Source organism: Clostridium yunnanense (assembly GCF_016595795.1).
GTDB lineage: Bacteria > Bacillota > Clostridia > Clostridiales > Clostridiaceae > Clostridium_AR > Clostridium_AR yunnanense.
Genome location: NZ_JAENHN010000023.1, coordinates 1 through 57671 on the forward strand (window position 1 = coordinate 1; position 57671 = coordinate 57671).

Sequence of the window (57671 nt, forward strand, 5' to 3'; positions counted from 1 at the left end):
GTACTGCATGGGCGACTGTGTGGGAGAGTAAGTGGTCGCTAGGTAAATGTGGCTAGATAGCTCAGTCGGTAGAGCAGAGGACTGAAAATCCTCGTGTCCCTGGTTCGATTCCTGGTCTGGCCACCAAAAGCATAGTACTTAGTACTATGCTTTCTTTATATTTTAAAGAAATATTATAGATGATTTTCATGATTATAAATGAAGGCTAAGAATTAAGTCAATTCTTAGCCTTCATTCATATACATAAGCATATAAATACATATTTTACATGGCTTTTAGGATTTCTAGTACTTCGCTTATATGATCTTTGACTTTAACTTTTCTAAATTCTTTTATTAGTATTCCATTTTCGTCAATTAAAAAAGTACTTCTTTCGATTCCAAGAGACTTCTTGCCATACATATTCTTTTCTTTTATGACATCATACATGTTACATACTTCTTGATTTTCATCACTTAATAGTATAAAAGGCAATCCTAATTTAGTTATAAATTTATCATGGGAAGTTAGAGAATCTCTAGAAACTCCTAAGACTATAGCATTATAGTCTGAGATTTGCTGATAATTATCTCTAAAATCACAAGCTTGATTTGTGCAGCCAGGTGTATTATCTTTAGGATAGAAATATAGTATTACTTTCTTGCCTCTATAATCACTTAATTTATGAATATTCCCATCGGAACCTACGATAGAAAAATCTTTAGCTAATGTATTTAATTCCATTGGTATCTAGCACCTCCAAATAGTCTTTTTTAATTATTATATAAGAATAATTATTATATATCAACAAGATAATTATATAATATAAGCTTCAGCTCCAATTATTAATTTATTAAATACTTTTTTTATCTTAGAGAAGAGTATAAAAATTAACGATAGCTAAAACTAGTAATTTAAAATGTTTAGGCTAATCTTTAATGAAAACAATAAAAAATATGAATATTAATCTATTTGTGATATGATTATAAAGATTAAAGTTTTACTGAGAAAAGGAGATTATTTATGGATAAGAATATACTAGCTATAGTTGGCGGAAATGAAATAACTGAAAGAGATCTAACGGAAGTAATAGAAAGATACCCTGAAAATAGAAGAGGCGTTTTTGCCAGTGAAATGGGTAGAAAACAATTATTAGAGCAAGTTATAAGCTTTGAATTATTATATAAGTTTGGTGTAGATAATGAATTTGATAAATCTCAAGAATTTTTAAGCCAAATGGAAAAAGTTAAGAAAGACATATTGACTCAAATAATAATCAATAAGGTTCTTTCGGAAGTAACTGTAACAGATGAAGAAGCACTTAAGTATTATGAAGAAAATAAGGAAGCTTATATGGAACCTGAGACTGTTTCAGCTAAGCATATACTTTTAGATTCTGAAGATAAATTAAAGGAAATAAGAGAAGATATACTTTCTGGTAAGAAATCTTTTGAACAGTCAGCATCAGAGTATTCAACTTGTCCTTCAAGCGAACAAGGTGGGGATTTGGGAGCGTTCTCTAAGGGAATGATGGTTCCAGAGTTTGAAGAAGCAGCATTTAATTTACCTGTAGGTGAAGTAAGTGAACCAGTAAAAACTCAATTTGGGTTCCACTTAATAAAGGTAGCTTCAAAGAACTCAGCGGTTGTTAAAAGCTTTGATGAAGTAAAGAAGGATGTAGTAAATGAATTAATTCAACAAAGACAAGAAAGAAAATATCTTGATTTTGTTCAAGAATTAGCTTCTAAGTATGGTGTTGAAAGAAAATAAATAATTGTTATTTTACGCTCACAAGATCTGTTGGATTTATTTGTGGGCGTATTTTTTTGTTTTATTAAGATTATCGATGAAATATTTCGTTTATAAATATGCATTTATATAATATATTATGTGGGTTTCATAGGATATAGTCACAAATAATGCTATAATTATTGATATTAAAATCCAATACTGGTATATTAATTAAAGAGATATGCATTTGTATATCTTTTTATATTTAATAAGATATCAACGAGAAACAAGGAAAAATATTAATAATTGGATTGCAAGAGAGTTTGTTGTACAATTAAGGGATAAACTAAAAATAATGAGAAGATGATGTATGATATATATATAGGAGGAAAATATGAGTAAGATAAATATTCTTCATGTGGTAGCCACTGGGAGATTAAGTGGAGCTGAGAAAGTAATAGCAGATATTAGTACAAATCTTAACGAAAATTATCAATGCTATGCAGTTTGCTCAGGAGAAGAACTAAAGAAATATTATGAAGAGAAGGGGATTAAAAGTTTTATAATAAATATAAATAAGTTAAATCCATTTGAAATAAATAAACTAAGTAAGTTAATAAAAGAATACAATATAGATTTGGTGCATGGACATGATGTGAAGCCTTCGATAGCATCATATATAGCAGCTAAAAGGCATGGAGTTCCTATGATATCACATATTCATGTCACGTATACATGGATGAAGACTAATAAAATAATGAAATCTATAGATGCTTATTTTAGAAATAGATATGATCTGTCTATTGCTTGCTCTGAATTAGTAAAAGATTATTATGAAGAAAATAATACATCTGCAGATAGAGATAAGATAGTTTACTTGGATAACGCATTTAATTTTAACGAATTTAACAAGGTTGTAGTAAGTGATAAAAGTGAGTTTAAGAAGAAGCTTGGAATAAATGAGGAAAAGTTCATCTTTGGATTCTTAGGAAGGCTTATAGCTGTTAAGGGAGCGGACTTGTTGATAAAAAGCTTTTCAGTTGTTGCTAAGACTAATGAAAATGCGCAGCTACTAATAGTCGGAGATGGAGATGAAAGGGAACAATTAGAAGAACTTACTAAACAACTGAATTTGGAGGATAGAGTGATCTTTGCTGGATATCAGAAGAATGTTTACGATTATATGAATATTTTTGACTGCTTCGTTCTTCCATCTGTAAGAGAGGGGCTACCTATCGCAGTTTTAGAAGCTATGGCAATGAAGAAATTGGTTATATCAACTCCAGTTGCAGGACTTGCAAAGTTAATAAAGAATGGAGAAAATGGTATAATGATAAGCGAAAGATCGGAAGAGGAATTAGTAAATAGTATGTTATATATATATGATAATGCTGATATTCGTAGTAGTATAGAAAGTAATGCCTATAACTATTTAAAGGAGAATTATAATATAGATGACTATGTTAAAAATCTCGAAAAGTATTATCAAAAAGTATTAGGTAGGAGAAGTCTATGAAGAAAAATAAAATAATTCTAGGGATTTTTACATTGGTATTTTTAGTCGCTGTTTTCATTAATGTAGTACCAAGAAAGGGTACTGAAGCAAAGAAAGTAAGTGTATTTTCTGATGCTGGTAGATTGGAAGTTAATTTAGCTTTGCAAGACTCCTTACAAAAGAATGGTGTAAACATGTTTTACACTGAGAATTACAAAGATAGTTCAGATGTAAAGTTAAAATATGCATCAGTAGTAACAACTGAAGAAAAAGCTATGTACGATATATACAATTTAAAAGAGGAAAACTTATATTCCGTAGACAAAAAGGGACTTGGAAAGAAGCTAGATTATTCGGAAATTAAAAAACATCTAAATAGTGGGGAAGATTCTTTTAATAATGATATCTTAATATTTACGCCTAACACAAGTCATTGGTTTGAAAAAGAAAAGACTAATGGTAAAGTATATATATATGATGGCGTAGGAAAGATTATAAATAGCGATGAAACGGTTACAGGGATTTTGTTTGAATCAGAAATAGACAATATGGCTAATTATGATTTAAATACTATTAATAAAGATGATAATGAGATTAAAGATACTTTAAGTATTCTAATAAAAAAGAGTTTATTTAAGAAAGATACAGAGGAAAAAATATATAGTGATTTAAAGAAGAAGATTGATGATCTTAAAGGGGATAATAATGGTAAATAAGATTAATTATAAATACAAGTTAATTCTTTGTATTATAGTGATTTCTATATTGTCCGTATTAGTAGGGACTTTAAAGAAAAATGACGTTGAACAATATAAAGTTTTTAAGTTATACTCAATAGATTCTGATAATAATGTTTCTGATATTGTTGATAAAGCAGTTCTAAAAAAATTAAATGTATTTAATAAAAACTTTGGCCAAAGTTATAAAGGCGATTTTAAGGTTAATGTGTTACCAATAGAAGGAATTAATGCAAGGTATAGAATAAGGTTTACTTCAGAAGGTGGACTAGATAGTCAAGCAATGAGTAAGGTTTATGATGATTATGTTAATATGCTGAAAAAAAGTAGTGTTGCTTTTCATATTTCACCTGCTGAGTATGATAATGTTGAATACACAAATATAATGCTCCACTCTACGCTTATTAATATTGGACAAGCTTTACTTTATTCATTTATATTATTATTTTTATATAGAATAATAAAGCCATTAAGCATAAATGAAAATATATTTGGAGCTTTAAGCATAGTGGTATTTTTGATATCAAAAGTGTTTAATTTATTTGCTGCCGTATTAGCAGTAGCACTTGCCGTAATAATTTGCTACAACATAATAAATAAGGCCAAAGAATATAAAAAAACTCTAATAAAATTATCGGTACTGGCTTTAGTAGTAAGAATTCTAGTGACTGCTGCAATGCTTATGTACAATTATTATAAATATAGTACTTTGCTCTCATATTCTCAAACTGATGAAATATTCTACTATTCTTCTAGCGATTACATATATCAGTCATTGGTTAACTTTGCTTGGCCGAATCTTAAAGCTATAACAGGAATAGACCAATATGGGTACAATTTGTTCATGGGAGTAGTTAAGCTAATAAATCATGGCGACATTTTTATGAGTGTTAAAATTATAAATATCTTAGTTAGTGTTATTTTTGTATTACTGGTATTTAAATTTGTTTATAGTGTTACAGAAAATTATGATGTTGCTAAAATAAGTGCTTTAATGATGGCTGTAATGCCTACATTTGCAGTATTCTCATCTTTTGCATTAAGAGATATATTTATTTCAATAATTATATTTTTAATATTATATGAAGTTATTTTAATGAACAAATCAACAAACAAGATAAGAAATGTTGTTATATGCTTCAGTTTAATGATTGGATTATGGTATTTAAGACATTATGCATTGTTATTGGTACTAATGTTAGTAGCTTTATATGTAGTAATAAGATTTCTAATAAATAAAAGGATAAATATAATAGCTATATTGATGTCTATTTTATTACTAGCTGTAGGTTTAATAGTAGTTGCATCTAAGATATATGCCTTTAATATATTTATCATGCTGAGGTCTTATGTGCAATCACAAGGAATATTAAAATTCCTTTCAGGAATAATTCTAAGCATAGTTAACTTAGATTTCTTGATAAACAGTGGTGAGACTATCTACAAATCAACAAGATCATTGATTTTGAGAATTATATATCCTGAGACGATATTTTTAATTTTATCTTTTCCTATTATGTGCTTAGGATTCATCAAAGGGTTAAAGAAGGATATCAGTTTTGTAATTACTATAATAGTTATGTTTGTAGGGTTCATAGCCATATATAAAATGCAATATGGTGGATGGTTTTTAAGAACTCAATTACAGATATTCCCTTTTCAATACATGTTTATAGCATGGGGGTTAGTGGCAATGATTGACGATTCCGATAGTAGATTGGCAAGAACGCTTAAAAAGCTAATTAACAAACTTTAAAATGTAATATATAAAATTATTGATGCTTATATGCTTAAAAGTAAAGCTTATTATTAGGATATTTTAATCGGGTAATAAGCTTTAAATTTTACTATTAAGCATGTTGTGTAAAGTTCCATTATTGTGATTAAATTGATTTAAATAGGAAATGATTATAAATGATTTGAGTTTATTTGCGTGGACGGTGAAAAACATTTTTTATTGTATAGGAGATTATAAAACTTATTAGCCTACTCAATTTTCTTAATATAAATTCGAAACGGCAGATGCGTTAAAAAAGCTCACTGAAGAAGGTTACTTCAGCGACTTTTTTAATATTAGTGTATGTGTTATTATAAAAAGAGTTGAGATCTGAGTTGATTTCACGAAAAAGATCATTTTAATACTGATTTATAGATAGTTTGAGGTATATAAATCATAGAAGTATGAAAACTGTAGAGTTAGGAGAAAAAAGTATGCACAATGATGTTTGTTGCGTGATTGTTACTTATAATATTGGTGAGGATTTCTTAAAATGCTTTAATTCGATAGTAGATCAGGTGGATAAAGTTATAATTGTAGATAATGGATCAGATGAAGAAACTATTAGTGTGTTAAAATCTCTAGAAGGTGGAGAGAAAACAGAAGTTATATATAATAGCGAAAACCTTGGTATTGCAAGTGCTTTAAACAGTGGTGTTAAAAGAGCAGAGGAATTGAAAGCTAAGTGGGTACTAACTATGGATAATGATAGTATCTCAACTACAAATATGGTAGAAGCAATGATTAATACATATGAAGCACTAGATTATGAAAAGAAGAATAAGGTTGTTAGTTTAACTACTGTTCATATAGAAACTGGTTATACTGAGATTTCTGAAAATGATAAAGAATCTGATTTGAATGATAAGTCATATAAACAAATTGATGTGTGCATTACATCTGGTAATTTGGTAAAAACAGAGGTTTTTAAAGAGGTTAATTATTTTGAAGAAAAGTTGTTTATTGATAGTGTTGATTTTGATTTTTGCTTTAAGTTAAAAAATCTAAACTATGAATTAATTCAAATAAATGGTGCAAAACTATTGCATCGTTGTGGAAATGCTGATGAAAAAGATCTTCTTTTACTTAAAACTGGATATACCAATCATAACTATATCAGAAGATACTATATGACTAGGAATAGATTTTACTTATGGAATAAATATAAAGGAATAGAAAGCCAATTTATAAAGGTTGATAAAAGAGCTTTTTATACAGAAATTCTAAAAGTAATACTTTTCGAACAAGATAAAAAAAGAAAGCTGAAAATGATTATAAAAGGTATTAGAGACTATAAGAAAGATGTTTATGGTAAAATATCTATTTAAACGTGTCGGTTATTTAAAAGGAGTATATAAATGGATGATAACATTCTTCAAGAGCTTGCGCTAATAATATTAAATTATAAAAATTATGATATGACAATTCAATGCGTAAATAATCTTATAAGCTTAAATATAAATGCTAAAATTATTGTGGTTGACAATAATTCTCCAAATGATTCCTATGAACAAATATCTAAAAGTGTATCTTCATTTGATAATGTATATCTATTAAAGACGGAGAGAAATGGTGGATATTCTTACGGTAATAATGAAGGAATAAGATTTGCTAATAAAAACTTCAGCGGTATTAAATATATTGGAATAATGAATCCTGATGTTTTTTTAAATACAAAAGCAATGCTGACTAAAATATGTAATAAGTTAGCACAAAGAAGTGATTTAGCTGGGATAACTGGAGTGACTCTATTAAATGGTAAGTTAGTTTTTAATAATTTGGGATGGAGAGTTAATGATGTTAAGAGTCTAATATTAGCTAATAGCAGCTTATTATCAAAGGTATTAAAGATATCAAAATCATATAGTGAGATAGAGCTTGATAAAGATGATTGTGAAATCGGATATACTGAAGTTATGCCAGGTTCCTTTTTTATCATGAAAAATGATATTTTTAAAGAATTTGGGTATTTAGACGAAAATGTATTTTTGTATTTTGAGGAAGATATACTGGGTAGAAAAATAAAAAAAAGAGATTTAAAATCAGCGATATTGATTTCTGAGTCTTACATACATAAACATGATGTTAAAGATAACGAATTATCAAATGTAAAGAAGAAGAAGCTGGATTATAAGATTTATATGAAATCTCAAACCTATTATGTTAAAAATTATATAGGTAATAATTGGATTAACAATTTTATGCTTAAGATATCTCAATATGTTCATTTGTATTTAGAGATACCATTAATTTGTTCTATGTACAAATTAAAGAAGGCAATAAGAAAGTAAAGTACCTTATCAAATTGGGGGAATTGAAATGATTAAAGATATAACTGTATTTACTCCTACCTATAATAGAGGTGAATTATTAACTAATTTATACGAATCATTAATAAAGCAAACTCATAAGAACTTTGAATGGATAATATATGATGATGGATCTATTGATAATACAGAGCAGATAGTGGAAAAATTGAAAGCCGATAAATTGATTGAGATTATATATGTAAAGTCAAACAATATGGGTAAACATGTTGCTATGAACAAAGGAGCAGATATAGCGAGTGGTGAACTCTTTTTCGTAGTTGACTCAGATGATATATTAACAGAAGATGCATTAAAAACTATAGTAGATGCATGGAATAGTATACCTGTTAATGAAAGAAGTGAGTATTCAGGAATTGGAGCTCTAAAAGGAGGATTCGATAAGCAATCTATCACAAAAACATTAAATGAAGACTTCATTGATGCCGATTATATTGACTTCTCATTTAATATGGGATATACCCAAGATAAGGCCGAGATATATGTTACCGAGATATTTAAGAAATATAAGTTTCCGGTGTTTGAAGGTGAGAACTTTATGACTGAAATTGTAGTTTTCTTAAAAATTGCTGAGCAGGGCTATAAAATGAGATGGGTTAATAAAGTTGTTTATCTATGTGAATATAGAGAAGATGGATTAAGTAAAAATTCATTTAATGTTAGATTAAAAAATATAAATGGAACTGTGCATGCTTATAACTTGATATCCTCTTATAAATTGCCAAATAAGATTTTAATCAGGTATAAGGCTAATTATTTCAGGTTCGGTTTCCATAAGAAATCTAGCTTGATGAAATTAAAAAACGATCTAATAGATAAAAAGTATTGGACAATAGCTAGTACCCTAGGTTGGTTACTATATAAAAAAGATAAATAGATTAAATGCTAGTAAGAAATAAAAGTTCTACTAGCATTTTTTATTTTAAGGCATATTAAAACTCTTTAATACAGTAACAGCTAAAACATAATTTATTCTAATTATTTTATGAATGTATAGGTATATAAGCAAATAAATAGGAAATAATCATTAAAAGAAAACTAAAGAACAATTAAATTGTAAAAACTATTGTTAAGGCAAACTTATTAGGAGAAGAGTATGAAAAGTAACAGGATAGTATTAATTATATTTACAATAGTATTTTTTGTTGCCGTTCTTATAAATGTAAAGCCAAACGGTAAGGTAGTAGGAGAGAGCATAAGTGTATTTTGTAATAATGATAGAATAGAAATGACTATGGCTGTTTATAATGGTATAAAAATTGATAATACATCTGTATACATTACAACTGACGATAAGAGCAATGCAGATATAAAGTTGAAGTACAATTCATGTATAAGTACAGAAGAACGACAGCAGTATAATATCTACAAACTGAGAAAGGAAAAGTTATACTCAATAACTAAGAAGGGAAATGGAATTAGATTAACATATTTAGATATAGAAAGATTATTAAATGATAAAAGTAATCAATTTAATAATAAAATTTTATTATTTACTCCTAACACTTCTATATGGATTGATAACTATAAGAAAGATAACAATAAACCTTATGTATATAAACCATTGGAAAATATAATTGGTGAAGATGAAACGATTATTGCGATTGCGTTTGAGGCAGAGATAAGTGATTTATTGAAATATGATGCGAATGTTATTTATAAAGATAATAAAGAAGTTGAAGATGACTTTTGTATTTTAATAAAAAAAGGTAAATTTGATAATTATGAAGAGGATAAGATACTAAACGGATTAAACAAAGAAATTCCTAAGCTAAAAGGGGAAAGTAATGAATAACAAAACATATAAAATGATTTTTTGCATTTTAGTAATTTGCATTTTATCAGTAATATTTGGTTCTCTAAGAAATACTAATGTGGAGCAATACAAGCGCTTTAAACTATATACAGTTGATAGTAAAAATAATCTTTCAGATAATGTGGATAAATCATTGATAAAAGATATAAATATCTTAAATGATGAGTTTTGCGAGAAATATATATCAAAATTTAAAATAAATATTTTGCCTGAGGAAGGTGTTAAAGCTAGATATAGAATTAGATTTAATTCAATTAATGGATTAAGCAATAAAGAAATTGATAATGTTTACGACTATTATGTTGAAACAATAAATCAGAACAATAAAGTTTTTCATATATCACCGCTAGATAATAATGAAATACAGTATAAAAATGTAAGATTGAGTACAGTTATTATAAGTATTATGCAAGGAATACTCTATTCAATTGCTTTAATATTTTTGTTTAACGTGGTTTACATAAAAGGTGATCATGAAAATATGTTCTTTATTACTAGTGTAATTTTGTTTGCAACAGCTACAGCTTATGGATTATTTGCAATTCTATTATGTTCAGTTATTTCTTTTTCAATAGTGGCGCATATATTAAAAAAGAATAAAGAATATAAAAATTCGTTAATTAAAATAACATGCTTAGCTTTAATCTTAAGAGTTTTAGTTTCCATAGTAATAATGTTCTATAATTTTATAAAATACAGAACATTTTTATCATATACACAGACAGATGAAATATTTTATTATTCTACTGGGGATTACATATACCAATCCCTTGTAAACTTTAAATGGCCCAATTTGAAAACTATAACCGGGATTAATCAATATGGTTATAATTTTTTTATAGGTTCTATAAAATTTATAAACAATAGTGATATATTTATAACTGTTAAGCTTATAAATATATTGTTCAGTGTTATTTTTGTACTATTGATATTTAATTTTGCTTATACTATCACTAATAATGAGAAGATAGCTAAGATGAGTTCTATTCTTATAGCAATAATGCCAACTTTTGCAGTTTTCTCTGCTTTTGCCTTGAGGGATATATTTATATCTATTAATATATTCTTATTATTTTATATTGTAGTATGTAGTAATAAATTTAAAAATAAGATATTTAGTATAGTAGGAGCTATATTATTAGTAATAAGTTTATGGTTTTTAAGAAGATATGCATTATTATTGACCTTAATGCTGATAACTTTGTATTTAATAGTAAGATTCTTGATTAATAAAAAAATTAATATAGTAGCAATATTGATTTCTATGGCAGCTCTAGTTTGTGGATTGATTTTTATGTCCTCAAAATTGTATGGCTTTAGTATATTTAATATGATTAAGGGGTACATATTATCTCAAGGAATAGCAAAAGCTTTTTCCGGAGTTATATTAAGTTTAGTTAACTTAGATTTTCTAATAAATATTGGTGGCACAATATATAATTCATATAAATATATGATATTACGTATTATGTATCCAGAAACAATTTTTTTAGTAGTGACGTTTCCTATAATGGCATTAGGTATGATTAAAGCTTTGAGAAAAGATGTGAGTTTTGTAATTACGACCTTCTTTATGTTTTTTGGATTTATATTAATTTATAAAATACAATATGGTGGGTGGTTTTTAAGAACTCAGTTGCAGATATTTCCTTTTCAATATATTTTTATTGCATGGGGTTTAATAGCTATTATTTATGAGTCTAATAGCAAAGTAGCTGTATACGCAAGAAAATTCATAGATAAGATTTAAATTACTTATAGTAACTTGCTGCTATTGGGTATTAAGTGTAAAAAGGAGTTTACTTTTTTGTAGACTCCTTTTTACTTTATATTAAAGTGTAAAAGTTAATTTAGACATAAACTTAGTGATTTTATCAATAAATAAACTATTTTTTGTATTGCTTAAGCTTATTTATTATTAATTTGACTTTAAACTTTTCTAGTACTTCGAGCAAAAACTCATCTCTAAGGAAAAGTAGAATTAATGAATAAACTAATGTGCACAAAGACATAGTGATAAGGATTATTAATATAATGTTATGTATTAATAATTTTACCATAAAAGATAATGGTATAAATAAAAGTGAAGTAAGTAAGTATCTCACTTTTTCTGGTGAAATTAAATTCAAATTAACTTTAAGAAACTTTTTTATCACTATATACTCTACTATTACCAACGCAAGTTCTACAGTAGTTGTAGAAGCTATGGTAGTAACATGATTTAAGTGGTTGCTATAAATCAGTATTATCTTCAATAATAAATTTACTAAGCCGAAAGATGCAACTATAATCATAGCAAGTTTTTCTTGCTTTTTCACATAGAAAATGCTGTTGACTAATAAGAAATCAAGTCCACTTAATATTATAAACACACTAAATATCCTAAGAACATTTACAGATTCAATATAAGTCGATTTATACAATAATAATATTATTTCTTTGGATAAGACCATCATACCTATTGCAGCAGGAAAGAGAAAAGCTAGATAGGTATTAGTTACCTTGTTTAACAAGGTCTCATAAGCTTCATCTCCATTTGATGCAATAACATTTGATAATCTAGGTATAGTAACAAGTATTATAGAAAGAAGCATAGTATTAACTATGCTTGATAATATCTGACCTATATTATAATAACCAACAGATATTTCACTTACATAAGAACCAAGTAATAATTTATCTAGCTGATTATACAGAATAGAAGCATTTGACATAATTAAAATGATTAGGAGCGGTTTAATATGCTTTCTTAATTGCAGATTATTAAAATTAAATTTTATATTTTTCTTTATATAAACAAAGCTGAAAACATAATTGAAGAAGACTAATAGTGAATTTAAAGCTGCATATATTAAATAATCCGAAGATTTCTTAACAAGTAATAGTAAAAGCACTATGTAAAATATTCTTAGTATGATTGTCTTTATAGTTATAAAATTGAAACTTTCAGTTGCTTCACATAGCCACTCGACATAAAATATGTTACTAAATAGTGTAAAACCATAGATTAAGAGCACTGGGAATTGAGGTTGTGATGAATAATTAACAAATACAAACAAGATATATATAATTAATGATAAAGTGTTAGATATAACGCCTATTAAAAATAAACTAGTGAATAATTTTGAAAGTTTTTCTTTATCATCTCTAATCCTGCTAATTTCTCTAAGTCCATAATTATATATACCGAAGGTTGCGATTATTAAAAAGTAAACATATATTGCCTCACTATAATATATACGACCTAAGTATTTTGGCCCAATTACTGTAGCGGCATATGGTCCTATTATAAGCGGGACTACTATATTAAATATATTCAGTAATAATTTATAAAAAATATTTTTAGTAATAGAATTTTTAGATTTCATTAACATACCTTTCTTTTATATAGTTGTACTACATCAGAGTAAAATTTGTTGCTTTTAAATTCTATCACCATGACCGGCTTCTATGATTTAAAAACACATCAAAAAGCATCTTAACTATTAATGGCATTTTACTTGATGAATAGATTTTATTTGCAATTGGTGCATCATTGTATGCAAAGATAAAAAAACCTTATTTTTAATATTTTGTCCTAATTATAATATTAAAAACATGTAATTAGTAAAAATAAGAAAAATATAAAAACTCCTAAATAGAATCAGGAGTTTTTAATAGTGTAGTATTAGACATGTTTATACAAATCCAGGGGAGTTATATAACAATATCTAAGTAACTTTCAATATAGTTGTTAGCTAAAGAAATTACCTTTTCTTTATCATCTTTTGAAGACTCATCATAAACAGCTACAACTTTCATGCCTGCTGCCTTAGCGCCTTGAACTGCAGGAAGAATATCTTCAAAAACCACGCATTCATGGGGGTTAGCACCTAATTTTTTAGCTGATAACAGATACACATCTGGGAAGTTTTTACCTCTGGAAACTTCATCAGTAGTTGTTATGGTATCGAACAATTCATATATTCCATTAGCCTCTAATGCGGCCTTAAGTAACTCTTGAGAATTTGATGTAGCAAGTCCTATTTTAATGTTTAAAGACTTAAGCTTCATTAAAAAATCCTTTGCACCAGGTTTTAATTTTACGTCTTTAGTATAGTGTGCAACGGCCATAGAGTGCCATTCTTTCATAATATCTTCTACTGTATCTGAGATATTAAATTTGTTTTTAAAATAGATAGCTGTTTGCTCAAAGCTAAGATGACCTATTTCATCCTTAAGATTCTCAGGTTTTACATACCCCTTATTTATTAAATAATCAGTATCAATTTTTTCCCATATCCACATTGAATCTATCAGAGTACCATCTAAATCAAATATTGCTGCCTTTATATCTTTAAACATTATTAAAAATCACCTCATTAATATTCATTAATACCTCAAATAAAACTATTATGAAGAACAAGCTAATATGAAGGTTGTACAAAATTCACTATATAAATTGTAAAATAGAATGTTAAATACATATGGAAGCTTGTATAATAATTTTAGTTCAAATTAATAAATATAGCAATGTAAAATTTACATATTGATATCCAATAGGTAGGTGATTACAGTCCCAATGAGAAATACTTAAGAACCTAACTAGAAAGGATGGATTATAAAGATATAGTTGCAATTTTGGGGGAGGATGGACTATCAATGGTTTGAAGATAAAAAAAAACACTATCATAATATCTTGGATAATCCAATTTGATAGTGGTTTTTAAAGTATAAATTATTTTCTATAGTCTTTAAAAGGTCCTCTCGAATATTTCTATTTTTTGCTTATCTTGAAAGTCCTTTAATGAGTTTATCCCTAGTTCTTTTAATACCTGAGCCATTATATCACTATGTGTAGCTACTTTTATTGGGGAATCATATGCGACCTTATTGGCAAATTCTCTTCCGTTTTCTCTTGGTATTAGAGCTTTTGGTCCACCTACACAGCCTCCTATGCACCCCATACCTTCTATAAAGTTTGCATCAACTTCACCTGCTTGAGCTTTTTCAAGTATTGCTTTACACTCTTTTACCCCGTTTGCTTGAACAGCTTTAAAAATTGAGTGCTTTTCTGGGAAAAGTTCTTCAATTGCTTCAGAAACAGCTATTGATACTCCACCAGTTCTGGCATAAAGTCTACCTCCTCTTGAAGCGTATTCAATTGAAGGAACACCGTGTAATTCACCAGGCTTAATATCCAAAGTGTCGAAAATACCTTTTAATTCTTCAAAGGTTAGTACATAGTCGATTGCAGCATCTATATCTTTATCTTTTGCTTCTGCTTTTTTAGCTATGCAAGGTCCTATGAAGACTACCTTGGCGTCAGGGTTTAATGTCTTAATTAATCTTCCAGCGGCAATCATTGGTGATACGGAAGGTGATACGTCTTTTACTAAATCGCTATAAACTTTCTTTAACATCCCAACCCACATAGGGCAACAACAAGAAGTTATAAGTAATCCTCCATCCTTACTGACGTGTTTATCAAATTCAGCAGCCTCTTTTATGGTCAACATATCAGCAGCAAATGCAACTTCAACCATATCTGAAAAGCCAAGTTTTATAAATGCAGAACGAAGCTGATCTAAGGTTACGTCGTCACCAAATTGACCAGAAATAGCTGGCGCTACTGCAGCTATTACCTTCTTGTTGTTTTTTAATAATTCCATGATTGGAATGAATTCTATTCTATCAATGAAATTACCGCTATCACAAGCATCAATACATAGTCCGCATTCAACACAAAGAGTATCATCTATGTAAGTATTACCAAAGTTCTTATCTTCAACAATAGCGTTGAATGGGCAAGCTAATTGGCACTTTGTAAGTCCTGAGTCTTTATCCTTACAATGATCTGAGCAGCTTCCAACCTTTTCAACTATTCTTTCTTTTACCTTATAGTCAGTTATAGCTTTTTTTAGATTATAAAGGTAATTATCATCTTTATCAACATCCACTCCGCATAATGTAGCTATAATAGATTTTGCTTCTTCCCTATCAAAGTTAGGGTCGCTGATTATCTCGTTCACCACTTTGTCAAAGTCATCTTCATAATATGCCTTAACAATTCTCTTGAACAAAGCTTCATATTCTTTTTTCATGGAACTCCTCCTAATTATTAAATGGTAAATATAATAAATATAATTATATTTATGACAAATATACTAATATTATTTTCTTTATAATGTTAATTAATTCATTAAACCTAAGCATATATTGTAAAAAAATAATAAATTTATGTGAATAAAATAATTTAAATTACAAACACTAATTATAGCTATAAGTGCGAAATTACAATATTTGAATTATTCAAAGAAAAGGTGATATTTATGTTTTATATAATAGCAACAGCTTTCTCAATCTTAGTTGTACTTTTTTGTATATCTTTGTGTAAAGCAGCATCAAAAGAAGAAAGTTTTTATGAAAACTTAGAAAGAAAAAGAAAAAACAATTAATAATATTGAGTTATTTAAATATACATATAATAGTTGAATATTATATGGAGATGAATTTATATATGATAGATTTAGTATTGGATGCTGGTCATGGTGGAAGAGATCCGGGTGCCATTGGCCCAACAGGTTTGCAGGAAAAAGAATGTAACATTTATATTGCTAAAAAATGTGGACAGATTTTAAGAGAAAATGGAGTTACAGTGGAACAAACAAGAGATGATGATACCTACTTAGGGCTTTCAGAAAGAGCAAAACTGGCTAATGATGCTAATTGTAAATATTTTATAAGTATACACATAAATAGTGCAGATGTTCAGTCGGCCAATGGTACAGAGGTATATGCATTAGTAAAAGGTGGAGAAGGAGAATTATTAGCAAAAAGAGTTCTGGATAATCTAGTGAATGAGATTAATTTAAGTAGCAGGGGAGTTAAATTCGCAAATTTTGCTGTATTAAGAGAAACTAATATGCCTGCAATATTGGTAGAGACATGCTTTATAAGCAATTCTAGTGAAGAAGCATTGTTAAGAGAAGATAGCTTTAAGGATAAAGTTGCTCTTTCAATAGCCAAAGGATTTCTTGACTATATAGGAAAACCGTATAAAGAGAATACTGATTCAAGTGATACCAATGATAATAGACTTACATCTCTGATATCCAAAACATCATGTTTGAAGGATCAAGCTAAACAGTGGGCGAAAAATAATCAAGCAACAGATCTATTTATATCTTTAGCTGATTTATATTGGTCCTTATATTCATTTCACGGAAATATAAACCCTACAATAGCATATGCACAAGCTGCTTTAGAAACTGGATTTGGTAAATTTGAAGGTAGTATAGATGAAAACTATAAGAATCCAGCAGGATTAAAAAGTACAAGTGGTAGAGATGATAGTGCAGATTCTTTTGTTAAGTTTGCTAGTTGGAAAGACGGTGTTTCAGCGCAATTAGACCATTTAGCGCTATATGCAGGAGCAGAAGGGTATCCTAGCGATAATACTTCAGATCCTAGGCACTTTTCATATCTAGCTGGAAAGGTTAAATATGTAGAAGAACTTTCAGGCAATTGGGCAGCTTCTCAAGAGTATGGATTAAAGATATTGCAATTGAAGTTTGCTATGGAAGGAACTACAGTTGTTGATAGATTCGAGGATGATAAGATTTATGAAGAGCCAGAAGAGGAAAATGCATCAAAAGACGAAGAAACAATAAAAAATGTTAAAGAGAAATTAAATAGTTTTTCGGAAGAAATAGATAGTTTGAGAAATAGATATCAAGAGTTTTCTTCAATTATTGAAAGCTTCGATAAAATGCTTGAAGATAAAAATAATGAAAATAAAAAATTGTTAAAGGAGAATAGTGATTTAACAGAGAAAGTTAAGCAGTACGGCGAGGTTATTGACGATATATTGAATATTATAAATACAAGGATAAAATAAAAAGGAATTGTATAAATACAATTCCTTTTTGGTCGGGGTGACAGGGATCGAACCTGCGACCTCATGGTCCCAAACCACGCGCGCTCCCATCTGCGCTACACCCCGTGGCACATTGTTAATTATAAGGCACTTTTACATAGATGTCAACATACAAAATGAAAAAATATAAGATATAAATTTAATATTTTATGTTGTATAATAAATGTATAATTATTGGAATTATATTAGATGGAGGGATTATCAATGAAGCTTACAACTATAATAATAGAAATAGCAAGTATAGTATACATAATTTTTGGAGTACTTGTACTTTTTAGTAAGGGATTGAGAAAAAACGTTGAAAGAAGTAATGCAAAAGATATAAATGGGTACATTGCGTTTAATGGTAAATTCAATTTGATACTAGGTATAATTGGAGTTGTAATTGGAGGACTAGACTATTTCTTGCCGTCTTTGACTAAGGTTTGGATTGGTGTATTTTTGGTGATAATGATTTTTTCTTCGGTGATACAAGGAAAGATGAGTAAGAGATTTATAAAATAGTACGGAATGAATTAGAGTTGCCTGAGAAGGTAACTCTAATTTTAGATTTTGAGCATGTTTATAGGGTTAATTTTAAACGTTGTGATAGGAGGAAGTTAACTTGAACTATAAAATAGTATTATTTATTATAGCATTCTTTGGTATATATGCTTTGAGCAATTATTATATTGGAACTAGAATATATAAGGGGCTTGCAGTAAAGATTCCTGTAAATAGTATTATATTTTGGGGTGTATTTTGCGTTGTAGCAGTAGCTTATATTGTAACTATGCTTTTAGGTAATTATGTGTCAGGTAAAATCTTCGATATCTTTAATTTAATAGGAGTATATTGGATAGGTATATTTTTTTATTTAATAATTATATTGCCTGTTGTTGATATAATTGCGTTCGTTAATAGACGATATTCATTTATACCAAGTATGAGGGGAAGTAATGATATACTTTTTGTTACAACTTTAATAATAGTTTTATTTATAGGGGTTGTCATGATATATGGAACCTGGAATGGTAGCCATTCTTATGTGAAAAAATATGAATTAGAAGTCAATAAAACAGTAGAAGGTATGGATAAGTTAAATGTAGTTATGGTATCTGATATACATCTAGGAAATCTTATAGATGGCAAGAGAGCAAGTGCTATGGTAGAGGAGATTAATAGGCTAAATCCTGACATTGTATTGTTTGCAGGAGATATAGTTGATACAGAAGTTAAACCCTTTATGAATGGAAATATGGCCGCTGAATTTAAGAAGATTAATTCAAAGTATGGAACATATGCTGCGCTTGGAAATCACGATATCATGAGAGGCGAGGAAGACACTATAACTAACGAGTTAGGTAAATATGGGGTTCAAGTACTGAGGGATGAAGTTAAGGAAATCAATAATCAGTTTTATGTAGTTGGAAGAGATGATGTTTCTATAAATAGAACAGGGAAAAAGAGGAAGACTATAGATGAAATACTAAAAAATGCGGATAAGAGAAAACCTGTTTTATTAATAGATCATACTCCTTCTGCTTTAAATGAATCGGAGGAGAATAATATAGATATGCAGGTATCAGGTCATACTCATAAGGGGCAATTTTTCCCTAATAATTTAATAACCAGTAAAATATTTGAGATAGATTATGGGTACCTAAAGAAAAAGGATTTAAATGTAATAGTTTCATCAGGTTATGGTACTTGGGGGCCTCCAATTAGACTAGGAAGCAGAAGCGAAATTGTTAATATAACAGTGAATTTTAATAAATAAAGAAACCATCTTTCTTAGAATTTTATGATTACTAAGAAGGATGGTTTTTTAGCTATAAATAAGTTATTACTGATTACTATTCATTATCTTATTTCTTATTTCTTTGAACTTAGGGAATGCTTTTTTATATAGATTATAAACGAAACTGTTTATAACAAGATCAAATTCACCTATAAATTCTACAAAGTCTCCATTGAAGCCTTTCTTAAATTTGTACAAACCGTATAATGGATTTTCGGGATTAAGATCACCAGAAACTCCTCTAAAGTCGTATAGATAACAATCTAAATCAATGCTATCTGTTATCATAGCCCATTGCATAGCAAAGTTTGGCATGGTGTCTCTTAAGATGTTTTCTGAAGCACCATAAAGGTACCAAGCTTTACCGCCATAGTAAAGGTATATAGATCCTGAAAGATATATTTCTTGGCCTTTAAAAGGCTCGATTTCTTTAAGGCGAGTTTTAAAACCATCTATTTGTCTTTCAGATTCCTTTAGTTTTGCATCTTGATCATCTATTTTCTTTTGGATTCTAGCAGACTTATCTTCGTCCTTCTCTTCTGAGAATTTTAATCTTAATTCATCAATCTTAATTAGCGCCTTTTCACGTACTTGCTCTTGTTTTTGTAGTTTTGTATTTACAGTAGAAAAGTCTTTCTCATAACTATACTTAATCATATATAATCTGCAATAAGGTGATAGATTTTCAATCATATCTTTAAAATAGTCCTTTTTACGTACTATAAAGTTGTCCCTTTTTCCTGTTGTAACCATTATTTCATGAAATCTTGATAATACTTCATCTGAGATATTATTCTTATCATAAACTTCTACGGTTAAACCTCTGTCCTCAGATACTTTAATATTGTATCTAGTTTTATTTGAAAAAGTTTTAAAGACATCTTTCTTTTCCTGTTCTTTATCCTCTAATTGAGGCAGGTTTAGTCTAAAAACAAAGTTTGGTTGAATTGCTTCAAAGTTTTTTGAATCAGTGTTATTAAAACCTAAACTCTTTAAAAAGTCCTTCGTTTCTTCGCCCTCAATTAAAAGTTTTTCGTTTTCAGATAAATGTATATCAGGATCAACTGTTATGAAAGATATCTTGTTATCCTTTGCATAACTTCTTATGAAATCAGTGAATTCTATTAAAAGATTTTTATTCTTATAATCACAAGTAAAGCTTCTAGGTATGTATCCCATATAAGCATTTACATATGGTGCTTTTCTTAGGAGCATAGTAGCACACAAAACTAAGTTATCATCTTCATCAAAACCTCCAATAAATTTTGGAGTCCACTCTCTTTTTATACTAGCCCAATATGATGTTTGAAATATATGCCCTTTTTTATTAATGGAATTAAACTCATTTATCTGAGAAGGGTTTACTTCCTTAAATCTATACAAAATAAATTCCTCCTTAATGCATTTGCACTAATGTTATTTGATTTTACGCATAACACTATTTTAATACTATTGGACTAACTATTTCAAGAAATTAATATTTATGAGTATATAAAGTACACTAGCTATTTTTAGTATGAAGCAAATATTATTAACTTATATAAAGTGGGTTATAATGAAAAAATTCTCTAATGTTTTTAAAGTTCCAATTATATTGTTAAATTATACGTAAATGTTGGTTGGTATATGATCCAATAAAAGGTATGTATAAAAAATACCCTTATAAACAACTATATTATAAGTGTTAACTAAAAATTATAATTTTAGTCTGAATATACAGTTTGCCCAGTTATATAGCAGTTTTAGGATTTAAAAGGATTAACAAATTGTTAACAAAACACAAAAGGTAACAAATTGGTAAATATTTATATTGTTATCGAAAAGCGTTTAATGTTATAATTTTATTATAAAACAATGATAGGGGGGGAGCAGTTTTCATATGTTATAGTTTTTATATAATATGTGTAAGCTGAGAATACGCATGAATAAAAGAGCAATATCAACTTTAATCGTATTCAGTTTGGTATTTGGGATTGGTGTACAGGCACATGCGGAGCCACTTACTGATAATCAAAAGCAACAAATACAAGATAGTAGAGACAAATACTCTGACGTAAAAAATAAGATAAGTGATTTGACTGATAAGATAGATGCATTAGATGACCAAATACAACCATTAGTAATACAAATCGATAAAAATAAAAATGAAATTAAGAATGCAGAAAAGCAGATTAAGAACACTGAAGATGAGATTGATAAGGCAAGAGCAGAGCTTGATGCTAAAGAAGAAGTCTTTGGAGAAAGAATGAGAGCTATATACAAAACTGGAGGACAGGAAAGTTATTTAGCAGTAATTTTAAGCTCAAGAGATTTTAGTGATTTCGTCAGCAAAATGGAAGCTGTTGGTAAGCTTATGAGTTTAGATAAGCAAATTATAACTGAATTAAAGGATCAGAAGCAAAAACTTGATAATAAGGTTAATGATTTAAAAAAGAAAAAAGATCAATTAGCTAAATTAAATGAAAGTACACAAAAGCAATTAGATGAATTGAATAATAAGAAAAATGATCAGCTTAAAATAGTTGCAGATCTTAAAGAAGAACAAAAGAAGGTTGCTCAGGATTTGAAACAATCTGAAAGCGCACTTATACAGTATCCAGTATCTATAATCAAAAATACTTCAAGTTCAACTGTAGACTTGAATTCTGCTATAGATATGCTAAGACAAGTGAGAAAAACTGTAGTAAGTTCTGATTTAGATAGCGAAATAGTAAATTATATTGAACAGGCTAAAGATACAGTAAAGAGTAGAGAAGTTCCTGTAATTAGTAGAGGTGGAGGAACTTCACCATCCGGTGTTTTATCAGAAGCTTACAAATACTTAGGTACTCCTTATGCATGGGGAGCTACTGGGCCTAGTTCTTTTGACTGTTCAGGGTTCACTAGTTATGTATTTAGAAAGTTTGGAGTGCCTCTTCCAAGAACAACATATGACCAAATAAATGTCGGTTCTGCAGTGTCTTACGCAGATTTACAACCTGGCGATTTGGTATTTACAAGAGGAAGTTCATCAAGACCAGAACATGTTGGTATATATGTAGGTGGTGGTCAAATGATTCATGCACCTAGAACTGGTGAAGATGTAAAAGTAGGGCCAATCTACGGTTATGTTGCATCAAGAAGAGTGCAATAATTATTTAAAAATGAGAGAATAGTTAGTAAATGGTTTATCCAATGAGGTCAATATGACTTCATTGGATTTTTTACTGTAAAGGAAAGCATAAGATTTTTAAGTTAGATAAACGTAGATATTTCAATGAGTTTATAAGTTTTTATGTCTATACAGTAAAAAGAAGTAAAAGCTATTGGACTGCAATTAGCCTTATGTACATTTGGAAGGGGATATACGCTAAAAAACTCACTTAAGAGATCACTTTGATGTTTTTTCGTATTTACCAATATATACATATGCAAGATATACATACTATGTGAATCTTAATTATAAATACTGAATTTAATTTCTATTATAAATTTTAATAATCTAATTTTTTAGAAAGAGTACTTTTTAAGGATAAGTTATTTAATCGTTAAAGCTTAAACTGTGTACGAAAACTTTATAGTAAAATGATATGTTTAAATATCCGTTATTGTTAGGTATAATATATAAATGTATTATATGGCAATGATATAGCGTAGGTACATATTTAGACTAGTTACTTCATATTTATGTCTATCAAATTAAAAAGAGAGAGGAACATAATGCTAAATATAAATAGTGATGAAATAAAGAAAATTGTAAGTGAAGATGAGAGTATTGATGATTTGCAATTAGGTGGAATACACTTGATACAAAAAAAAGACGGGTTTAGGTTTGGTGTAGATGCGGTTCTACTAGCTAATTTTGCAAATATAAAAAATAATAACAGAGTTATTGATATGTGTACAGGTACAGGGATAGTACCATTTGTATTGGCTGGAAAAACTAAGGCATCAAGTATAACTGGACTCGAGGTTCAAAAAGAAATGGTAGAAATGGCAAACAGAAGTATTAAGATAAATGGACTTGAGGAAAAGATGGATTTTATATTAGGAGATTTAACAAACTTGCAACTTTTGAAAAGTATAAAAAAAGCTGATGTTGTTACTGTAAATCCACCTTATAAGTTAGCCAATTCAGGGATAATCAATCCAAGTGACAAAACGGCTATAGCACGGCATGAAATATTATGTACCTTAGAAGATGTAATAATCGCAGCAAGAGTCCTTCTCAAGGATAATGGTAGGTTTTACATGGTTCATAGACCAGAGCGCCTTGCTGATATTTTTTGCTTAATGAGAAAGCATAAAATTGAACCTAAAAGAGTGAGGATGGTTCACCCTAATACAACAAGAGAGCCTAATATAGTTCTAGTGGAAGGACAGAGGGATGGTGGAAGGTTTATGAAATGGGAAGCACCTCTATATGTATATAACGACAATGGACAGTATAGCGATGAGATAGAAAAAATCTATGGAAGAAGGTAATAAGTATGACAAAGCTTTATTTAGTTCCTACACCAATAGGGAATTTAAAGGATATAACCTTAAGAGCTTTAGAGGTTCTTAAGACAGTTGATGTAATAGCTGCAGAAGATACTAGGCAAACTTTAAAACTTCTTAATCATTATGAAATCAAAAAAACTTTAATTAGTTACCATAAACATAATGAATATGGAAAGAGTGAAGATATAATAGGTATAATTAATTCAGGAAGATCTGTTGCTGTTGTATCAGATGCTGGTACTCCGGGGATATCAGACCCAGGTGAAATACTTGTGAAAAGGTGTATTGAACAGAATATACAATTTGAAGTGTTGCCTGGGGCTACTGCAACTACTACTGCATTGGTTTATTCGGGGTTTGACACTACTAAGTTTATGTTTAGAGGGTTTTTACCTAGAGAGAATAAAGATAGAGTGGAAGTAGCTGATGAGCTTAAGGATAGAAGTGAAACTATAATATTCTACGAAGCTCCTCATAGACTATTAAGTACATTAGATTTCTTGAAAGAATCATTTGGGGATAGAAGAATAGCTATATGTAGGGAGCTCACTAAACTTCATGAGGAAATTGTTAGAGTTACTATTAGTGAAGCGATTTTATACTTTTCAAATAAACAGCCTAAGGGCGAATTTGTATTAGTTTTAGAAGGTAAAACTAAAGAAGAAATTGAAAATGAGAAAAAAGCAACATGGGAAGATTTAAGTATTGAAGAACATATATTGAGAAATATAAATAATGGCATGGAAAAGAAAGAAGCGATAAAACTTGTAGCCAAGGAACGTAAACTTCCAAAGTCAGAGGTCTATAAGCACTCTACAAATATGTAGTGGCTAAAGTCTTTTAGATATAAAAATCTAATTAATTAAATAAAATAGCAAGTTACATTGGTTTTTAATTATATATTTTCATATAAAACAAAGAAATAAGCGCTTCAAGGGGAGTCGAAGCGCTTATTTAAAGTAAAAATTAAAACTATATATAATTATTTGTTATCGTTTTTAAGTTCTACTAAGCAGTTCTTACAGATATTCTTTCCTCTGTAGTTTATAACATCTCTTGCATCTCCACAGAATATACAAGCTGGTTCGTATTTCTTTAAAATTATTTGTTCACCATCTACATATATTTCTAGAGCATCTTTTTCTGCTATGTCTAAAGTTCTTCTTAATTCTATAGGAATAACTATTCTTCCTAACTCATCTACTCTTCTAACTACACCTGTTGATTTCATTTTTTGTTTCCTCCTCATATCCTACATCTTTCGACAAATTATATTATAATACTAGCAAAAATGTAATATAAAGTCAATGTTAATTCGTAATATTTTTAAGTTTTTTACAAAAATTTTATTTAGTAAACTTATATCCATAATATACTACCATTTTTTTGAAAAGTCAATACTGCTAATTAGCTTTAAAAATACATAATTCCTCAATAAATTTACTATATCTTCAATAATAAATAATTAAATTAATATTTTTAAAGAAATTAATAGTAAATTATTGAAAAAAATGAGTATTTATTAAAAAATAAAATTGGTAAATAAAAAAGTAATTTGTTGGAATAGTAGATTAGTATTGTCGAAATTAATCTATTTGTGATAGAAATTTTTATTTCTATATTGATAGTATATGTAAAAAAAATAAAAATTGTTTATGTTTATATGGAAAATAAGCCAATTATATTATAAAATTAACAAACTACTAGTAAGGCAAATAAGTAATGGATGTAATAAATAATTAGTCTGTAAAAATAATGTAATATTTTAAATGTATTAAAATAAGATAATTTGTTGAATAACAAGCTATTTTAGCAGTATTTCCACATGTAATAAACAGGTTATCCACATGCTAATTGTGGATAATGTGCAAAAAAGATTACATTTTGGATACAACCACAATATGTTGTGTTAAGTTATCAACATATACTGTTCATAACCTGTGAATAACTGTGGATTAGTGTGGAAAAATACGATAATTAAAATTATTACTAACAATAAAGCTCAAATAGTAAATAATAAGTTCTATTACTAAGTGGCACATCCATATACATATAGATAATTTTGAAAATAAATAGGTGAAATTAACTTGTAATAGGTTTATATGTACTATATAATGTTATTAAAAGATAAAGTAAATTGATTATATTTAGAGGTGTTATTATGGACGACAAAAGTTTCGATTTAAGCTATGTAATAAAATTAGCAGAAGAAATGTCAAAGAACAGTATGGTTTCTTATGATGAGTTACCGAAATATGATTTATTTTTATCGCAAGTTATTGATTATTTAAATGATAAGTTTATAGATGATAAATATACAAACAATATTGTTCAAAACTATATAAAAAGTGAAGTAATAACTAAACCAGAGGATGGAAAGAAGAGAGGCTATACAAAGTTGCACCTTGCACAGTTGATGCTTTTAAGTTACATGAGGCCATTACTAACAACTGAGGAAATAAAAAAAGTGTTTAGTTTAGCATTTAATGAGATAAATGATAGGACTGATGACATAATATCTTGGCAAGATGCGTATAAAGTATTTTCTGAGGTTCAAACAGATACTTTTAAAGATTTCTTAAAAGCGCCTTTGTTAAATGAGGAGAAGATAGAGGATTTTGTAAAAGATCTAAAATTAGCGTCATCTGATGAAGAAAGAATAAGAATATTCTTAATGGTGATGTCCCTTATAGCACAAGCAAGTGTAATTAAAAAGTTGGTTCAAAAATTAGTAAATGAGTATCACGCTGAATAAATTTCTGGTTCTGGTTAAAAAATATGCATGCACAAATTCTAAAATATTGTGCATGCATATTTTTTTACAGTTTAGCAAATATGCAATTTTTATTATTGTATATCACTTAAAGATAAGTTTACAACTGGATAATTATCTGCATCTTTATCATCGTAGTGCCACCATTCGGTTTGGATAGGATTAAAACCATGTTTCTCCATTATTGAAGTAAGTAAATTCATATTATTTCTGGCGTTTATGCTCATAGAAGTACTATTTCTATATGCATTAGTACTAAACTCATCAAAGCCAGTAGGCATCTCTATTTCTTTTCCGTTTTCATCTACTAAGGTGATATCAACTGCAGCACCCCTATTGTGCCTGGACCAATTTGCATAAGGGCTTGCAATAAAGCGAGTATCATGAACTATGCTCCAAAAATACTGTTGTACTTCTGGTGGACGGTATGCGTCCCATATTTTTATTCTGTACCCATGAGTTTTAAATTCATTATTTGCAGCAATGAGCTTATTAAGAGTACCTTTTTGTAGAAGACATATATCTTTTGGATAAACCTTTTTCTTGGTAAAGTTATTATCAGTAGCATATCTAAGGTCAATTACAATGGAAGTATCATAATCAACCACGTGGACTAATCCATTATATGATGATTTAGAGTTAAGTGGAGAATGTTGTTTTAGCGAAAAAGACCTAACTTTAATTGTTGTAGCACCTGCGTTTTGATTGTCATATATGAAAGATAGATATACCCCAACAAAAAGACCGCATATAACTACAAATAAAACAGGGATATACCTTTTTAAAAGATTTAAATTCATGTTGAAAAATCTCCCTTTGACATACACATTTGTTATTCTATAATTAACTTATCGTGTTTTAATTATACCACTAAAGTTGCGTGGTTGAGAAAAAGGATGAATATATGGAAAAAAAGGATATTAGAATATCAGTTAGGAATATTGTAGAATTTGTACTTAGAACAGGAAGTATAGATAATAGATTTATGAGCAAAACTAGAGCGCAAGAAGGGATTAAAGCTCATCAGAAGCTTCAAAAGCAGAATGAAAAGGAAATGTCAGATTATCAAAAAGAGGTCTATATGAAACATAAGTTTCAATTTGATAAGTTTGACATCATCATTGAAGGAAGAGCTGATGGGATAATTAAGGATGGTAGCATTAGTGTCATTGAAGAAATAAAAAGTACTAATAGCAATTTAACTATTATAGATGAAGATTATAATCCACTTCATTGGGCCCAAGCTAAATTTTATGCTTATTTTTATTTGATTGATAATAAGCTTAATAACATTGATATTCAACTCAGCTATTATCAGCTTAGTACAAACGAAGTAAAGTCCATAAGAAAAAGTTTTAGTGAATACGATCTTCAGAACTTTGTTATGAGTGTAGTAGAAAATTATTGTTTATGGGCGGAAATAGAAGCAGAGTGGAAGGAAAAAAGAAATAATTCTATTTATGAAGTTACGTTCCCCTTCAATACATATAGAAAAGGTCAAAGAGAACTTGCAGTAGCTGCATATAATACAATAAAACAAGAAGATACATTATTTGTTCAGGCTCCTACAGGTATAGGTAAAACAATATCAACAATATTTCCTGCAGTGAAGGCGCTGGCCGAAGGGCATGGAGATAGAATTTTTTATCTTACTGCTAAAACTATAACTCGAACTGTTGCAGAAGAAGGGTTTCAGAGGCTAAGAGAAAAGGGATTAAGTTGTAAATCAATTACAATTACAGCAAAAGATAAAATATGCTTTAACAAAGGAGCTGCTTGTAATCCAGAAGAATGCAAATACGCTGAGAATTATTATGATAAAGTAAATGAAGCTACATTAGATATAATAACAAATGAGGACTCACTAACAAGGAGTACAATTGAGAAGTATGCTATGAAACATCAGGTGTGTCCCTTTGAATTTTCATTAGATCTAACATTTTCGTGCGATGCTATAATTTGTGATTATAATTATGCCTTTGATCCTAAGGTTTATTTAAGAAGATTTTTCGAGGATGTAAGTGAAAAGTATATTTTTTTAGTTGATGAGGCGCATAATTTAGTAGAACGTGCAAGAGAAATGTTTTCGGCTGAGATAGATAAAAGCAAGATAATGGAGTGCAAGAAAATAGCTAAGGGTAAGTTACCTGGAATGCATAAAAGTCTTAACGCGTTAAATTCTTTTATGATTGAACTGAGAAGAAGGGCGGAAGAAATACAGGAAGGCCATTTGGTGCTTGATGAAAACCCTAAAGAAATATATCCATTAATAAGAAGTTTTTTAAAAGAATGTGATGAGTATTTGATCAAGAGCAGAGGTACTGAAGGTTACGAGAACATATTAGAACTGTATTTTGAGTTGAATTCTTTTATAAGTATAGGAGAAGGGTATGACGATGGTTATATAAGCTATGTGGATTGCTCAAATAAAAAGGTTATATTAAAGTTGTTTTGTATTTATCCTAGAAATAAAATGATAAATTCAATGGAGAGAGCAAAAAGCAGAATAATTTTTTCAGCCACATTGACACCATTAAATTATTTTATTGATGTACTGGGAGGTAATGAACATAGTTATAAACTTAGATTAGCCTCGCCTTTTGATAGAGAAAATATGAGTTTAAATATAGCGAAGCTATCTACAAGATATAAGGATAGAGAGAAGAACATAAAAGGTATAGTTGAATATATATATAATTTTACAAGTTCAAAATTGGGTAATTATATTGTATTTTTGCCATCATACTCATTTATGATTAATGTCTATGATGAATTTGCAAATACATATCCGTATTTAGACACTTTAATACAGAGTGGAGAAATGAATGAAGAAGAAAGAGAAGAGTTTCTTAATAGATTTAGCAACAACCCACAAAATACTATGATAGCTTTTTGTGTAATTGGGGGAATATTTTCTGAAGGAATAGATTTAACAAATGACAGGCTCATAGGTGCGGTAATTGTTGGCGTTGGACTTCCGCAACTATGCACTGAAAGAGAATTGATAAGAAACTTCTTTGCTGATAATGCAATAGGATATGATTACTCTTATACATACCCTGGTATGAATAAGGTGCTTCAGGCTGCTGGAAGAGTTATTAGAACAGAAGAAGATATAGGGGCAGTATTACTTATTGATGACAGGTTTGCTACTAATAAATATATGACTTTGATGCCAAAGGAATGGATAAGTAAATATAATATTATAAACGATTCGAATTCATTAAAAGCTGAGCTAAGAACATTTTGGAACACGGAAATTAAATGATAAAGTGGTACACCATCTTATATTGGTGTACCACTTTAATATTACCTTTATATACTAGACATTAAATTTTATTGAATAATTACAAGAGAAGATCTTACTTTCGGCAAGTTTTAAAATTCCTTCCTTTTGTGAAAAGTCCCCAGTAAAGTCTTCGAAATCAGAATGTCCAAGCCATGGTTCGATGCAAACAAAAGGTGCACCTGAAGGTTTTGACCAAAGTCCTAGATAAGGAAAATCTGAAAAATTAAAATCTAGTGATTTAGAATGATTTTTAGATTTTAAGGAAATTACTTCTGAATTCAAGTTTTTTAGAACCAATGCATCATTTTTAAATAATTCTTTGGATAAAGGGATTACTTTTTCGTTTTCTAAAAACGGAGTTTGTTCTCTCTTAAAAAAGCCGTTACTATTTAATGGCATTAGGGAACTTGTTTCGTTTTCACTAAATTCAAAATAATAGTCATCCATTGTTTCATTGTCCAATAAAGGACACATAAAAGCAGGATGTGCACCTATTGAGAAAAACATATCTTTAGAATCAACATTGGTTACAACATAATTGATGTTTAAAGTGTTTTCAAATAAAGAATATATGATTTTAAGTGAAAATTTGAAAGGAAATACTTTTAAAGTTTCTTCAGAATATTTCAATTCATATGTAAAAGAACTGTCAGTTGCTTCAATTAGCTCAAATTCTTTTACCCTAGCAAGCCCATGTTGAGGTAGTGAATATTTAATTCCATCTACTGAGTACTCGTTATTATTAACTTTTCCTACAATAGGGAATAAAATTGGAGCATGATATTTCCAAAAGGTTTCATCACCATTCCAAAGAAATTCTGTACCATCTATCTTTGATAATATACTGTGAAGTTCACCGCCATGAGTTGAGCTACTTATCTTTAAAAATTGATTTTCTATAGTATTTATCATATAATTCATCCTCTCTAAATCTAGTAAAATTCATATTTACATAACAAGTAAATTATACTACTTACTACTGTATAAATAAAATAGAAAAAGTTTAAATTACAAGAGCGTGATGTTGGTACAGAGATTTAAGTATAGTATAAGAATATTATTGAAATAAAGTGGTTGTGCAGGCGGTAAATTATTATTATTTACTTTTTAATCAAATAGAATTTTTATTTTCTTAAGTTTAAGATATGAAATGCTTATAAAAAGTATGGATTATTAAAAAGTAAAACTGTACTGTTCGAACGTAGTGAGTTTACAGTTTTAGCCATGGAAGATGAGAAAATCATATTAATTCTTTGCGTAAGCTCATTAAGGTAAAACTAAATTTATTTAAATTAGAGAAACTTAAGTATCTAATATATTCCTTGATGTTTATTCCTATAACCTTAGCAATAAGAATGATAACTAATAAGGTTATTCCTGTATTTTTTATTGCAGTAATAATTAATGTACTTTATTATTTAGTGATTTTATACATAACAAAAGATAAAGTGCTAAAGGCTTTTATGAATAAGTTTTTTAAGAGAGCGCACAGTATTTAGAGAAAAGCAGCACCTTTCTACTATAAAAGAAGGTGTTGCTTAAATTTTCGGAATTATAACATTTAACTTAACTATAAGTAATTGATAGTGTGTTATATAAATTGCCATATATAATTTAAATATTATAGGTAATAATAATATATATTAGTACAATATATTATTATTATGAGCATTAAAAAAGGTGGTCTAATGAATAAAGATTGTTTGGTGAAAAAAGGTTGTTTGACTGATATTTTAAAAACACTTATTAAAAAAATAATGAATGATGATATTATTGCTTTGGCTTCTCAGTTAGCATATAACTTAATACTTTCGTTTTTTCCGTTCTTGATGTTTATAATGACAATTGTAGGAATGAGTAGCTTAAAAAGCGAGCAAATTTTATCAAGCTTGAGTTTGGTTTTACCAGTAAGTGCTTTTAATCTAATAAGATCTACGGTAGTAGAAGTTGTTGAAGTCCAGCAAAAGAACTTGCTATGGATTAGCTTGTTGCTTGCATTATGGACATCTTCTTCTGGTTTTAGTGGAGTTATAAAAGGTTTAAATAAGGCATATGAGGTAAAAGAAAGCAGATCATATTTCAAAGTTACCTCAATAGCTATTTTATGTACAATAGTGTTTGCGCTAATGATAGTTATAACGTTATTTCTTATGGTATTTGGAGATTTAATCGGTCAGTTTTTAATGGCTAGATTTCCTTTTGATGAAACCATAAAATTTGTGTGGGATATGGTTAGGTTTATGTTCCTAATATCTATGATGATATTAGTGTTTGCATCATTGTATCATTTTACTCCAAATAGGAAGTTAGGATGGTCCGAAGTTCTTCCAGGAGCAGTTGTCAGTACTGTTGGGTGGCTGTTAGTATCATATTTATTTTCCTACTATGTTAATAATTTTGGTAATTATTCAAGGTTTTACGGAAGTTTAGGTGCGGTGTTTATACTTATGACCTGGCTTTTTATAACTTCGCTAATATTATTATTAGGTGGGGAAATAAATGCTGTTCTTGCAGAGCAATAGAGTGGAAAACAATTATTTTAAGTGAGTAATAAATATGTATAAAAATCTCCTGAATGGTTAGAATTTACAATATGAATTTTCAGGAGGTTAAAATATGAATAAAATTGTTTTATTAGGAAGATTAATAAGGGACCCTGAACTAAGAATAGTTGAAGACAGCGAGAAAATATATACTAAATTTATCATTGCTGTAGAGCGAAACTTTAAATCTTCAGACGGGGAAAGAAAATCTGATTTAATTCCTGTTACCCTTTGGGGAAGGAAAGCTGAAGTTGTTTGTAAATATATGAAAAAAGGAAGTATAATAAGTCTAAGTGGAAGACTAAGAACAGGAAGCTATGAGGATAAAGATGGAAATAAAAAATACATAGCAGAAGTAGTAGCCGAAGACTTTAGATTTGTTGGGCATCGTAAAAATATAGATAGCGATGATGAAGTAGTAAATGAAGATAACAACTAAAAAATAGAAAGGTAAAGATTTTAAATCTTTACCTTTCTATTTTTATAAATAAAGTAATAATAAAATTCAATTATTTATCTATATCTGAAGAGTTCCTATATAGTAACTCTATAAAAACTTTATTTATAAAAAGATAGTATTAAGAAATCAAGCCTGAAGATAAAGCTTCATTCTTTGAGATTCCTTTACTTATTCCGCTAAGAATTTTAGTTGCCTTTCCTAATCCGCCGATAAGTATACCAGCAACAAGTTTATCATCTTTAAAGAATAGTTTACTGTATTGATCCTTAGGAGTATTACTATTAATAATTTCTTCAAGTGATTCATCCCCAAAATCTACAGAACCAGCAGAAAATACATGGGCACCTAAAGCATTAAACATAACAGATGAAACAAACTTGTTAAAGGATTTACAGTTGGAAACAGCATTAGTTCCGGCCACTTTTCCCATTTCAATAGCAGCAGGCCAAGTGCCATACACTATCCCATTAAGCTCTGCGACGTCTCCGCAAGCATAGACTGAAGGTATATTTGTTTCCATACTATCATTAACTAGGATTCCTCTATTAATATCTACTCCTGCAAGCTTTGCCAATTCACAATGAGGTCTTACTCCTACTGAGAATAGCAGTAAGTCACAGTTCATGATCTTTCCGCTTGCTAGTTTAATGCCAGTAACAGTACCATTTTCAACTATAACTTCTTTGCAACACTCACCTAATATGACATTTACTTGAGATTTGTCAATTATATCTTTGAATAACTTAGAACCATCTTCATCCAGCTGTCTAGGAAGTAATCTTGGTAAGAATTCTACTACAGTAACTTTGGTATCTTTCATTGACATTTCATAAGCTGCTTCTAAACCTAACAAACCACCACCGATAACTATTGCGTTCTTAGAGTCCTTCAAAGCATTCTTAACTTCATAGGTATCATTAATATCTTTAATTGTATATACCCCATTAATTTTAGAATAGTTAAATGAATTTAATTCATCTAGTTTTTCTCCATTTGGGGATATAACTGCTGTAGGAGGAATGAAATTATAACTTCCATTAGCAAGTATTAGCTTGTCATAACTTAGGAAATCACCATTATCCAATTTAATTACTTTATCACCTGATATGATATCTGTAACTGTAACTCCAAGAATTTGTGTTATAGAATTTTCTTCGTACCATTTTTCAGGAGCTATATAGAACTTGTTTTCAGGAATTTCTTTAGTAATCAAATCTGATAATTGAGGTCTAAAATAAGATCGTACTTCCTCTTTAGATATGATTGTAATCTCACCTTTTTTATTATTTTCCCTTATTGCTTTAGCTGCGTAGAAGCCAGCTGCACCATTACCTATAATAACGTACTTATCATTCTTTTCCTCAATAGGTGCAGCATTTTCTCTTTCAACTTCTACAAATTGATCACTTCCAGCACCACACACTGGGCAAATTTCAAGTGGTAATTCACTTTCGAATATTTCACCACATATAACGCATTTCCAAAGTTTTAATTCTCCAGTTGAGCTCTCAATTTTTTCTAGTGTTGGCCTATTGTTGGATTGGAGATGAGATTTTTTTTTTCCTAGAACCATTTCTCCAAAACCAACTCCAAATTCAAAAGCCTCTTGTAAATCTTCTTCTGAAGGCTTGAAGTTTATTTTTAATCCTGGTCCGTAAATCTTCATCTTAAGTTCTTCTAATCTTGTTTCTATTCTTGGAACAGCTTCTCCGCTCCATCCATAGGAACCGAAAGCTGCTGCCACTTTGCCACCATGTATAACTGGGTTTAATTTTGATAAAACATCTCTGATAGGTTCTAATAGTTCGCTCACAATTGTAGGTGAACCAAATAGGATACCATCAGAATCACTAATATCAGCAACTATATCTTTCATATCATGATGGATTACATTATATATTTTAATTTCATAAGCTCCAGTAGAATTAATCCCTTCTGCTATCTTGTGAGCTAATTGTTCAGTATAACCATATGCTGAAACATATGATATAGTGATTTTTTTCTTTCCATCTTCTCTTGGTGAAGCAGGTGTACTCCATTCTTTATACAAATTAACTACATCCCATGCAGTTGTTCTTAAAACTGGACCATGACCTGTGCAAATTGTGTCTATTTCAAGATCTTTTATTTTTTCAATTGCTTTTAAAACATAAGGCTTGAATGGCCCCATAATACAATCATAATAGTATCTTAAAGATTCCATATATCTATCATGATCTTCTGCAGGTATTAAGTCGTCAAATACCCCTTCAAAGCAGAAATGACTGCCAAAGGAATCACATGTTATTAATACTTTGTCTTCTTTTACATAAGTGTATATTGAGTCAGGCCAATGTAAAAATGGAGCAGATATAAATGTTAATGTCTTATTACCTAAACTTATAGTATCTTTATCATTAACTACTATTGCTTCAAAGTCTGTATTAGCAATTTTACGCATGAACTTTATAGCTGGAGCAGATCCAACTATTTTTGCATTAGGAGAAAGTTCTAATAGCTTAGCTACTGATCCAGCATGATCAGGTTCTGTATGATCAACAACAATATAATCTATATTATTTATATCAACATTTAAACTTTCAAGTCTAGCTATATATTGATCGAAAAATTGAACTTTAACTGTTTCAAATATAGCAACTTTTTCACTACCTTTAACTACATATGAGTTATAAGTTGTTCCGTTTGGAGTATACATTATAATATCAAAAATCCTTAAATCTGGATCTAAAGCTCCTACCCAATGAATATCGTTTTTAACTTCTAAAGAACGCATTAAGATCACTCTCCTCAACTATCCATATTAATATACATATCTTATTAACTAATAATTATTATTTGTTATAAATATATTATACACTAATCATATTTTTTGTAAAGATAAAAATTTAACAATTTCTTCAAGATGTTTTAAATTTAAAGGGCTCAACTAGTAATTAAATATGAGGTTATATAGGAATACATTAAATTACCCAATTGATTTAGGGGGGGATTATTGTGAATATTTAAATAAACATATAATAATTTATAGGGCTATTTTAAAATTTATTTTGCATTTTAATTTAGTATACGTATTTATATTTACACATATTCAGGCTTAAGATAAGTTAATAGTTGGAGGGGATAATAAATAATACTACATTTATACAAAAATAACTAAATAATGTTGCAATATTTATGAAATATGATATAATAAAGGTAGTTGATGATAACGTATACAAATATATAACCGTTTCTTCAATTATGGTATTTGTGGGAATTTAGGTGAGATATTAAACGAAAAAAGCTATGTAAACTGGCTTTTTTCGTTTTTTTGCTATAAAATAAAATATAAAATTTTTAAGACTTCTAAACCTTCAGATTTCAAAGGGTTTAGAAGTTTTTTTGTCTATATAGTAAAAAAGAAGATTTATTTACTTGTCAGAGTTTACTCATATAAATTTGTAAGGGTATATATATAAAAAACTTAATATTTTGAAAGTTTTTTATATTACATAGAAGTAAACGATTCTAAAAGTTGCAAATATTTTAATAGTATATGTATAATTATATAAAGAACATAGATATCAAGCTATATAAAAGGGGGGCGAAAGATAACAATAAGTTATCTAAAACTAATGGAAAATAATAAGTTTGTAGCATTTAGAGAAAAGATTCAAGATAATATTGGGAAAGTAATTGTTGGAAAAGAAGAAAAAATAGATAAAATAATTGTAGCCTTCATTTGTTCCGGACATGTGCTTCTTGAGGATATACCTGGATTAGGAAAAACAAAGCTTTCAAAAGCTTTGGCTAAAACGTTAAATTGCACATTTAAAAGAGTTCAATTTACCCCTGATTTATTACCATCAGATCTTACTGGAATATACTACTATAATCAAAAAATATCAGAGTTTGAACTCAAAAAGGGACCGTTAATGAGTAATATAGTTTTAGCAGATGAAATAAACAGAGCTACACCTAGAACTCAGTCAGCTTTACTTGAGTGCATGGAAGAGAGACAAGTAACTATCGAGGGAAACACTTTAAAGCTTGACAATCCTTTCTTTGTAATAGCAACTCAAAATCCTATTGAACAATTTGGTACATTTCCATTGCCTGAAGCTCAAATGGATAGGTTTTTTATGAGACTTTCGATGGGGTATCCAGAATATGAAGAAGAGAGAGCTATATTAAATAAATATATGAATGAAGACCCTTTAGAAAAATTAGAGGCAGTAGTATCTATAGAGGAAATAAGATATGTGCAGCAGAATTATTCAAATATAAATGTAAGTGAAGAAATAAAAACATATATATTAGATATTATTTCTGAAACAAGAAAAAGCTATGATATTGAGTTAGGAGCATCTCCAAGAGCGTCATTGAATGTAATGAGAGGAGCGCAAGCATTAGCTGCTATTAGCGGAAGAGATTATGTAATACCTGAAGATATTAAGAGCATAGCTATAAGCATTATAGCTCATCGTTTAACTACAAGATCATCAATTGGATCTTCTAGAAGTGATTCACAGGAAAAAGTATTAGAGGATATATTAAATAAAATAGAGACTCCATTAGAAAAGCTGTGAATCAGTGAGGTGTTGATGTGAGTAGTATATTAATATTAGTTTTTTCTATAGCGATATTTTCAATATTAGCTGAAAAGATTAGAAGAAATGCTTTTAAGAATTTATCAGTATTTAGGAAAATAGATAAAAGGGCTGTACATCAAGGTGAAGAGATAACAGCTAAGATGTACTTTGAAAACTTTTCAAAAATCTTTATCCCATTTGTTCATGTGGAAGAGAAAGTTCCGTTTGAATTAGAGAGAGTAGGGAAAGTAGATAGTGAAAAGATAGGTGATGCAAAATATTATTCCAATGTTTTTAATATTGGGGCTATGGAAAGACTTAAATTTAATTATAAGTTTTCGTCAAAAAAACGAGGTGTATATTATTTAAAGACTATAAAGGTATCTATAGGAGATATTTTTGGATTTTCTGAAAATGTTATGGAACTTGAAGATTTTGTTGAAATAATAGTTTACCCTAAGCTAAGAAAAATATCTGAAATAACATTTAATAATAATAGTCTTGTTGGAGATATAATTGTTAAGAGATGGATATTTCAGGATCCTCTATATATAAAAGGAATAAGAGAGTACACCACTGATCATAGAATGAAGGATATACATTGGAACTCTTCTATGAGGATGGGAAAACTTATGGTAAAAGAGTATGACTTTACTTCAGACAGGCAAATTACTTTTCTATTCAATACACAAACTACTACTCCTTTCTGGAATGTATATAATGGCCATAAGTTAGAAGAAGGAATAGATTTGATGGCAACAATAGGAGTAGAAGTAATAAATAGTGGAATTGCTACAGGGGTATGGACTAATGGGCAAATAGTCAGTTATTCTGGAAAGCATGGTAATGAGATGTCAGCATCTTCCACGTCTGTTAAGAGGTTTTTAGAGTATTGTTCAAGGATAGATATAAACACTAAGCTGGCATTTCATGACTATCTTTATAGTATGAAGGACAAGTTTGACATAAATACAGTCTATATACTAATTACTTCTTATATTGATAATGAGATAGCAACTATAATAAATGCATTGAAAACCAAAGGAATACTTATTAAGCTTATAGATATATCCGAAAAGGGTGATGTTAATATTTCTGGTATCGAAAGACTTCATCTAAGTTGGGAGGGGCGATGATGAATTTATATAATTTTACAAAGATACTTTACGGGATTTTAGTATCTACCTTTGCTTTTATTATTTCATCAATCCTTTTAAACGTGGTTGGAGGAGTAATTCCTAGTTTTTATATATATCTAATTACTGTATTATTTATGTTTTTGTTTTATTACATGGTTAGTAAGAGTAATAAAATTAAGATAATAATAGTAATGCACAATTTACTGTATTTTATAACGCTATACTGTGTTTTTGGCAAAAGCAGTAATCTAAGTTTGCAAATGATAGTAATCATTCAACAATTATTATTGCTATCAGCTGAGGGGATATCAATAACGAGAGATTTTTATAGAAGTAGATTGAAGAGCTTAGTTATTGGGCTACTGATAGCTATGTTTTTTACTTTATTTGAGTCTAGACAAGTTACTACATTTTTATATCCCTTTTATATATCGTTTTTTTTAGTTGGAATACTTCTTTTAAGAGCATCAAGAGCATTTCAATATAAGCTTTCAAGTTCAAAGACAGTTAAGACGTATATATTTATACTAATATTGTCATTAGTTTCGTTTAACCCATATATTTATAGTTTAGCAATAGGTGTTATAGGGTTGCTGTATCAGAAGAGTCAGTGGATAATTTTAAAAATTTTATATATTTTTTCACTGCTTCTAATGTATCCAGTGAAATTAATTCAGCTATTGTTCCGGAACAAAAATATGGGAGATGTAGGTGTTAAATCCACTGGTATACCTTATGAAGATCAGAAACTAATACAAAGTGACAATACATTCATGTTGACTATTATTAAGAGTATCTTCTTTATAGTTATAGTTATAGTTGTGTTGTATATGTTTAAACTTGTTTTAAATCGAAGAAAGTTTAGGAATAGATCAAAGGAACAGTTGATTGGAATAGAGAGAGAGAGTTTAGATGATTACTTTAAGAAGAAGGATAGACATAATAAAAATAATTGGACAGGGGGAAGAGGGAAAATTCTAGAGATATTCTATGACATACAAAAGGAAACTTATAAAAAAAATATATTCAAAAAAAGTATGACAGCAAATCAGTTGCTAAATATATCAAAGCCGTATATAGAGACTGATGATGAGTTTAGATATATAGTAGATAGATATAATGAAGCCAAGTTTTCATCTCATGAAGTAAGCGATGAAATAGTAGATGAAACTAGGGGAAAATATAAAAGTTTAAAAAAGAAAATTAAAGAAATAAAGAAGATATAAAATGTTGAATAAAATAATCTCCTTTGGATAAAAATACTATTTGAATTGCAAGGGAGGTTAAACAATGAAAAATAATGATTTTATGAAAAAAACATATAATAATTTTTCTGATTTTGTAAGGGTAGCCTCTTCTAGAGAGTTATCCTATTTTTTGTTGGACGCAAAATATACTAGCGGGTTTAGCAGTCAAATGAGTAGATTAATAACTGAATTGAGGAAAGAAGGGAATTTAGCTGCAGATTTTATAATGTTTTTCAACACAGATGGAGAAATCGCTATTTTTGATGAAGATCTATTAGGAACATATATAGGGGATAGGTTTTTAACTGAAATAGAAAGTAAGTATGGAAATAAAAAGTTAAATTATATTGTTAAATCAGTAATTAATAATAGTGATATTGTACAAAAGGATTTTGCTCAAGTATGCTATGAAGTTATTGTAAAGATATTAGATGAAATATATATGGAAATGAAATATAAAAAAGATTTAGGAGAATTTTATAAAAAGACATTGAATCTTGATGATGAATCAATAAATAATTTGCCTTTGAAAATAGCAGCACTTTTAATAGTAGAAGATATGTGCAGATACCTAGGAATTAATATACCATTAAAACAATTAATAAAATAATTCAAAAATATCTACAAGAAAGACAGAGTTTCGTCAAGTTTTGTAAAAATTATATGAATAATACTGGAATACAAATATCATAAAATACATTTATAGGAAATGAGAAGTATATTCTTTATATATTCTGTCATAATTTAAAGAGAAAAAAATTTTTAACAAACCATCATTTGACACAAAAATAAAATAATTAGTGTTAGGATATTGATATGAGTTCTATAACATTTGTTTATAAGGCTTAAGGGGGTAATTTTATGATGGTTGTTGAAAATTTGTGGAGAAAAGTCAATTTTGACGGCAAAGAATATAACTATTCTTACAGGTTAATTAGGACAGATTTTAGAGGTAGCGCAGTATACGGAATTGAAATAGAAAGAACTGACTATGATTGTAACAATAATATGGTCAATATAGAAAGAGACTGCATAGAAAAGATTTCACCAATATATGATAATGTGCACCAGTTATTAAGCTTGGTTTATGAAAATCAGGTCTCACCAATTCATTTAATTGACATTTTAGGAGAAAGAGTAGATGAGTTATTAGGAGATTTCAGTACATGCTGTTTATCTATAGCAAATTAATACATTCTTTTTCTTAAGGAAAGTATATATACTTTCCTTAATATTTTGTCAAATTTTAAATATAGTGTCTATAGAGCTTCTATGTCGAAACTTAATTTATATTTGTTCGAAATCACGCACCTGTGAATTTTAAAATATAAGTTTTATCTCGATAAATTCTAATTTATCTCTGCTATAACTTTGAAATATCTTTTTAAAGATATAAAATATTAATAGAGCAAATATGATTACAAAACTTGTTCTGAATATATTTAGGGGTGAGCATATGATTATTGGTACAGGAGTCGATATAATTGAGATAGATAGAATAAAAAGAGCTGTAGAGAGAACTAAATCTTTTATGAGTAAGGTCTATAGTGAAAATGAGAGGTTTTTATTCAGAGAGAAGGGCATGAGGATGGAGTCTATTGCGGGGAACTTTGCTGCAAAGGAAGCCATTAGTAAAGCGCTAGGCACAGGTATAAGAGGATTTCAACTGAAAGATATAGAAATACTAAGAAATGGAATAGGAAAGCCGGAGGCTAATTTACATGGAAGAGCTAAAATCATAGCGGAGTTGAAAGGTGTAAAATCAATTCATATAAGTATATCTCATAGCAAAAGCGATGCAATTGCATTTGCTGTATTGGAGGGATAGTTTAATGAGAGTAGGTTCATCGTCTACCCTTAGAAGTATAGATAAGTATTGCATAGAAAAAATAGGTATACCTAGTATTGTTCTTATGGAGAATGCAGCATTAAAAGTTATAAATAATTTGGAATTACATAAGAATAGAAAGTTCGTAATAGTATGTGGAAGTGGGAATAATGGTGGAGATGGCCTAGCTGTAGCAAGGCATCTTAAGGTTTTAGGAAAAGAAATTGATGTTTTCTTGGTTAATCTAAATGATAAATTATCTGAAGACTGCTTAATAAATTATAATATATTAAAACACTTGGGAATTAAGGTCTATGCTTTAAATAATATAGAAGATTGTTCTCAACTTAGGGAGTGTCTAGTAAATAGTGATGTAACCATAGATGCTTTATTTGGAACTGGCTTATCAAGAAACCTATCAGAGTTTTATATAGATACAATCTCTGTTATAAATGAGAATAGTGAATACATAGTTTCTATTGATGTTCCTTCTGGAATGAATTGTGATAATGGTAAGGTAATGGGTAGCTGTATTAATGCAAATAAAACTATAACCTTTGAGTTCTTAAAGAAAGGTTTCTTAACTTGGGGAACTAGTTCATATACTGGAAAAGTAATAGTTGAAAGCATTGGAATACCTAAATCTGTAATTGATGACCATAGTGAAAATATTTTCATGATTACTGAGGAACTAATAAAAAAGCATATACCACAAAGAGATAAGTATGGATATAAAGGTGATTATGGAAGGGTATTAGTGATAGCAGGTTCTATGGGGCTTTCTGGTGCTGCATATATTACTGTTAATAGTGCTGTAAGAAGCGGAGCTGGTTTAGTTACCTTAAGTACTTCGAAAGAGCTGCAACAAATACTATCATGTAAGTTTATAGAGGCGATGACTTCCAATTATGAAGATGAGGAACAGTTAGATAAGCATGTCAAAAAAAGCCACTGTATAGCTGTTGGCCCAGGGATGGGGGACAGTTCTAATACATTAGAACTCTTAAAAAAGGTTATATATAACGCAGAATGTCCCATTGTTATAGATGCCGATGGTATAAATGTGCTGAAGGGTGAGCCTGATATTCTTAAGGATAAAAAGTGCTCTATTGTAATTACTCCGCATATAGGTGAAATGTCCAATTTAACTGGATACTCAAAAGATTACATCAAAGAGAATAGGTTAGAAGTTGCCAAAGAAATTGCGGAAAAGTACAAGATAGTTGTGCTTTTAAAAGGTTATAATACAATAATAACTGATGGAAATAAGACTTACATAAATCCAACGGGAAATAGTTCTATGGCTTCAGGTGGAATGGGTGACTGTTTAACAGGAATAATAACCAGCTTTATAGCTCAAGGTATTAATACACTTGAAGCTGCAGCAGCTGGGGCTTATGTACATGGATATATTGGAGAGTGTTTATCAAAATCAATGTATTGTGTAAATGCTAGCCATATTATTGAAAATATACCCACAGCAATAAAAGAAATGCAATTAAAATAGAATAAAACTGCTATTAGATTAATAATAGTATTAATGTAGTCATAATTTAGGAGGATTTATGAAAAAAAATCGACTATTATTAATATTACTATTTATAATAATAGCAGCAGTTTCAATATTTGCTGCTTATCAAAAATTTTACAATATTACACCGGAAGAAATATTAGATGAAATCAAAGAGATAAAGTCATATACTGCAGATGTCACTTACACTTCTATAAGTTCTAGAGGTGAAGTAAAGTATGAAACTACCCAATGTTATGACATAGAACAAGGAACAAGAGTTGATTTTAAAGAAGGCAGAATATATCTATATAAGCAAAATAAGATATATGTAAAGGACACTAATACTAATAGACAATATGAAGTGGACAAGAATACGGATGAATTTTATAAATTAGCTTTTATGGACGAAATTCGAAAGTATATAGTGTTAGATCAAGAAATTAAATACTACTATAAGGATATGAATGGAATAAGATGCCTGATTGTTGAGTTTTCAATATTAAACAATAATCAAAATATGGACAAACAGGTGCTGATAATAGACAGCGAATCTAAGGTTCCTAAGGAATTATTAATATATGATAAGAATGGAAGTGAGAGAGGTAAGATAGAATATAGTAATTTTAAAAAATCAAATAAGTTGGATAAAAAGTTATTTGACCTATAGTAGTGAACATACAGGTATGATTAACAATATGTGAAATTTTAAAAGAGAAATAAGTATAGAAAACATAGGAACTCAAATACTTGAGGAAATTAATAATTAATAGTATATGGTTTTTCCCGTTTATATTATTTAAGTAATTTCCCAAAGTATGTACATATGATATGGTTGTGGGTTTTAAAACATTGAAATTCTAATTTATACTTCAATGATAATAACTTCAATTATTTTATGTATCAATATCAATATAAATATAATAAAAGTATCATATACATAAAATAATTGTAAAAAAAAGTAAAAAAAGAATAGCTAAGGATGAAAATTCTTTGACATTGTGACATAATTTGCTATAATTTACTTATACATATATCATTCTTTTTATAACTCTGAGGAGATGGGAGAATTATGTCATATTCAAAGAATAGAGAAAACGGTGCACGAGAAAAAAAATATAAAAATTATAGTCAATTAAATGATGCGAATTTAATATCATATAATGAGGATAAAAAAGAATCATCATTTTATTTATTAATGAAAAAAGGCTATGAAGAAATGGCAAGTATTAACCTAGAGCTTGCCGAACTTGGTGTTGCATCAGACCTTCAAAATACTATTGAATATGAGACATGGCTATTCGGAGTGTGATATATGTAATGACGGTTATAAGTGTAAAAAGAGGCGATATATTTTATGCAGACCTAAGTCCTGTAGTAGGATCAGAGCAAGGCGGCATAAGACCAGTTATAATAGTACAAAATGATATAGGAAATAAATATAGTCCAACTGTGATTGTAGCAGCTATAACTTCTCAAATAAATAAAGCTAAGCTACCTACACATGTTGAGATATCATCAGAAGAATATGGGCTTAATAGAGATTCCGTTGTACTTCTAGAACAAGTACGTACTTTGGACAAAAAGAGATTAAAAGAGAAGATTGGTCATATGACTGATGATGATATGAAAAAAGTTAATAAAGCTTTGCTAATAAGTTTAGCTCTAGATTAAATGTTATCCCTAGTTTGAAAAAACTAGGGATTTTTGTTTTTAGGTAGGTGCTGTTAAAGTGCCGTGTTTGAAATTAAGTAGTCATGCATCCGATGCTCTTTAGATGAACAACTCTATAATTGAATTTATATTTTTTGGATTAGAGTTGTTCATCCTTAATGAGCTTTCGTAAAAAATTAATATGATTTTGTCATATTCCACCTATGCACCACTTCATAACTGATTTTATATTTTCAAAATCTCTGCTAAAAATCCAGCAGAGTTTTGAAAATAGTTTAATGATTGAAGAGTTGCATCTTTAGCTAAAACTATAAACTCACTACGTTCGGACAGTATAGTTTTTACGCCATTCCATCTGAAAAGATCATTTAATTCTAATTGCTCGCTCATAGAGCATCTCTTGCATAATAAATTAATTTTAACAATAATACTAAAAAGGTTTATATATGTAGTATATAGTGTGTGTAAAACGGCAATTGTATAGCACATATAATAAAATATAGCATTAATGTGTCAAAAAACATTAAATAAGTATACACAATTAAGGAGAGTTGTGGTAGAATAACTAATGGCTGATTATTGAAGATATTAATGGTATAATTAGTATGACTTACTTAATCTAAAGAAAAATATCTAGATAAGCCAGTTGAATATTAAGAATACTTAAAACTCATAAGCATTTTTAAAACTTTCACTAATTAATATTGAAGGAATTTAAGAATGTAAAAATATGTTGGTTTACCGTAGCGATATTAGACTTAAGAAGAGATTTAAGAAGAACAGGACATAGGAGGTTAATATGGATAATAAAGTTGAAGAATTAAGACAAATTGCTAAGACTATAAGAAAAGATATTATAACTATGCTGACAGAATCAGCATCAGGGCATCCTGGTGGATCACTTTCTGCAGCAGACATACTAACAACTCTTTATTTTAAAGAGATGGATGTAGATCCTAAAAATCCTAGAAAAGAAGATAGAGATAGATTTGTTCTATCAAAAGGGCATGCAGCTCCAGTACTATACAGTGCACTTGCGAGAAAAGGATTTTTTCCTGTAGAAGAATTAAATGGTTTAAGAAAGCTAGGATCAATGCTCCAAGGACATCCAAACATGAATGATGTTCCAGGTGTTGATATGTCTACTGGTTCTTTAGGACAAGGCGTATCTGCAGCTGTTGGAATGGCTCTTGCAGGTAAATTAGATAATAAGGGATACAGAGTATACACTTTACTAGGAGACGGCGAGCTTGAAGAGGGACAAGTTTGGGAAGCTTCAATGTCTGCTGCTCATTATAAACTTGATAATCTAACAGCTTTTATTGATTATAATGGACTTCAAATAGATGGAGATATTGAAAAAGTAATGAATCCAGCTCCAATAGATGAAAAGTTTTTAGCTTTTGGATGGAATGTTATTAATATAGATGGACATGATATAGAAGCAATAATAAGTGCTATAGATACAGCTAGAAATACTAAAGGAAAGCCTACAGCAATTGTATGCAAAACTGTAAAAGGAAAAGGCGTTTCATTTATGGAAAATGAAGCTGGGTGGCACGGTACAGCACCAAATAAGGAGCAATGTGAACAAGCTTTAAATGAGATCGGAGGGGAAAACTAATGACTAAGAAAGTTGCAACAAGAGAAGCTTATGGAAAGGCTTTAGCAGAACTAGGAAAAGTCAATGGACAAGTTGTTGTTTTAGATGCAGATTTATCCAAATCCACTAAAACAGCAGATTTTAAAGCTGTTTTTCCAGAAAGATTTTTAAATATGGGGATAGCTGAAGGAAATATGATGGGAGTTGCAGCTGGTCTTTCAACTTGTAACAAGGTACCATTTGTAAGTACTTTTGCTATGTTTGCGGCTGGAAGAGCATTTGAGCAAATAAGAAACTCTATTTGTTATCCAAATTTAAATGTTAAGATTTGTGCTACTCATGCAGGGTTAACTGTAGGAGAAGATGGGGCTTCACACCAAGCTATAGAAGATTTATCTTTAATGAGAAGTATACCTAATATGACAGTTATAAACCCTTCTGATGATATCGAAACCGAGGCTGCTATAAAGGCTATTGCCGAATATGTAGGCCCATGTTATGTAAGATTAGGTAGAATGGCAGTTTCTACAGTAAATGATAATGCACAATATAAGTTTGAGATAGGTAAGGGCGTAAAACTTGCTGAGGGAACTAATGCGACTATAATTGCAACAGGAATAATGGTAGAAAAAGCACTTGAAGCTAAAGAAATATTAAAGCCACTTGGAATAGATGTTGCTGTAATAAACATTCATACCTTAAAACCTATTGACAAAGAAATTATTGTAAGTGCAGCAAAATCTACTGGAGCTATTGTAACTGCTGAGGAGCATAATATAATAGGTGGGCTAGGATCAGCAGTATGTGAAGTATTAAGTGAAAGTTACCCTGTACCAGTAATAAGAGTGGGAGTTAAAGATACTTTCGGAGAAAGTGGTAAACCAGATGAACTTTTAAAGGCATATGGACTTACTGCTGAAGATATTGCTAGTGCAGTTAAACGCGTTATTGAGATAAAGCGTTAAAAAAGAAGCAAGTAAAAGATAATACTAGAATATTTGATGTAAATCCAGTAATATAACAGTATAGGTGATCCTATACTGTTTTTTGCTTATTAATTCTTTGCGAAGACTTATTAAAGTATTGGATGACTAACCATTTTAATTTCAACACAGTGCTTTAACAGCACCTGATGTAAATAGTAGAGTTATATAGCATAGATTTATGAGGAGGAATAAATTTTGAAACAAAAGTTAAAAGAATTTTTAGTTATTACAATTGGATTTATATTGGTTTCTATAGCTGTGCAGTATTTTTATGTTCCTAACAATATATCTGGTGGAGGAATAACAGGTATTGCTATGGTTATAAACTATTATATTCCGGCCTTGCCTATGGGGATATTAATGATAATTATGAATATAGTTTTATTTATAATTGCCTTTTTTGTGGTAGGTGGAGGTTTTGGGGGGAAAACTTTGTATGCTGCTTTTGGTCTTTCAGTTTCCATGTGGGTTATTGAGAAGTTTTTAAAGCCTCATGCACTAACTACAGATCCCATGCTTGCAGTTATAATAGGGACATGCTTGCTTGGAATTGGACTTGGAGTTGTGTTCTCTCAAAATGCATCTACAGGTGGAACGGATATATTAGCTAAAATATTAAATAAGTTTTTTCATTGGGACATGGGAAGATGCATGCAGGCAGTTGATATAATTGTAGTTATTTTATGTGCTATAGCTTTTGGGCTTAATAAAGGCTTATATGCCATAGTCTGCGTAATGTTAAACGGAATAATAATAGATAAAGTAATTGAGGGATTTAATTCAGTAAAGTCTGTTGCTGTTTTTACAAATAAAAGTGAAATTATAAAGAAGTATATAATAGATGAAATTAATAGAGGTTGTACAGTATTCACAGGAAAAGGTGGCTATACTGATGCTGATAAAGAGGTTATATACTGTGTGATGGATAGAACGCAATTGATAAAGTTAAGATTTTACATAAAAATTATTGATAAAGATGCATTTATAATTGTAAGTGAAGCTCATGAAGTTTTGGGACAAGGTTTTAAAGATATACATAATGGATAAAAAAGCTTTATTTTAGAGAAAATAGGGTTGAAGATATATAAGAATAAAATATAAATATTTTGTATTTAGAACAAATATATATTTAATAGTTAACATGGGTATTCTAATGAGAGAACTTTAAAATATACATTAAGTGAACTAGATTATATATCTATTAAAACATTAGGGGGAATTTTGAGATGCATATTAAAGTTTTTAAAGACTATCTTTTTATAACTATAGGAATCCTTTTGGTAGCTATAGCAGTAGAATATCTATACGCACCCAATAATCTAGCGGCAGGCGGAGTAACCGGCTTAGCTATAGTTATTAATCACTATATTCCATATGCATCTACAGGTACTCTTGTTTTAATTATGAATCTAATTTTATTTATAGTTGCATTTATATTTATTGGAGGCAATTTTGGTGCTAAAACAATATATGCATCCTTTGGTCTTTCATTAATAATGTGGATTATAGAAAAATTTTTTTATCCCCAAGCACTTACCCATGACTTAATAATAGCTGCAATATTTGGAACGTTTTTATCGGCTATTGGAATGGCTATAGTCTTTAATACAAATGCCTCCACTGGTGGTACAGATATAATTGCTAAAATTCTTAATAAGTTTTTTCATGTGGATATAGGTAAATCACTATCTTCCGTAGACTTTATTGTAACCCTCTTAGCGGCTATTACCTTTGGATTAAATGCAGGATTGTACGCATTGCTATCAGTTATTTTAAATGGTATTGCAATAGATAGAGTTATAGAAGGCTTTAATACATCAAAGCAGCTAACTATAATAAGTAGTAAAAATAAAGAAATAGGTCAATTTATAATGAATGAACTTGAACGGGGATGCACCTTCTTAAAAGGTGTTGGAGGATATACAGGTAAGGAGACTTTTATAATATATACAGTGGTTTCAAGAGCTGAGTTTATAAAACTTAGAGAGTATATAAAAAGTATAGATTCAAAAGCTTTTATAACTGTTGGAGAAGCTCATGAAGTATTAGGAGAAGGATTTAAGGAGATAAACAACACATAAGATGTACCAGTTCGAACCGAAATGAATTTTTAAAACTCTCGCGGGTTCTAGTGAAAGAATTTAAAAATAATAATATTTACTGCGAAGTGGCACATCTATATAAAGCTAATATAGCATTAGTGAGGAACGAATGATGAAAACTTTCAACAAGTATTTATACATAACAATTGGAGTTTTTTTGATAACGATATCATTGGAGTACTTTTTCTTTCCTAATGATATAGCAGCTGGAGGCGTATCTGGGCTTGCCATTGTTATCAATGCTATCAGTGGGATATCTGTTGGTACGCTTATGATAATATTTAATGTGTTTTTATTTATAATAGCTTTTATTTTTATAGGTGGTGGATTTGGTTCAAAAAGTATTTATGCCACTTTTGCATTGTCTGGAATGTTGTGGTTTTTTGATACATTTATTGGCCCTAAGCCATTTACTGAAAATTATATACTTGTGGTAGTGTTTGGAAGTGCAATTCAAGCTGTGGGCATTGCAATTATATTTAATCAAAATGCTTCTACTGGAGGGACCTCCATAATAGCTAAAATACTAAATAAGTATTTTCACATTGATATTGGAAAGGCGCTTTTAATATCAGATTTTATAGTTACATTGCTAGCTATATATGCTTTTGGAGCAGATAAGGGTATGTTTGGGCTTATCAGTGTTTATTTAACTGGAACATTAGTTGATAGTGTAATTGAAGGGTTTACTATAGCGAAAGCAGTATTTATAATCAGTGGGGTTAGTGAAAGTGTTGCTGAATTTATAATGAATGATCTAGGGAGAGGCTGTACATATCTAGATGTAAGAGGAGCTTATACCAAGGAAAAAACATCTATGCTTTTCACTGTGGTAAATAGAAAACAATTTATAGTATTAAAGAATAAGGTAAGAGAATTAGATTCTAATGCTTTCATAACTGTAACTGATTCAAGAGAAGTTTTAGGAGAAGGCTTTAGAGATTTAGACGAAGAATAAGATTTATTAGGATTGCAAAGTTTCCTAATATACATTTGTAAAGTTAGATGCGTAAAAGGATAACTTAAGAAGATCTCTTCGGTAACTTTTTTAGTAAATTAGTGAATATAACTTAAAGTTGTTCTTAAAAAATAAAAAAAGTAATTTTTTCTGAAGCTTAGAGTATATCTCAATTACAACTATATTTCCTAAAATTCCCTAAGGCAAGTTAATAAAGAATTCATAAAATCTGCCGCAACTACACTAGTACTTATGTTATAATTATTTTGTGTATTTGTAGCATTAGATAAATTACCGTCGAAAAAACAATTTTAAGGAGTTGTCTATATGATTGAATTTAAGAATGTAAACAAAGTTTATAATAATAATGTAAAGGCTTTATCAGATGTTAATGTTCAAATAGAACAAGGCGAATTTGTATTTCTTGTTGGACCAAGTGGAGCAGGTAAGTCAACTTTTATAAAGATGTTACTAAAAGAAATTGAGCCTACAGATGGAAATATCTTTATGAATGGAACAGATCTTGCGTCTATCAAAAGAAGACAAGTTCCTTTTTATAGAAGGAAAATTGGAATGGTATTTCAAGACTTCAGATTAATTCCTACTTTAAATGTATACGAAAATGTAGCTTTTGCAATGAGAGTTGTAGAGGCATCATCAAGAGAAATAAGAAGAAGAGTACCGCTTGTTCTTTCTTTAGTTGGATTATCACATAAGTATAAGATGTTTCCAAATGAACTATCAGGTGGAGAACAGCAAAGAGTTTCTATAGCGAGAGCTATAGTAAATAATCCTCAAGTGCTTATAGCTGATGAACCTACAGGTAATCTAGACCCTGAAACTGCAAAAGAAATAATGAAACTTATAGATGATATAAATAAGGCTGGTACTACAATAGTTATGGCTACTCATGCTAAGGATATAGTAAATGCAATGAAGAAAAGGGTTATTGCCATTGAAAGAGGTAGTATAGCAAGAGACGAAATGAAAGGTAGGTATATCTATGAAGATTAGTACAATAAAATATTTTATATCTGATGCGTTTAAGAGTTTAAGAAGAAATAGGACTATTAGTATAGCATCTATGGCTACGGTTTTAGCAACATTATTTGTTTTTGGAGTTTTTATGCTTGCAGCTTTAAATATAAATAATGCAGTAAATAATGTAGAATCAAAAGTTCAGATAAAAGTATTCTTAGTAAAAGATATAAACTTAAGTGATCAAAGAGATATAGAAGTAAAACTAAGAGCAACTGAAGGGGTAAAAGATGTTACCTATGAATCAAAAGAAGAAGCATTAGACAACTTTAAAAAGCAACTTAAAGAGAATGCAGATTTACTTACAGGGTATGATGATGATAAATCTAATCCTTTGCCAAGCTCTTATATAGTTGAGTTAGACAAACCTGAGTACTCTCAAACTGTAATTAATGATGTTAGAAGTATGACTGGTGTAGAGAGCATTGGAAATGATCAGGAATTAATAAATAAAATAGCAGCATTCTCCAAGACTGTAAGATGGGTAGGTATAGTTATATTTGTGGTTCTAATAGGAGTATCTTTATTCTTAATAATGAATACAATAAAGCTTACAGTTTATTCAAGAAGAAGAGAAGTAGGAATAATGAAATTTGTTGGTGCAACAGACTGGTTCATTAGATGGCCTTTCATACTGGAAGGTGTAGTTATAGGTGTTGTTGGTGCTGTATTATCCAATGTACTATTATTCTTTTCTTATAAAGAGATATATGCAAAAATAACAACTCAGCTTATTACTGTAAACTTAATTAATCCTTCATATGTTTTCTCAATGATGTCTTGGCAATTTGTTCTTTCTGGAGCTCTAATTGGAACTCTTGCAAGTATTATTGCACTAAGGAAGTTCTTGGTAGTATAATTTAAAAATAGGAATAGAATAATTTATTAAGACAAGAATATAATTAGAGGAAGACAGTTGCTCAGAAAGGGTGAATACATATGGTTGATGACAGTAAAGATAAAAAAAGGACCTATACGAAGAGAGTAGGTATAGTAGCTATCATAATAATAGCCCTTATAGCCACTAATGCAGGATCATTTTATATCGGCAATTTAGCAGCATTTAGAGGTTACACACCTGCACTAAAAGATAAAGAAGTTGCAGCATCACTTCAAGGAGTAAGTGATGTATCTAAATTCAAATCTTTATTTGAAGTAAGAGATATCCTTTATAAAAACTATGATGGTCAAATAGATGACAAAAAGCTGGTTGAAGGAGCTATAAAAGGTATGACAGAAGCTCTAGAAGATCCGTATACAGTTTTTATGGATAAAAAGCAGTATGAGAATTTTTCAGCGCAAAGTAAAGGGAATTATATGGGACTTGGCATCCAGGTAGAGGCTAAGGATGATAAAATCGCAGTTTCTACAGTATTTGATAATTCACCTGCAAAGAAGGCAGGTATATTACCAGGAGACTTTATCTTAAAAGTTAATGAAACTGCTGTAACTGGAAAAGAATTAGATAAGGCTGTTTCTATGATGAAGGGCACTGAGAAAGCAGAAGTGAAATTAACTATATCTAGAGAAGGTAGGGGAACCTTTGATATTAAAGCTACAAGAGATGTAGTTAAAGTAGATTCAGTTAAAGGTGAAATGATTGATGCTAAAACTGGATATATACAGATAGCTGGCTTTGAAGAAGAGACTTCTAATGATTTTACTAAAAAGCTTAAGGAACTTGAAGGTAAAGGAATGAAAGGTTTGATACTTGATTTAAGGGATAATCCAGGTGGATATTTAGATGAGTGTGTAAATGTTGTATCAAATTTTATTCCAAAGGGAAAGACTATAGTATCAACAATAGATAAATATAAGAATGAAAATAAGAGTGAATCAAAAGGTGGTATTGCAATAGGTATGCCGCTAGTAGTTTTAGTAAATGGTAATTCAGCTAGTGCATCAGAAATAACTTCAGGTGCGATAAGAGACTATAAAGTCGGAACTCTTATAGGAACAACAACTTTTGGTAAGGGTGTAGTTCAAGTTGTATTTAGTGATGATACTCAATACAAGGAGAAATACATGCCGTCTTTAGAAAAAGGAACTGCTTTAAAAGTTACAATTTCTAAATACTATACTCCTAACGGAGAAAATATTCATAAAAAAGGTATTAAACCTGATATTGTGGTTGAATACCCAAAAGAATTACTTTCAAAACCTTATGACAGAGCAAATGATCCTCAATATAAAAAAGCATTTGAGGTATTACAAGAAAAGATGAAATAGGAGGATATCCACATGGATTTAGCGATATATACACTTAGATCTTTAGCTTATGCAATTGTGGACCCCCAATATGCCTTGATATTAACATTACTTGCAGTAATGTTCTACATGCAAAATAGAAAAAATTCGTTTATGCAAAAGATGATATTAGGGGAGAGTTTTAACTCTCCCCTAGAACTTACTTTATCACAGATAGTATTAGGGATACTTGCGGGAGCTTTAGGAAGTGTAATACTTACTTACTTAGGTGTTGTATTTGATAAAAACTCTGGAATTGATATTTTGTTTATAGTATCACTTTTACTGATGTTTTATAAACCTAGATTTTTTTGTTTTTCATACTCAGCTGCAGTACTTGGAATTGTAGCCATTGTACTAAACTATATTTATTCTTCAATGGGTATAGTGGGGCCGTTAAATATTAATGTTACGTCTTTAATTACTTTTGTAGGAGTACTACATATAGTAGAAGGTATACTAGTAAGTTTCGATGGTGCCAAGGGTGCTATTCCTGTATTCACTAATAAAGAAGGAAGAATTCTTGGAGGATTTGCATTAAAAAGACATTGGGCGATTCCTATAGCTTTAATAATTCTTATGAAGGGCGTTGTTGATACAGGCACGGTAGAAATAGCTAATCCAAGTTGGTGGCCACTTATACAAAGTGGAAGCTTTAAGAGGGTTATGGAAACTGCGGTTATATCTTTGGTGCCATTTTATGGAGTAGTAGGCTATTCTTCAATAACTTTTGCAAGTGATAAGAAAGAAAAGGCAAGGAACTCTGGAATTGCAATTCTAATTTATGGATTATGTATGACTATAGTTGGACAACTTGGTAACTTTGGCATTGTATTCCAAGTGGTAGGGCTTATATTAATGCCGTTAGCACATGAATTTATGTTAAGAGTTCAGAATAATACAGAACAAAGCAAAGAACCAATGTTTATAAGTGATGATGAGGGTGTTTCAGTTTTAGATGTTTCACCAGGTTCACCAGCTTATATAGCAGGTGTAAAGAGTGGAGATAAGATACTAGCTATTAATGAGGAAGAAGTAATCAATGAATTACATGCATATAAGCTAATAAAAGAAAGTTACATTAGTGTAGACATAAAGCTGAAAAATAGAAAAGGCTCCATAAAAAATATACTTATTAATCAAATTGAAAATAAAAGATTTGGTGTTATATTGGTTCCAAAGGTTGTTAACAATAAGGATATGATAAATTATGACAAACAAAATTTTAATGAGATTTTAGATAAGCTTAAAAACAAGGATAAGTAATTTCACAAGGTTCTATGCTAATAGAACCTTGTTTTTTTCTTTTGGTGCTATTAAAACAATGTGTTGAAATTAATCGGTTAATCATCCAACGCTTTGATGAGCTTACGCAAAGAATTAATATGATTTCTTCATATTCCATGGCTAAAACTGTAAACTCACTTCGTTCGAACAGTACAGTTTTTTAACGCCATTCCATCTGAAAAAATCATTTAATTCTAATAGCTCGCTCATAGAGCGTCTCCTGTATAACCAATTAATTTCAACAATGTTCTTTAAATTAGCCTTTTCCTTATTAAACATATAGAGCTCCTAGAAAGGTACAATTTAGTGATGAAATTTATTATTCTTAAATTCTCTCACTAGAAGCCGAGATTTTCGAACAAGTATAAATTAAGTTTCGATATAGAAACTCTTACCTATTGACTTTAAAATGACTAAAAGAATAAAATAAGAATACGAAAGTATGTACGGAGGTATTGGTATGCCAGAATTTCAAATAGTATCTAAATTTAAGCCTATGGGGGATCAACCTCAAGCAATTGATAGTTTAGTTAATTCATTAAATGACGGTGAAAAAGGTCAAATACTTCTTGGGGTAACAGGATCAGGTAAGACTTTTACAATGGCTAATATAATACATAGAGTGCAGAGACCTACATTAATATTAGCTCATAATAAAACTTTAGCTGCCCAGTTATGCGAAGAGTTTAAAGAATTTTTCCCAAATAATATTGTTGAATATTTTGTATCTTACTATGATTATTATCAACCTGAAGCATATGTTGCACAAACTGATACATTTATAGAAAAGGATGCTTCAATAAATGATGAAATAGATAAGCTTAGGCACTCTGCTACTTCGGCATTGTTAGAGAGGCGAGATGTTATAATAGTTGCGTCAGTTTCGTGTATATATGGATTAGGAGATCCAGATGAATACTCCAAATTAACTATATCTCTAAGGCCTGGAATGGTTAAAGAAAGAGACGAAATAATTAAGAAACTGATTGAAATTCAATATGAAAGAAATGATATTGATTTTGCTAGAGGAACTTTTAGAGTTAGAGGAGATTCACTAGATGTTATACCTGCTTCATATTCAAATAAGGGAATAAGAATAGAATTCTTTGGAGATGAAATAGATAGAATAAGAGAATTTGATGTTCTTACTGGAAAGATAATTGGCGAAAGAAATCATATATCCATATCTCCAGCATCCCATTTTGCAACTTCAAAAGAAAAAATAGATGCAGCTATACAACAGATAGAAGATGAACTGGAACAAAGGCTTAAAGAATTAAACGCACAGGATAAATTACTTGAGGCTCAAAGATTAAGACAGAGAACTAATTTTGATATAGAAATGATAAGAGAAATGGGATACTGTAGTGGTATAGAAAACTATTCAAGAATATTGGATGGAAGAGCTGCAGGCACTCCTCCAAAAACATTGATAGATTATTTTCCGGAAGATTTCTTGCTTTTTATTGACGAAAGTCATGTTACCTTGCCACAAGTAAAAGCCATGTATGGTGGTGATAGATCAAGAAAGACTAATTTGGTTGAATACGGATTTAGATTGCCTAGTGCTTACGATAATAGACCGTTACAATTTGATGAATTTGAGAATAAAATCAATCAAGTTGTCTTTGTATCTGCAACCCCTGCTCAATATGAGGTTGATCATGCTACTAATATAGCTGAGCAAATCATAAGACCTACAGGTCTTTTAGATCCTGAGATTGTTGTTAAACCAGTAGAAGGTCAGATAGATGATTTATATGCTGAAATCCAAAAAACTATAGCTAAAGGCTTTAGAGTACTAGTTACAACATTAACTAAAAGAATGGCAGAAGACCTTACAAAATATCTTACGGATTTAGGTGTGAATACTACATACATGCATTCTGATGTTGAGACTATAGAACGTATGAAAACAATACGATCTTTAAGACTGGGAGAAGTGGATGTACTAGTAGGTATAAACTTGCTAAGAGAAGGATTAGATATACCTGAAGTTGCGCTAGTTGCTATATTAGATGCTGACAAAGAAGGCTTTTTAAGGTCTGAGACATCCCTTATACAGACTATAGGTAGAGCTGCTAGAAATTCAGAGAGTACGGTAATAATGTATGCAGATAATATTACCAGATCAATGGATAAGGCTATAAAAGAAACTTATAGAAGAAGAGATATACAAATGAAGTACAATGAAGAGCATGGTGTCGTACCAACAACTATAATAAAGGATGTAAGAGAAGTAATTGAAGCTACAAAGGTAGCTGAAGATAAGACAGAGTATAAAGTTAGTAAAGAGAATAAAGTTCAGGAAGATCCTAAGACACTTATTAAAAAATATGAGGCTGAGATGAAGGATGCAGCTAAGAATCTTCAG

Annotated in this window: 50 protein-coding genes and 2 tRNA genes (1 of these 52 running past the window's edge); 41 read left to right on the plus strand and 11 right to left on the minus strand. The window is 29.6% G+C overall.

Annotated elements, in window-relative coordinates:
• The first annotated feature begins 50 nt into the window (after positions 1-50).
• Positions 51-126, plus strand: a tRNA-Phe gene (locus JHL18_RS06485).
• A 138-nt stretch (positions 127-264) separates the two neighbouring features.
• Here JHL18_RS06485 and JHL18_RS06490 read toward each other — a convergent pair.
• Positions 265-723 (minus strand): peroxiredoxin, encoded by a 459-nt coding sequence (locus tag JHL18_RS06490; protein WP_200267307.1) that lies wholly within the window; start codon positions 721-723, stop codon positions 265-267.
• A 279-nt stretch (positions 724-1002) separates the two neighbouring features.
• Here JHL18_RS06490 and JHL18_RS06495 point away from each other — a divergent pair, with 279 nt between their 5' ends.
• The 9 genes from JHL18_RS06495 (at position 1003) to JHL18_RS06535 (ending at position 11612) form a co-directional block, all read left to right on the plus strand.
• A complete protein-coding gene (locus tag JHL18_RS06495; RefSeq protein ID WP_200267309.1) occupies positions 1003-1749 on the plus strand; it encodes a peptidylprolyl isomerase in 747 nt (248 codons plus the stop codon).
• A 355-nt stretch (positions 1750-2104) separates the two neighbouring features.
• Positions 2105-3226, plus strand: coding sequence for a glycosyltransferase family 4 protein (locus tag JHL18_RS06500; RefSeq protein WP_200267311.1), 1122 nt, complete (start codon positions 2105-2107; stop codon positions 3224-3226).
• A complete protein-coding gene (locus JHL18_RS06505; protein WP_200267313.1) occupies positions 3223-3921 on the plus strand; it encodes a hypothetical protein in 699 nt (232 codons plus the stop codon). Before JHL18_RS06500 ends, JHL18_RS06505 begins: the two co-directional genes overlap by 4 nt.
• A complete protein-coding gene (locus JHL18_RS06510) occupies positions 3911-5698 on the plus strand; it encodes a hypothetical protein (protein WP_200267315.1) in 1788 nt (595 codons plus the stop codon). Before JHL18_RS06505 ends, JHL18_RS06510 begins: the two co-directional genes overlap by 11 nt.
• A 455-nt stretch (positions 5699-6153) precedes the next feature.
• Complete coding sequence (locus JHL18_RS06515; RefSeq protein ID WP_200267317.1) at positions 6154-7047, plus strand: glycosyltransferase; 894 nt, start codon at positions 6154-6156, stop codon at positions 7045-7047.
• A 30-nt stretch (positions 7048-7077) separates the two neighbouring features.
• Complete coding sequence (locus JHL18_RS06520; RefSeq protein WP_200267319.1) at positions 7078-8010, plus strand: glycosyltransferase; 933 nt, start codon at positions 7078-7080, stop codon at positions 8008-8010.
• A gap of 28 nt (positions 8011-8038) precedes the next feature.
• Entirely contained in the window at positions 8039-8923 is an 885-nt protein-coding gene (locus tag JHL18_RS06525) for a glycosyltransferase family 2 protein (RefSeq protein WP_200267321.1), read from the plus strand.
• A 219-nt stretch (positions 8924-9142) separates the two neighbouring features.
• Positions 9143-9841, plus strand: coding sequence for a hypothetical protein (locus JHL18_RS06530; RefSeq protein ID WP_200267323.1), 699 nt, complete (start codon positions 9143-9145; stop codon positions 9839-9841).
• Positions 9834-11612 (plus strand): hypothetical protein, encoded by a 1779-nt coding sequence (locus JHL18_RS06535; RefSeq protein WP_200267325.1) that lies wholly within the window; start codon positions 9834-9836, stop codon positions 11610-11612. Before JHL18_RS06530 ends, JHL18_RS06535 begins: the two co-directional genes overlap by 8 nt.
• Before the next feature lie 136 nt (positions 11613-11748).
• Here JHL18_RS06535 and JHL18_RS06540 read toward each other — a convergent pair whose 3' ends face one another.
• The 3 genes from JHL18_RS06540 to JHL18_RS06550 all read right to left on the minus strand — a co-directional run bounded on the left by JHL18_RS06540 (position 11749) and on the right by JHL18_RS06550 (position 15945).
• Positions 11749-13236 (minus strand): oligosaccharide flippase family protein, encoded by a 1488-nt coding sequence (locus tag JHL18_RS06540; protein WP_338025453.1) that lies wholly within the window; start codon positions 13234-13236, stop codon positions 11749-11751.
• 322 nt (positions 13237-13558) lie between these two features.
• A complete protein-coding gene (locus JHL18_RS06545; RefSeq protein ID WP_200267329.1) occupies positions 13559-14206 on the minus strand; it encodes an HAD family hydrolase in 648 nt (215 codons plus the stop codon).
• 389 nt (positions 14207-14595) lie between these two features.
• Positions 14596-15945 (minus strand): [Fe-Fe] hydrogenase large subunit C-terminal domain-containing protein, encoded by a 1350-nt coding sequence (locus JHL18_RS06550; RefSeq protein WP_200267331.1) that lies wholly within the window; start codon positions 15943-15945, stop codon positions 14596-14598.
• A 228-nt stretch (positions 15946-16173) separates the two neighbouring features.
• Here JHL18_RS06550 and JHL18_RS26200 point away from each other — a divergent pair, with 228 nt between their 5' ends.
• Positions 16174-16299, plus strand: a complete 126-nt coding sequence (locus JHL18_RS26200; protein ID WP_274600942.1) for a hypothetical protein — start codon at positions 16174-16176, stop codon at positions 16297-16299.
• 62 nt (positions 16300-16361) lie between these two features.
• The gene (locus tag JHL18_RS06555) at positions 16362-17741 is read left to right on the plus strand and encodes an N-acetylmuramoyl-L-alanine amidase (RefSeq protein ID WP_200267333.1); all 1380 of its coding nucleotides are present in this window, start codon (positions 16362-16364) and stop codon (positions 17739-17741) included.
• 29 nt (positions 17742-17770) lie between these two features.
• On the opposite strand, the gene JHL18_RS06560 is transcribed toward JHL18_RS06555, so the two are convergent.
• Positions 17771-17846, minus strand: a tRNA-Pro gene (locus tag JHL18_RS06560).
• A gap of 138 nt (positions 17847-17984) precedes the next feature.
• On the opposite strand from JHL18_RS06560, the gene JHL18_RS06565 reads away from it, so the two are divergent.
• A complete protein-coding gene (locus JHL18_RS06565; RefSeq protein ID WP_200267335.1) occupies positions 17985-18284 on the plus strand; it encodes a hypothetical protein in 300 nt (99 codons plus the stop codon).
• Positions 18285-18384: 100 nt separating this feature from the next.
• On the plus strand, positions 18385-19539 hold the full coding sequence (locus tag JHL18_RS06570) for a metallophosphoesterase (RefSeq protein ID WP_200267337.1): 1155 nt from the start codon (positions 18385-18387) through the stop codon (positions 19537-19539).
• A 66-nt stretch (positions 19540-19605) separates the two neighbouring features.
• Here the strand turns inward: JHL18_RS06570 and JHL18_RS06575 are convergent, their stop codons facing one another.
• A complete protein-coding gene (locus tag JHL18_RS06575) occupies positions 19606-20943 on the minus strand; it encodes a lipid II:glycine glycyltransferase FemX (protein WP_200267344.1) in 1338 nt (445 codons plus the stop codon).
• Between the two features lie 517 nt (positions 20944-21460).
• On the opposite strand from JHL18_RS06575, the gene JHL18_RS06580 reads away from it, so the two are divergent.
• From JHL18_RS06580 to rsmI, 3 genes are all read left to right on the plus strand, one after another.
• Positions 21461-22693 (plus strand): C40 family peptidase, encoded by a 1233-nt coding sequence (locus tag JHL18_RS06580; RefSeq protein ID WP_207752975.1) that lies wholly within the window; start codon positions 21461-21463, stop codon positions 22691-22693.
• Positions 22694-23259: 566 nt separating this feature from the next.
• Complete coding sequence (locus JHL18_RS06585; RefSeq protein ID WP_200267628.1) at positions 23260-24024, plus strand: tRNA1(Val) (adenine(37)-N6)-methyltransferase; 765 nt, start codon at positions 23260-23262, stop codon at positions 24022-24024.
• Positions 24024-24869 carry a 16S rRNA (cytidine(1402)-2'-O)-methyltransferase gene (gene rsmI, locus JHL18_RS06590; protein ID WP_200267630.1) on the plus strand — a complete coding sequence of 282 codons (846 nt, stop codon included), beginning with the start codon at positions 24024-24026 and terminating at the stop codon, positions 24867-24869. Before JHL18_RS06585 ends, rsmI begins: the two co-directional genes overlap by 1 nt.
• A gap of 155 nt (positions 24870-25024) precedes the next feature.
• Here the strand turns inward: rsmI and JHL18_RS06595 are convergent, their stop codons facing one another.
• Positions 25025-25273 carry an AbrB/MazE/SpoVT family DNA-binding domain-containing protein gene (locus JHL18_RS06595; protein ID WP_183275578.1) on the minus strand — a complete coding sequence of 83 codons (249 nt, stop codon included), beginning with the start codon at positions 25271-25273 and terminating at the stop codon, positions 25025-25027.
• A 930-nt stretch (positions 25274-26203) separates the two neighbouring features.
• Here JHL18_RS06595 and JHL18_RS06600 point away from each other — a divergent pair.
• Complete coding sequence (locus JHL18_RS06600; RefSeq protein ID WP_200267348.1) at positions 26204-26797, plus strand: DUF1836 domain-containing protein; 594 nt, start codon at positions 26204-26206, stop codon at positions 26795-26797.
• A 92-nt stretch (positions 26798-26889) separates the two neighbouring features.
• Here the strand turns inward: JHL18_RS06600 and JHL18_RS06605 are convergent, their stop codons facing one another.
• On the minus strand, positions 26890-27615 hold the full coding sequence (locus JHL18_RS06605; RefSeq protein ID WP_200267350.1) for a M15 family metallopeptidase: 726 nt from the start codon (positions 27613-27615) through the stop codon (positions 26890-26892).
• Between the two features lie 104 nt (positions 27616-27719).
• Between JHL18_RS06605 and JHL18_RS06610 the strand changes: the two genes are divergently transcribed.
• Positions 27720-30083, plus strand: a complete 2364-nt coding sequence (locus tag JHL18_RS06610) for an ATP-dependent DNA helicase (RefSeq protein ID WP_200267352.1) — start codon at positions 27720-27722, stop codon at positions 30081-30083.
• 54 nt (positions 30084-30137) lie between these two features.
• Here JHL18_RS06610 and JHL18_RS06615 read toward each other — a convergent pair whose 3' ends face one another.
• A complete protein-coding gene (locus JHL18_RS06615) occupies positions 30138-31016 on the minus strand; it encodes an aldose 1-epimerase family protein (RefSeq protein WP_200267354.1) in 879 nt (292 codons plus the stop codon).
• Between the two features lie 776 nt (positions 31017-31792).
• Between JHL18_RS06615 and JHL18_RS06625 the strand changes: the two genes are divergently transcribed.
• Both JHL18_RS06625 and JHL18_RS06630 read left to right on the plus strand, forming a co-directional pair.
• Positions 31793-32626, plus strand: coding sequence for a YihY/virulence factor BrkB family protein (locus tag JHL18_RS06625; protein ID WP_200267357.1), 834 nt, complete (start codon positions 31793-31795; stop codon positions 32624-32626).
• A gap of 94 nt (positions 32627-32720) precedes the next feature.
• A complete protein-coding gene (locus tag JHL18_RS06630) occupies positions 32721-33086 on the plus strand; it encodes a single-stranded DNA-binding protein (protein ID WP_200267359.1) in 366 nt (121 codons plus the stop codon).
• Between the two features lie 139 nt (positions 33087-33225).
• On the opposite strand, the gene JHL18_RS06635 is transcribed toward JHL18_RS06630, so the two are convergent.
• The gene (locus tag JHL18_RS06635) at positions 33226-35880 is read right to left on the minus strand and encodes an FAD-dependent oxidoreductase (RefSeq protein WP_200267361.1); all 2655 of its coding nucleotides are present in this window, start codon (positions 35878-35880) and stop codon (positions 33226-33228) included.
• Positions 35881-36721: 841 nt separating this feature from the next.
• Between JHL18_RS06635 and JHL18_RS06640 the strand changes: the two genes are divergently transcribed.
• The 10 genes from JHL18_RS06640 to JHL18_RS06685 all read left to right on the plus strand — a co-directional run bounded on the left by JHL18_RS06640 (position 36722) and on the right by JHL18_RS06685 (position 45076).
• Positions 36722-37675 (plus strand): AAA family ATPase, encoded by a 954-nt coding sequence (locus JHL18_RS06640; protein ID WP_200267363.1) that lies wholly within the window; start codon positions 36722-36724, stop codon positions 37673-37675.
• A 17-nt stretch (positions 37676-37692) separates the two neighbouring features.
• Entirely contained in the window at positions 37693-38814 is a 1122-nt protein-coding gene (locus JHL18_RS26445) for a DUF58 domain-containing protein (protein ID WP_200267365.1), read from the plus strand.
• On the plus strand, positions 38814-40043 hold the full coding sequence (locus JHL18_RS06650; RefSeq protein ID WP_200267367.1) for a hypothetical protein: 1230 nt from the start codon (positions 38814-38816) through the stop codon (positions 40041-40043). The genes JHL18_RS26445 and JHL18_RS06650 overlap by 1 nt, the downstream gene beginning before the upstream one ends.
• A 64-nt stretch (positions 40044-40107) precedes the next feature.
• Complete coding sequence (locus JHL18_RS06655) at positions 40108-40674, plus strand: hypothetical protein (RefSeq protein WP_200267369.1); 567 nt, start codon at positions 40108-40110, stop codon at positions 40672-40674.
• Between the two features lie 251 nt (positions 40675-40925).
• Complete coding sequence (locus JHL18_RS06660) at positions 40926-41255, plus strand: DUF6514 family protein (RefSeq protein WP_200267371.1); 330 nt, start codon at positions 40926-40928, stop codon at positions 41253-41255.
• Between the two features lie 265 nt (positions 41256-41520).
• Positions 41521-41892 (plus strand): holo-ACP synthase, encoded by a 372-nt coding sequence (gene acpS, locus JHL18_RS06665; RefSeq protein WP_200267373.1) that lies wholly within the window; start codon positions 41521-41523, stop codon positions 41890-41892.
• Positions 41893-41896: 4 nt separating this feature from the next.
• Positions 41897-43399, plus strand: a complete 1503-nt coding sequence (locus JHL18_RS06670; RefSeq protein WP_200267375.1) for an NAD(P)H-hydrate dehydratase — start codon at positions 41897-41899, stop codon at positions 43397-43399.
• A 58-nt stretch (positions 43400-43457) separates the two neighbouring features.
• Positions 43458-44072, plus strand: coding sequence for a germination lipoprotein GerS-related protein (locus JHL18_RS06675; protein WP_200267377.1), 615 nt, complete (start codon positions 43458-43460; stop codon positions 44070-44072).
• Between the two features lie 402 nt (positions 44073-44474).
• A complete protein-coding gene (locus JHL18_RS06680; RefSeq protein WP_200267379.1) occupies positions 44475-44714 on the plus strand; it encodes a hypothetical protein in 240 nt (79 codons plus the stop codon).
• A gap of 8 nt (positions 44715-44722) precedes the next feature.
• Positions 44723-45076: a type II toxin-antitoxin system PemK/MazF family toxin gene (locus JHL18_RS06685; RefSeq protein WP_207752977.1), complete on the plus strand. Its 354-nt coding sequence runs from the start codon at positions 44723-44725 to the stop codon at positions 45074-45076.
• 225 nt (positions 45077-45301) lie between these two features.
• On the opposite strand, the gene JHL18_RS06690 is transcribed toward JHL18_RS06685, so the two are convergent.
• Positions 45302-45466, minus strand: a complete 165-nt coding sequence (locus JHL18_RS06690) for a hypothetical protein (protein ID WP_200267381.1) — start codon at positions 45464-45466, stop codon at positions 45302-45304.
• A 409-nt stretch (positions 45467-45875) separates the two neighbouring features.
• Between JHL18_RS06690 and JHL18_RS06695 the strand changes: the two genes are divergently transcribed.
• The 10 genes from JHL18_RS06695 to uvrB all read left to right on the plus strand — a co-directional run.
• On the plus strand, positions 45876-46700 hold the full coding sequence (locus JHL18_RS06695; RefSeq protein WP_200267383.1) for a transketolase: 825 nt from the start codon (positions 45876-45878) through the stop codon (positions 46698-46700).
• Complete coding sequence (locus JHL18_RS06700) at positions 46700-47644, plus strand: transketolase family protein (protein ID WP_200267385.1); 945 nt, start codon at positions 46700-46702, stop codon at positions 47642-47644. The genes JHL18_RS06695 and JHL18_RS06700 overlap by 1 nt, the downstream gene beginning before the upstream one ends.
• A gap of 216 nt (positions 47645-47860) precedes the next feature.
• Complete coding sequence (locus tag JHL18_RS06705; protein WP_207752978.1) at positions 47861-48712, plus strand: YitT family protein; 852 nt, start codon at positions 47861-47863, stop codon at positions 48710-48712.
• A gap of 179 nt (positions 48713-48891) precedes the next feature.
• Positions 48892-49746, plus strand: coding sequence for a YitT family protein (locus tag JHL18_RS06710; RefSeq protein WP_200267387.1), 855 nt, complete (start codon positions 48892-48894; stop codon positions 49744-49746).
• A 130-nt stretch (positions 49747-49876) separates the two neighbouring features.
• Positions 49877-50725 (plus strand): YitT family protein, encoded by an 849-nt coding sequence (locus JHL18_RS06715; RefSeq protein ID WP_420839209.1) that lies wholly within the window; start codon positions 49877-49879, stop codon positions 50723-50725.
• A gap of 327 nt (positions 50726-51052) precedes the next feature.
• Complete coding sequence (ftsE, locus tag JHL18_RS06720; RefSeq protein ID WP_183275600.1) at positions 51053-51739, plus strand: cell division ATP-binding protein FtsE; 687 nt, start codon at positions 51053-51055, stop codon at positions 51737-51739.
• On the plus strand, positions 51729-52622 hold the full coding sequence (ftsX, locus tag JHL18_RS06725; RefSeq protein WP_200267389.1) for a permease-like cell division protein FtsX: 894 nt from the start codon (positions 51729-51731) through the stop codon (positions 52620-52622). The genes ftsE and ftsX overlap by 11 nt, the downstream gene beginning before the upstream one ends.
• 80 nt (positions 52623-52702) lie before the next feature.
• Positions 52703-53992 carry a S41 family peptidase gene (locus tag JHL18_RS06730; protein WP_200267391.1) on the plus strand — a complete coding sequence of 430 codons (1290 nt, stop codon included), beginning with the start codon at positions 52703-52705 and terminating at the stop codon, positions 53990-53992.
• Positions 53993-54004: 12 nt separating this feature from the next.
• Positions 54005-55276, plus strand: a complete 1272-nt coding sequence (locus JHL18_RS06735) for a PDZ domain-containing protein (protein WP_200267393.1) — start codon at positions 54005-54007, stop codon at positions 55274-55276.
• 481 nt (positions 55277-55757) lie between these two features.
• On the plus strand, positions 55758-57671 hold the 5' portion of the coding sequence (uvrB, locus tag JHL18_RS06740; RefSeq protein ID WP_200267395.1) for an excinuclease ABC subunit UvrB. It continues 57 nt past the right edge of the window; the window shows 1914 of its 1971 coding nt (coding positions 1-1914); it begins with the start codon at positions 55758-55760; the stop codon falls past the right edge of the window.

Coding starts and splice junctions, on each gene's coding strand:
- JHL18_RS06655 (WP_200267369.1), top strand. CDS start 40,108: ATGAAAAATAATGATTTTATGAAAAAAACATATAATAATTTTTCTGAT.
- JHL18_RS06495 (WP_200267309.1), top strand. CDS start 1,003: ATGGATAAGAATATACTAGCTATAGTTGGCGGAAATGAAATAACTGAA.
- JHL18_RS26200 (WP_274600942.1), top strand. CDS start 16,174: ATGTTTTATATAATAGCAACAGCTTTCTCAATCTTAGTTGTACTTTTT.
- JHL18_RS06670 (WP_200267375.1), top strand. CDS start 41,897: ATGAGAGTAGGTTCATCGTCTACCCTTAGAAGTATAGATAAGTATTGC.
- JHL18_RS06735 (WP_200267393.1), top strand. CDS start 54,005: ATGGATTTAGCGATATATACACTTAGATCTTTAGCTTATGCAATTGTG.
- JHL18_RS06700 (WP_200267385.1), top strand. CDS start 46,700: ATGACTAAGAAAGTTGCAACAAGAGAAGCTTATGGAAAGGCTTTAGCA.
- JHL18_RS06625 (WP_200267357.1), top strand. CDS start 31,793: ATGAATAAAGATTGTTTGGTGAAAAAAGGTTGTTTGACTGATATTTTA.
- JHL18_RS06615 (WP_200267354.1), bottom strand. CDS start 31,016: ATGATAAATACTATAGAAAATCAATTTTTAAAGATAAGTAGCTCAACT.
- JHL18_RS06730 (WP_200267391.1), top strand. CDS start 52,703: ATGGTTGATGACAGTAAAGATAAAAAAAGGACCTATACGAAGAGAGTA.
- JHL18_RS06490 (WP_200267307.1), bottom strand. CDS start 723: ATGGAATTAAATACATTAGCTAAAGATTTTTCTATCGTAGGTTCCGAT.
- JHL18_RS06660 (WP_200267371.1), top strand. CDS start 40,926: ATGATGGTTGTTGAAAATTTGTGGAGAAAAGTCAATTTTGACGGCAAA.
- JHL18_RS06550 (WP_200267331.1), bottom strand. CDS start 15,945: ATGAAAAAAGAATATGAAGCTTTGTTCAAGAGAATTGTTAAGGCATAT.
- JHL18_RS06565 (WP_200267335.1), top strand. CDS start 17,985: ATGAAGCTTACAACTATAATAATAGAAATAGCAAGTATAGTATACATA.
- JHL18_RS06680 (WP_200267379.1), top strand. CDS start 44,475: ATGTCATATTCAAAGAATAGAGAAAACGGTGCACGAGAAAAAAAATAT.
- JHL18_RS06605 (WP_200267350.1), bottom strand. CDS start 27,615: ATGAATTTAAATCTTTTAAAAAGGTATATCCCTGTTTTATTTGTAGTT.
- JHL18_RS06595 (WP_183275578.1), bottom strand. CDS start 25,273: ATGAAATCAACAGGTGTAGTTAGAAGAGTAGATGAGTTAGGAAGAATA.
- JHL18_RS06505 (WP_200267313.1), top strand. CDS start 3,223: ATGAAGAAAAATAAAATAATTCTAGGGATTTTTACATTGGTATTTTTA.
- JHL18_RS06635 (WP_200267361.1), bottom strand. CDS start 35,880: ATGCGTTCTTTAGAAGTTAAAAACGATATTCATTGGGTAGGAGCTTTA.
- JHL18_RS06600 (WP_200267348.1), top strand. CDS start 26,204: ATGGACGACAAAAGTTTCGATTTAAGCTATGTAATAAAATTAGCAGAA.
- acpS (WP_200267373.1), top strand. CDS start 41,521: ATGATTATTGGTACAGGAGTCGATATAATTGAGATAGATAGAATAAAA.
- JHL18_RS06555 (WP_200267333.1), top strand. CDS start 16,362: ATGATAGATTTAGTATTGGATGCTGGTCATGGTGGAAGAGATCCGGGT.
- JHL18_RS06510 (WP_200267315.1), top strand. CDS start 3,911: ATGGTAAATAAGATTAATTATAAATACAAGTTAATTCTTTGTATTATA.
- JHL18_RS06500 (WP_200267311.1), top strand. CDS start 2,105: ATGAGTAAGATAAATATTCTTCATGTGGTAGCCACTGGGAGATTAAGT.
- JHL18_RS06540 (WP_338025453.1), bottom strand. CDS start 13,236: ATGTTAATGAAATCTAAAAATTCTATTACTAAAAATATTTTTTATAAA.
- JHL18_RS06690 (WP_200267381.1), bottom strand. CDS start 45,466: ATGAGCGAGCAATTAGAATTAAATGATCTTTTCAGATGGAATGGCGTA.
- JHL18_RS06580 (WP_207752975.1), top strand. CDS start 21,461: ATGTGTAAGCTGAGAATACGCATGAATAAAAGAGCAATATCAACTTTA.
- JHL18_RS06535 (WP_200267325.1), top strand. CDS start 9,834: ATGAATAACAAAACATATAAAATGATTTTTTGCATTTTAGTAATTTGC.
- JHL18_RS06585 (WP_200267628.1), top strand. CDS start 23,260: ATGCTAAATATAAATAGTGATGAAATAAAGAAAATTGTAAGTGAAGAT.
- JHL18_RS06530 (WP_200267323.1), top strand. CDS start 9,143: ATGAAAAGTAACAGGATAGTATTAATTATATTTACAATAGTATTTTTT.
- JHL18_RS06640 (WP_200267363.1), top strand. CDS start 36,722: ATGGAAAATAATAAGTTTGTAGCATTTAGAGAAAAGATTCAAGATAAT.
- JHL18_RS06675 (WP_200267377.1), top strand. CDS start 43,458: ATGAAAAAAAATCGACTATTATTAATATTACTATTTATAATAATAGCA.
- JHL18_RS06520 (WP_200267319.1), top strand. CDS start 7,078: ATGGATGATAACATTCTTCAAGAGCTTGCGCTAATAATATTAAATTAT.
- ftsX (WP_200267389.1), top strand. CDS start 51,729: ATGAAGATTAGTACAATAAAATATTTTATATCTGATGCGTTTAAGAGT.
- JHL18_RS06525 (WP_200267321.1), top strand. CDS start 8,039: ATGATTAAAGATATAACTGTATTTACTCCTACCTATAATAGAGGTGAA.
- JHL18_RS06650 (WP_200267367.1), top strand. CDS start 38,814: ATGAATTTATATAATTTTACAAAGATACTTTACGGGATTTTAGTATCT.
- JHL18_RS06515 (WP_200267317.1), top strand. CDS start 6,154: ATGCACAATGATGTTTGTTGCGTGATTGTTACTTATAATATTGGTGAG.
- JHL18_RS06695 (WP_200267383.1), top strand. CDS start 45,876: ATGGATAATAAAGTTGAAGAATTAAGACAAATTGCTAAGACTATAAGA.
- JHL18_RS06715 (WP_420839209.1), top strand. CDS start 49,877: ATGATGAAAACTTTCAACAAGTATTTATACATAACAATTGGAGTTTTT.
- JHL18_RS06610 (WP_200267352.1), top strand. CDS start 27,720: ATGGAAAAAAAGGATATTAGAATATCAGTTAGGAATATTGTAGAATTT.
- ftsE (WP_183275600.1), top strand. CDS start 51,053: ATGATTGAATTTAAGAATGTAAACAAAGTTTATAATAATAATGTAAAG.
- JHL18_RS06685 (WP_207752977.1), top strand. CDS start 44,723: ATGACGGTTATAAGTGTAAAAAGAGGCGATATATTTTATGCAGACCTA.
- JHL18_RS06630 (WP_200267359.1), top strand. CDS start 32,721: ATGAATAAAATTGTTTTATTAGGAAGATTAATAAGGGACCCTGAACTA.
- JHL18_RS06710 (WP_200267387.1), top strand. CDS start 48,892: ATGCATATTAAAGTTTTTAAAGACTATCTTTTTATAACTATAGGAATC.
- JHL18_RS06545 (WP_200267329.1), bottom strand. CDS start 14,206: ATGTTTAAAGATATAAAGGCAGCAATATTTGATTTAGATGGTACTCTG.